This window comes from Shewanella sp. Isolate7, assembly GCF_022398425.1.
GTDB lineage: Bacteria > Pseudomonadota > Gammaproteobacteria > Enterobacterales > Shewanellaceae > Shewanella.
Genome location: NZ_JAKEVJ010000002.1, coordinates 57672 through 110131, shown reverse-complemented (window position 1 = coordinate 110131; position 52460 = coordinate 57672). Strand labels below are relative to the sequence as shown.

39 protein-coding genes, 3 pseudogenes and 1 riboswitch (1 of these 43 only partly in view) are annotated in these 52460 nt (G+C 54.7%); of the genes and pseudogenes, 14 read left to right on the top strand and 28 right to left on the bottom strand.

What is annotated here, in order from left to right:
• Both L1D47_RS01075 and L1D47_RS01070 read right to left on the bottom strand, forming a co-directional pair.
• Nucleotides 1-440, bottom strand: a pseudogene (locus L1D47_RS01075) (transposase); the annotation flags it as partial.
• Nucleotides 441-510: 70 nt separating this feature from the next.
• A pseudogene (locus tag L1D47_RS01070) lies at nt 511-696 on the bottom strand (transposase); the annotation flags it as partial.
• 304 nt (nt 697-1000) lie between these two features.
• Between L1D47_RS01070 and L1D47_RS01065 the strand changes: the two are divergent.
• On the top strand, nt 1001-1522 hold the full coding sequence (locus L1D47_RS01065) for a hypothetical protein (protein WP_239882219.1): 522 nt from the start codon (nt 1001-1003) through the stop codon (nt 1520-1522).
• Between the two features lie 9 nt (nt 1523-1531).
• On the opposite strand, the gene L1D47_RS01060 is transcribed toward L1D47_RS01065, so the two are convergent.
• The gene (locus tag L1D47_RS01060) at nt 1532-2398 is read right to left on the bottom strand and encodes an AraC family transcriptional regulator (RefSeq protein ID WP_239882218.1); all 867 of its coding nucleotides are present in this window, start codon (nt 2396-2398) and stop codon (nt 1532-1534) included.
• A 204-nt stretch (nt 2399-2602) separates the two neighbouring features.
• Here L1D47_RS01060 and L1D47_RS01055 point away from each other — a divergent pair, with 204 nt between their 5' ends.
• Nucleotides 2603-3766, top strand: a complete 1164-nt coding sequence (locus L1D47_RS01055; protein WP_239882217.1) for an iron-containing alcohol dehydrogenase — start codon at nt 2603-2605, stop codon at nt 3764-3766.
• Between the two features lie 79 nt (nt 3767-3845).
• Here L1D47_RS01055 and L1D47_RS01050 read toward each other — a convergent pair whose 3' ends face one another.
• The 6 genes from L1D47_RS01050 to L1D47_RS01025 form a co-directional block, all read right to left on the bottom strand.
• Nucleotides 3846-5258: a class II fumarate hydratase gene (locus tag L1D47_RS01050; protein ID WP_239882216.1), complete on the bottom strand. Its 1413-nt coding sequence runs from the start codon at nt 5256-5258 to the stop codon at nt 3846-3848.
• 217 nt (nt 5259-5475) lie between these two features.
• Entirely contained in the window at nt 5476-5817 is a 342-nt protein-coding gene (locus tag L1D47_RS01045) for a hypothetical protein (RefSeq protein ID WP_239882215.1), read from the bottom strand.
• Between the two features lie 172 nt (nt 5818-5989).
• Entirely contained in the window at nt 5990-6982 is a 993-nt protein-coding gene (locus L1D47_RS01040) for a formate dehydrogenase subunit gamma (RefSeq protein WP_239882214.1), read from the bottom strand.
• 68 nt (nt 6983-7050) lie between these two features.
• Entirely contained in the window at nt 7051-7620 is a 570-nt protein-coding gene (fdh3B, locus tag L1D47_RS01035) for a formate dehydrogenase FDH3 subunit beta (RefSeq protein WP_041509660.1), read from the bottom strand.
• Between the two features lie 20 nt (nt 7621-7640).
• Nucleotides 7641-10496 (bottom strand): molybdopterin-dependent oxidoreductase, encoded by a 2856-nt coding sequence (locus tag L1D47_RS01030; RefSeq protein WP_041509659.1) that lies wholly within the window; start codon nt 10494-10496, stop codon nt 7641-7643.
• A 17-nt stretch (nt 10497-10513) separates the two neighbouring features.
• On the bottom strand, nt 10514-10711 hold the full coding sequence (locus L1D47_RS01025; protein WP_011863872.1) for a twin-arginine translocation signal domain-containing protein: 198 nt from the start codon (nt 10709-10711) through the stop codon (nt 10514-10516).
• A gap of 557 nt (nt 10712-11268) precedes the next feature.
• Here L1D47_RS01025 and L1D47_RS01020 point away from each other — a divergent pair.
• Nucleotides 11269-11772 (top strand): hypothetical protein, encoded by a 504-nt coding sequence (locus tag L1D47_RS01020; protein WP_239882213.1) that lies wholly within the window; start codon nt 11269-11271, stop codon nt 11770-11772.
• A 211-nt stretch (nt 11773-11983) separates the two neighbouring features.
• Here L1D47_RS01020 and L1D47_RS01015 read toward each other — a convergent pair whose 3' ends face one another.
• The 8 genes from L1D47_RS01015 to L1D47_RS00980 all read right to left on the bottom strand — a co-directional run bounded on the left by L1D47_RS01015 (nt 11984) and on the right by L1D47_RS00980 (nt 20521).
• The gene (locus L1D47_RS01015; protein WP_041509658.1) at nt 11984-12991 is read right to left on the bottom strand and encodes a formate dehydrogenase subunit gamma; all 1008 of its coding nucleotides are present in this window, start codon (nt 12989-12991) and stop codon (nt 11984-11986) included.
• Between the two features lie 50 nt (nt 12992-13041).
• The gene (fdh3B, locus tag L1D47_RS01010) at nt 13042-13632 is read right to left on the bottom strand and encodes a formate dehydrogenase FDH3 subunit beta (protein WP_041509657.1); all 591 of its coding nucleotides are present in this window, start codon (nt 13630-13632) and stop codon (nt 13042-13044) included.
• Nucleotides 13633-13659: 27 nt separating this feature from the next.
• Nucleotides 13660-16509, bottom strand: a complete 2850-nt coding sequence (locus L1D47_RS01005) for a formate dehydrogenase subunit alpha (RefSeq protein WP_239882224.1) — start codon at nt 16507-16509, stop codon at nt 13660-13662.
• Between the two features lie 51 nt (nt 16510-16560).
• Nucleotides 16561-16761 carry a twin-arginine translocation pathway signal gene (locus tag L1D47_RS01000; RefSeq protein WP_011863868.1) on the bottom strand — a complete coding sequence of 67 codons (201 nt, stop codon included), beginning with the start codon at nt 16759-16761 and terminating at the stop codon, nt 16561-16563.
• 165 nt (nt 16762-16926) lie between these two features.
• Complete coding sequence (locus L1D47_RS00995) at nt 16927-17592, bottom strand: molecular chaperone TorD family protein (protein ID WP_239882212.1); 666 nt, start codon at nt 17590-17592, stop codon at nt 16927-16929.
• A gap of 10 nt (nt 17593-17602) precedes the next feature.
• A complete protein-coding gene (locus L1D47_RS00990; RefSeq protein WP_239882223.1) occupies nt 17603-19273 on the bottom strand; it encodes a 4Fe-4S binding protein in 1671 nt (556 codons plus the stop codon).
• 187 nt (nt 19274-19460) lie between these two features.
• Complete coding sequence (locus L1D47_RS00985; protein WP_239882211.1) at nt 19461-20051, bottom strand: DUF3306 domain-containing protein; 591 nt, start codon at nt 20049-20051, stop codon at nt 19461-19463.
• Nucleotides 20051-20521, bottom strand: coding sequence for a DUF3305 domain-containing protein (locus tag L1D47_RS00980; protein ID WP_239882210.1), 471 nt, complete (start codon nt 20519-20521; stop codon nt 20051-20053). Before L1D47_RS00980 ends, L1D47_RS00985 begins: the two co-directional genes overlap by 1 nt.
• A 295-nt stretch (nt 20522-20816) precedes the next feature.
• On the opposite strand from L1D47_RS00980, the gene L1D47_RS00975 reads away from it, so the two are divergent.
• From L1D47_RS00975 to L1D47_RS00960, 4 genes are all read left to right on the top strand, one after another.
• Complete coding sequence (locus L1D47_RS00975) at nt 20817-21662, top strand: formate dehydrogenase accessory sulfurtransferase FdhD (protein WP_239882209.1); 846 nt, start codon at nt 20817-20819, stop codon at nt 21660-21662.
• A gap of 24 nt (nt 21663-21686) precedes the next feature.
• Nucleotides 21687-22592, top strand: a complete 906-nt coding sequence (locus L1D47_RS00970) for a helix-turn-helix transcriptional regulator (protein WP_239882208.1) — start codon at nt 21687-21689, stop codon at nt 22590-22592.
• An 87-nt stretch (nt 22593-22679) separates the two neighbouring features.
• Nucleotides 22680-24569 carry a DUF294 nucleotidyltransferase-like domain-containing protein gene (locus L1D47_RS00965; RefSeq protein WP_239882207.1) on the top strand — a complete coding sequence of 630 codons (1890 nt, stop codon included), beginning with the start codon at nt 22680-22682 and terminating at the stop codon, nt 24567-24569.
• 7 nt (nt 24570-24576) lie between these two features.
• Nucleotides 24577-25296, top strand: coding sequence for a 3'-5' exonuclease (locus L1D47_RS00960; protein WP_239882206.1), 720 nt, complete (start codon nt 24577-24579; stop codon nt 25294-25296).
• A gap of 47 nt (nt 25297-25343) precedes the next feature.
• Here L1D47_RS00960 and L1D47_RS00955 read toward each other — a convergent pair whose 3' ends face one another.
• On the bottom strand, nt 25344-26915 hold the full coding sequence (locus L1D47_RS00955; protein ID WP_041509647.1) for a BCCT family transporter: 1572 nt from the start codon (nt 26913-26915) through the stop codon (nt 25344-25346).
• Nucleotides 26916-27293: 378 nt separating this feature from the next.
• Between L1D47_RS00955 and folM the strand changes: the two genes are divergently transcribed.
• Entirely contained in the window at nt 27294-28001 is a 708-nt protein-coding gene (gene folM, locus L1D47_RS00950; protein WP_239882205.1) for a dihydromonapterin reductase, read from the top strand.
• Between the two features lie 228 nt (nt 28002-28229).
• Here the strand turns inward: folM and moeB are convergent, their stop codons facing one another.
• The 4 genes from moeB to L1D47_RS00930 form a co-directional block, all read right to left on the bottom strand.
• Entirely contained in the window at nt 28230-28997 is a 768-nt protein-coding gene (gene moeB, locus L1D47_RS00945) for a molybdopterin-synthase adenylyltransferase MoeB (RefSeq protein ID WP_239882204.1), read from the bottom strand.
• Between the two features lie 11 nt (nt 28998-29008).
• Nucleotides 29009-30256, bottom strand: coding sequence for a molybdopterin molybdotransferase MoeA (gene moeA / locus L1D47_RS00940; RefSeq protein WP_239882203.1), 1248 nt, complete (start codon nt 30254-30256; stop codon nt 29009-29011).
• Nucleotides 30257-30437: 181 nt separating this feature from the next.
• The gene (locus L1D47_RS00935) at nt 30438-31508 is read right to left on the bottom strand and encodes an efflux RND transporter periplasmic adaptor subunit (RefSeq protein WP_239882202.1); all 1071 of its coding nucleotides are present in this window, start codon (nt 31506-31508) and stop codon (nt 30438-30440) included.
• Nucleotides 31505-34615 carry an efflux RND transporter permease subunit gene (locus tag L1D47_RS00930; RefSeq protein ID WP_239882201.1) on the bottom strand — a complete coding sequence of 1037 codons (3111 nt, stop codon included), beginning with the start codon at nt 34613-34615 and terminating at the stop codon, nt 31505-31507. Before L1D47_RS00930 ends, L1D47_RS00935 begins: the two co-directional genes overlap by 4 nt.
• A 455-nt stretch (nt 34616-35070) precedes the next feature.
• On the opposite strand from L1D47_RS00930, the gene ftnA reads away from it, so the two are divergent.
• Complete coding sequence (gene ftnA, locus L1D47_RS00925; RefSeq protein WP_041509641.1) at nt 35071-35595, top strand: non-heme ferritin; 525 nt, start codon at nt 35071-35073, stop codon at nt 35593-35595.
• 161 nt (nt 35596-35756) lie between these two features.
• On the opposite strand, the gene L1D47_RS00920 is transcribed toward ftnA, so the two are convergent.
• Both L1D47_RS00920 and ribB read right to left on the bottom strand, forming a co-directional pair.
• Complete coding sequence (locus L1D47_RS00920) at nt 35757-38960, bottom strand: EAL domain-containing protein (RefSeq protein WP_239882200.1); 3204 nt, start codon at nt 38958-38960, stop codon at nt 35757-35759.
• A 705-nt stretch (nt 38961-39665) separates the two neighbouring features.
• A complete protein-coding gene (gene ribB, locus L1D47_RS00915; protein WP_041509640.1) occupies nt 39666-40319 on the bottom strand; it encodes a 3,4-dihydroxy-2-butanone-4-phosphate synthase in 654 nt (217 codons plus the stop codon).
• A 160-nt stretch (nt 40320-40479) separates the two neighbouring features.
• Nucleotides 40480-40681, bottom strand: a riboswitch (FMN riboswitch).
• A 139-nt stretch (nt 40682-40820) separates the two neighbouring features.
• Between ribB and L1D47_RS00910 the strand changes: the two genes are divergently transcribed.
• The 4 genes and pseudogenes from L1D47_RS00910 (at nt 40821) to L1D47_RS00895 (ending at nt 45069) form a co-directional block, all read left to right on the top strand.
• Entirely contained in the window at nt 40821-42878 is a 2058-nt protein-coding gene (locus tag L1D47_RS00910; protein ID WP_239882199.1) for a S9 family peptidase, read from the top strand.
• Between the two features lie 31 nt (nt 42879-42909).
• Nucleotides 42910-43173 (top strand): annotated as a pseudogene (locus L1D47_RS00905) (GIY-YIG nuclease family protein); the annotation flags it as partial.
• Between the two features lie 162 nt (nt 43174-43335).
• A complete protein-coding gene (locus tag L1D47_RS00900; protein WP_239882198.1) occupies nt 43336-44172 on the top strand; it encodes a phosphatase PAP2 family protein in 837 nt (278 codons plus the stop codon).
• A gap of 75 nt (nt 44173-44247) precedes the next feature.
• Nucleotides 44248-45069: a phosphatase PAP2 family protein gene (locus L1D47_RS00895; RefSeq protein ID WP_239882197.1), complete on the top strand. Its 822-nt coding sequence runs from the start codon at nt 44248-44250 to the stop codon at nt 45067-45069.
• A gap of 92 nt (nt 45070-45161) precedes the next feature.
• Here L1D47_RS00895 and L1D47_RS00890 read toward each other — a convergent pair whose 3' ends face one another.
• Complete coding sequence (locus tag L1D47_RS00890; RefSeq protein ID WP_239882196.1) at nt 45162-45932, bottom strand: hypothetical protein; 771 nt, start codon at nt 45930-45932, stop codon at nt 45162-45164.
• Between the two features lie 215 nt (nt 45933-46147).
• On the opposite strand from L1D47_RS00890, the gene L1D47_RS00885 reads away from it, so the two are divergent.
• On the top strand, nt 46148-46948 hold the full coding sequence (locus tag L1D47_RS00885; RefSeq protein WP_239882195.1) for a class I SAM-dependent methyltransferase: 801 nt from the start codon (nt 46148-46150) through the stop codon (nt 46946-46948).
• A 76-nt stretch (nt 46949-47024) separates the two neighbouring features.
• On the opposite strand, the gene L1D47_RS00880 is transcribed toward L1D47_RS00885, so the two are convergent.
• From L1D47_RS00880 to L1D47_RS00870, 3 genes are all read right to left on the bottom strand, one after another.
• A complete protein-coding gene (locus tag L1D47_RS00880) occupies nt 47025-48809 on the bottom strand; it encodes a M14 family metallopeptidase (RefSeq protein ID WP_239882222.1) in 1785 nt (594 codons plus the stop codon).
• A gap of 181 nt (nt 48810-48990) precedes the next feature.
• Nucleotides 48991-52140 (bottom strand): efflux RND transporter permease subunit, encoded by a 3150-nt coding sequence (locus L1D47_RS00875; protein WP_239882194.1) that lies wholly within the window; start codon nt 52138-52140, stop codon nt 48991-48993.
• Between the two features lie 9 nt (nt 52141-52149).
• A protein-coding gene (locus L1D47_RS00870) for an efflux RND transporter periplasmic adaptor subunit (protein ID WP_041509633.1) crosses the window boundary here: on the bottom strand, nt 52150-52460 show its final stretch. Its footprint extends 850 nt past the window's final position; the window shows 311 of its 1161 coding nt (coding positions 851-1161); its start codon lies beyond the right edge, outside the window; it ends in the stop codon at nt 52150-52152.

Here is a 52460-nt window from a genome sequence, read left to right as displayed (position 1 = left end):
CATGCTGTGCAACTTTATCTGCTTCGAATCAATGGTGATAGGTCTGCTTCGCCAATACTTGTAACTGCTGCGGTGAATACTAAATACTGAACAAATCCGCTTTACGCTATGGCTCTTCCTGAGTTTCTCGACTAACGAGAACTGTTCAGTGAGTCTGACATCAAGAGAGCCGTAGCCTTTTTTAAAATGGTGTTCTCTTCTTCAATGCGGCGGATTTTCTTTTCTAGCTCGCGGWTCCGCTGTTGTTCGGGGGTGAGCGGTGCGCCTTTGGGGGATACGCCTTGCTKCTCCTGTCKAAGCTGGTTTACCCATTTACGCATGGCTGAATTACTGACGCCCATCGCGCTTGCAGCCTCAGTTATGCTGTATCCCTGTTTCGTTACCAGCTGCGCAGCTTCTAATTTGAACTCTGCACTGAATGTCGGTCTTGTGTTCTTCATTTCTACCACCTTTTCTCTGGAAGTGAGTCTATCACTTCGTCTATTCAGGTGGCCAAATTCACTATGCCACTACAGGTGCGCCTTTGGGGGATACGCCTTGCTTCTCCTGTCTAAGCTGGTTTACCCATTTACGCATGGCTGAATTACTGACGCCCATCGCGCTTGCAGCCTCAGTTATGCTGTATCCCTGTTTCGTTACCAGCTGCGCAGCTTCTAATTTGAACTCTGCACTGAATGTCGGTCTTGTGTTCTTCATTTCTACCACCTTTTCTCTGGAAGTGAGTCTATCACTTCGTCTATTCAGGTGGCCAAATTCACTATGCCACTACAGATACAGACGCTGCCCGCAGGGTTCGTCTTGAGCACGTTCAACTCTTTATTACTCGGTTTTTATATAGAATAACTATACTCCAAGCCTCATGCCGCGATTTGAACGTGCTCAATTAGAACAAAATTTGTTCTCAAAAGGTCAACAGGCCCTAGGTTAAATTGGTAATAAAAATAAATATATAGACTCCGGCCCTTATGGCGGAGCGTTAACCTCTACAGGGACGTTAATCATGAAATGGAATCTACTCGTTTCGGTGCTGCTCACCGCATCGCTGGCACTGCTTGGCTATATCAAATACGCCGAACTCGCGGCAAACCACCTCGCCACCACGCAACAACTCTCCGCCCTGAGTAAACAAATCGCCGACAAGGGAAGCATCATTCCGGCTAAGACGGTCGCCTACTTCGACCTTGCCAACTGCCCTGAGGGCTGGCAACTCTATAACCAGGGGATTGGCCGCTTTACCTTAGCCATGAATAATCAAGAGAATGAACTCTCGGTGCGCAAGCTCAATGCCATCGGCGGCGAGGAGAAGCATAAACTCACACTGGCGGAATTACCCAAGCATACCCATGTCTACGACGACTGGTACTACTATGACTCGGGAGACGAGCCCGAGTACGCAACGGGTGAAGGCGATGACGTGGGCATGCGCCAGCATCAGAAGCGCCGCACCGAGCCCGAAGGCCACAGCGTGGCACACAACAACATGCCCCCGTTTATCGTCTTACTGCAATGCATCAAACAATAAAGACGCGGCTTACCTGGCGCACTCCCCCGGGCTGTGGCTGAAGTAGCGTTTGAACTCGCGGCTAAACTGGGCCGGGCTCTCGTAACCCACCTCAATAGCCGCCTGTTTTACCTTCACCCCGGGGCGCTGCAATAGCTCCCTGGCCTTATTCAAACGTAGTTTCTTCAGGTACTGAATCGGCGACGAAGCGGTGACCTCCTTGAAGCTGCGATGAAAGGCCGAGGGACTCATGTTCACCAGGGCCGCCAGCTGATCTACCTCTATGCTGGCGGCATAGTGTTTATGCAGATAGTTAAGGGCCTTGTCGATGCGCGACAGCCGGGTATGACTCAGCGCCAGGGCATAGAGCGGCGCCGCATTGGGCAGGGCCAACAGGCGATACAAGATCTCCAGTACCATGTCCTGACCCAGCGCCTCGGCCTCCAGCGGCGATTGCAGCGCCAACAGCAAACGATGAATGCTGCATTCGAGCGCCTCGCCGGTCGGCGCGACAAAATAGCCGGGCAGTCGTGATTCGTTCAGCGCCTGCGGTACCCTGTTGTGGTTGTCCATGACGGGAATGAGGCGGTTAAGCTGCGCCAGATCGATATCTATCATCATCACCAACACAGGCTCTTCCGTGCTGGCAAAGGTTTCACACTCCACCGGCATGGGCACTGTCATCACCAGGGTGTTCTGGGGATCATAGTCAAGCACCTTATCATCTAGATAGACCCGCTTCTTACCCTGCCCCACTATCATGATCCCCTGGGAGTAACACAGAGGACCACGGGCACCGTAGGCGGAGCAGCGAAACAGCTTGATGCCGGGCAATACACTATCATTCATCCCCTCATCGGGGGCCAAGGCGGACATCAGCTCGGCAATACTCTTCACAATTCACCTCATGGGACAAGACAAGTATTCAACTGAGCGAGATACTAACACCAAGGCAGGAAAATGCATCAAAATATGCCAATTTGAGCAATTTAAAACACAATAAAGCAGAAATAGGCAAGCATAGGGCAGTAATAGGTATTTAAAACTCGCGCCAAGAGACTAGTATGTGCAGCATATTCTTAGGTGACACAAGGTATCCCCATGCTTAACTTCGATTATCGTAATCCCACACAGATCGTCTTCGGTAAAGATCGCCTGGACGAGCTCGACAAGCTAATTCCAGCCGACGCCCGCGTCATGGTGACCTATGGCGGCGGCAGCGTAAAACGCTTCGGCACCCTGGACAAGGTCCTCAATGCTTTGGGTGATCGCACCGTCGTCGAGTTCGGCGGTATCGAGGCCAACCCACAATATGAGACCCTGGCCAAGGCGGCCAAGCTGGCTAAAGATGAGTCTATCGACTTCCTACTGGCGGTCGGTGGCGGCTCTGTGATGGATGGCACCAAGTTCATCGCCCTGGCGACACGCTTCGAGGGTGACAGCGCCAGCCTGCTGTTCCATGGCTTCGCGCCTGTGCCTGTAGAAGCTGATCGCGTCCTGCCGCTGGGCACCATCGCCACGCTGCCGGCCACAGGTTCTGAGATGAATGCCTTCGGCGTAGTGAGCTATAACGGCGGCAAGTTCCCGGTCAACCATCCCAGCATCTATCCAACTTTCTCGCTGCTGGATCCGACCCTGACCTTCACCCTGCCTAAAATTCAGGTAGCCAACGGTGTCGTCGACGCCTTCGTCCACGTGCTAGAACAGTATGCCACCTATCCGGTAGACGGCCGAGTGCAGGACAGAACCGCCGAAGGGATCATGCGTACCCTGATCGAGATTGGCCCTCTCACCCTGGAAGAGCCAGAGAACTACAACGCCAGAGCCAACCTGATGTGGAGTGCCACCTCGGCCCTCAACGGCATGATAGGCGCGGGCGTGCCGTTTGACTGGACGACTCACATGATAGGCCACGAGCTGACGGCGCTGTTTGGTATCGACCATGCACAAACACTGGCCGCGGTATTGCCATCGGTATGGCGCGTACGCAAGAGCCAGAAACACGCCAAGCTGCTACAATACGCCGAGCGCGTATGGGATATCACAGAAGGTGATGAGGCGAGTCGCGTCGATCTGGCGATCGACAAGACGGAGCAGTTCTTCCAGCAGCTGGGCCTCAAGACTCGCCTGCGCGACTATGATATCGCCCAGGATCAGATTGACGACATAGTCGCGGCGCTGGAAGCCCACGGCATGACGGCCCTATCTGAGTCAGGCGATCTCGGCCTGGATATCAGCCGCGAGATCTTGCAGCTGGCCTGGTAAGACCGAGCACATTGAACCGAGAAAGGCATCCCTAGGATGCCTTTTTGTTTGATAAGGCGACTCTGTCGGAATCACCATCCTATCGAGTCACCATCCTCTCGATTCGCCGCTCTCTATGAGGCCTTACCCCAGTCAGGCGCTCGGGATCCAGCAGGTGCCTGAGCTCCTCCTCGCTAAGATCTGTGAGTTCCATGGCAACCTCTAGTATGGGCCGCTGCTCCTGATAGGCCTGCTTGACGATTTTAGCGGCCTGCACATAGCCGACCTTAGGACTCAGAGCGGTGACCAGTATGGGATTGCGGTGCAGAGATGCCGCTATACGTTCACGGTTCACCACAAAGCTGGCTATCGCCTTGTCGGCCAGCAGGCGCGACACATTGCCGAGGATCTCTATGCTCTCCAGCAGATTGACGGCGAGCAGCGGCTGCATCACATTCAGCTCAAAGTTACCAGACTGCCCGGCGACTGTAATAGCCATATCGTTACCCATCACCTGCGCTGCGACCATGCAGGCGGACTCAGGGATCACTGGGTTGACCTTGCCGGGCATGATGGAGGAGCCGGGTTGCAGGGGTTGCAGGCTAATCTCACCGATCCCTGCCAGCGGGCCTGAGTTCATCCAGCACAGGTCGTTGCTGATCTTCATGATAGCCACCGCCAGCGTCTTCAACTGGCCCGATAGTGCCACGGCGGTATCATGGCTCGCCATGCGGCTGAACAGGTTATCGGCAGGGCGAAACTGGGTGCGCGTCAGCGCCGAGAGTCTTTCACAAAATAGCCTTGAGAATTCCTCATGGGTATTGACCCCTGTCCCCACCGCCGTGCCGCCTACCGGCAGTTGGGCCAGCTCACCACTGAGCGCCACTAGTCGTTGGCGGCACAGATCGATCTGACTCCCCCAGCCCCCCAAGACCTGATCGAAGCGAATAGGCATGGCATCCATCAGATGCGTCCTGCCCGTCTTGGTAACATCGCCAAGCTGCTGCGCCTTGGCCGTAATGGTCTGCGACAGGAGTGTTAGCGAAGGCAGCAGCGACTGCTCTACCGCCAACAGGGCACTGATATGAATGGCACTGGGAATGATATCGTTACTGCTCTGCCCCAGGTTTATTGCATCGTTGGGATGCACACTCTGCCCCAGGCGCGACGAGACCAGACTCGCCAGCACCTCGTTGGCGTTCATGTTACTGCTGGTACCCGAGCCGGTCTGAAACATGTCGATGGGGAAATGGCGCATCATCTGGGGATCCGCCAGCAGATCTTGTACCGCCTGAGCGACCGCCTGGGCTATGTTGGGCGCTAACAGCTTAAGGGCCACATTGGCCTCGGCGGCGGCAAGCTTGGCCAGCAACAGGGCGCGAATGAAGCTGCGTGGCACGGGGCGACCACTGACCGGAAAGTTCTTGATCGCCCGCGCCGTCTGCGCCCCATACAGGGCATCGGCGGGTATATTGAGATCGCCCATACTGTCGCTAACCCGTTTGTTCTCCATCTCTGTCTCCTGCTTGACGAGGCTACCTTGAGCTTAGGTCAAATTGGTTTGACTGGCGATCAGCGACAGATGATCCAGACAAATCACAACCAGCAGACAATATTCAGAGTGAGAAACTCACTTAAGCTGAATACCGAGGTCAACCGAGTCACCAACAAGGTAGTATGAAATAGGGAGAGCGGGTTAAATTAACCGAGCATTGTGCATTAAGCTCGGCTTATCCACTGACCTTATTAATGAGAAAACGAAACTGCTGGTCATCAAAGTCGAGTACGACGGCTTTATCCAGGTCGATAAGCACCTGAGACTGAGTATCATAACCCTTGCCGCTCAGGCTAAAATCGACCAAGACCTGAGCCTCATTGTGCGGAGTCACGTTGACACTGAATCGATACTGATCCCCCAGCATCACATACTTAGCCGCGGCCTGATTAACTAACAAGGTTGGTGTGCCAAGCAACTCATCTTTCAAGGTGATCTCCGAACTCACCTGAAAGTCGTCGGCAAGGCTCACGTTACTGGCAACCAAGCCGATTGCCAAAAGTATCCCTCTGTACATTATTTAACTCCCTTTAAATCATTCATTGTTAACAGCATAAGCTAGTCGCTTTAGGGAAAGTTGTCCATCATCCACCACCCGTTTTCAACACAAGGTGTATTGGCGATAAGATAAAAAAACACCCCGCCAGAGACCTGACGAGGTGTTTGTATTGTTTAGTGTCGCTTAAAGATTACTCTTTATATTTCAGAGTACCGTTGGCTTTGATCTCATCATACCAAAGGTTGTGATGCTGGGTTGCCCAGTTCTCATCACAGTAACCCGACACCATACACTCCATACCACCTTCTGACATCACGGTTGCCATGAAGATATGCACGATAGAGAAGGCGCAGATAACGATGGCACTGACAGAGTGAAGTACCAGAGCGATCAGGCTCAGGGTGCGACTAGGCTCGAACAGGTTCGGGAACAGCAATAACATGCCTGAAGCCGAGATGATCAGACCGAACAGGGCGAAGGCCCAGAACCACATCTTCTCACCCGCGTTGGCAAAGCCTGCATCCGGGTGCTTACCCTTGAATGGGCCGAAGTTGATATAACCGCCCACAACCAGGAACCACTTAACGTCATACATCTTAGGCAGCTGATTCTTAGCCCAGAGGGTAGTCATCAACGCCCAACCTAACATGAAGGGGATCGCCATGTAGTCGTGGATCTGCTTAGCACCATAGACCAGGCCGGCCCAGAAGCCTTCACCCAGATACGGCTGGAAGAAGAAACGTCCCGCCAGCAGCGTCAGACCCGTGAGGATCAACAGCAGACAAGGGATCGCCCCCAACCAGTGGATAGAGACATCAAATTTCGACCAGCGATACACCATCTTACCCGAGAAGCCATGATGCAACTTGGAGATACCGTTCACCTTGATGAACAGCACGAAGATGATGATCATGCCAAACAACGCCGCCATCAGGGCGGGTGCCAGCCAGTCGCTGCGAAGCTCCAACACCCGCAGATCATAGCTGTTGATCGGCTGGTTATGGAACTGACCGTGAGAGGTCGTATATCCGGTGGCGCCCGCCTGTAGCTCAGACCAGATCTGCCCCTCGGTGGCGGCATGGGTATGGTCGGTCGCATCGCCATGGGCGAACGACAGGGCACTGAATGTGGTACCTATCACTAGCGCTAAGATCACGCTAAATTGTTTGAACCATTTGTTCATATTACATCCTTATCGTCCACACCGGGCAGGCCCGGTGTGGATTGTTGTGGCCTTATACAAGCTGGGGATTAACCCCAAATCGCATTTTTCGAACCACGGTATGCAACACGCTCGCGGAAGATGTTTGAGATAACCTCAGCATCACCGGCAAGTAGCGACTTAGTCGCACACAACTCGGCACACATAGGCAGCTTGCCTTCGGCAATACGGTTAGAACCGTACTTCTGGCGCTCTGCGTCTGAATGGTTCTCTTCAGGACCACCGGCACAGAAGGTACACTTATCCATCTTGCCGCGGCTGCCGAATGCGCCCTTCTTAGGGAACTGAGGCGCGCCAAACGGACAGGCGTACAGGCAGTAGCCACAACCGATACAGGTATCTTTGTTGTGCAGCGTCAGACCATCTTCCGTCTTGTAGAAGCAGTTTGCCGGACAAACCGCCTGACAAGGGGCGTCGGTACAGTGCATACACGCCACAGAGATAGAGGACTCGCCAGGCTGACCGTCATTGATGGTCACCACGCGGCGACGTTGAATACCCCACTCGAGCGCAGAGTCGTTTTCGTTCTTACATGCCGTGACACAGCCGTTACATTCGATGCAGCGCTTGGTATCACATAAAAATTTCATTGTAGCCATAATGGCAAATCTCCCGATACTTAAGCTTTAGTGATCTGACAAAGCGACGCTTTGGTCTCTTGCATCTGCGTGACAGGGTCATAACCATAGGTCAATGCCGTGTTCGCAGACTCACCAATCACATAAGGCACAGTACCTTCTGGATAGTTATTCTCTAGGCTCTCACCGTGCATCACACCGGCGAAGTGGTATGGCATCCAGGTCACGCCAGGCTTAACGCGAGGAGTCACCATGGCCTTGATCTTGATGCGGCCACCTTCGGCGCCTTCCAGCCATACTGTGTCGCCGTTGCGGATACCGCGATCGGCTGCATCGCCTGGGTTGATCTCAACAAACATCTCTTGTTGCAGCTCGGCCAACCATGGGTTAGAACGAGACTCTTCACCACCACCCTCGTACTCAACCAGACGACCCGAGGTCAGACCCAGTGGGTACTTAGTTGCCGTGTCTTTCTCTTGAATAGACTTATACAGCGTAGGTAGACGATGAACCTGCATGTCGTCGTACGTTGGGTACTTAGACACGAGATCGCGGCGCGGCGTGTACAGCGGCTCACGGTGTACAGGCACTTGATCAGGGAAGGTCCACACGATACAGCGGGCCTTAGCGTTACCAAATGGGATACAACCGTGCTTCATGGCCACACGCTGGATACCACCAGAAAGGTCGGTCTTCCAGTTCTTGCCTTCGGCTTCGGCTTTCTCTTCGGCGGTCAGATCGTCCCACCAGCCAAGTTGCTTAAGCAGCTTGTCGCTGAACTCAGGGTAACCATCCTGAATCTCGGCACCCTTAGAGAAGCTGCCTTCGGCCAGCAGGTTCTTGCCTTGGTACTCGACGCCATAACGGGCACGGAAGTTACCACCGCCCTCCAGCACGTGCTTGTGTGTGTTGTAGAGGATCTGGGTACCAGGGTGTTTCTGCTCTGGTGTACCCCAACATGGCCATGGCAGACCATAGGTGTCGCCCTTGGCCGGGCCGCCTTCTGCCTCGAGCGTCTTGTTGCTGAAGGTGCCCCAGTTTTGGGTGTGCAGCTTCAGACGCTCTGGGCTCTGGCCAGACATACCAATGGTCCACATACCGCGGTTGATCTCGCGGGTGATGTCTTCGATCACTAGCATATCTTTGGCATCTTTCGCGATGCGCTTAGTGTATTCCTTGTCGAAGCCTAGCTTCTGCGACAGGCGATACATGATCTCGATATCTGTCTTAGACTCGAATAGTGGCTCGATCACCTTCTCACGCCACTGCTGGCTACGGCCAGAGTTAGATACTGAGCCTTCAGTCTCGAACTGAGTCGCCGCAGGTAGTAGGTAGACACCATTCTTACGACGGTGCATGACACCCGCCATTGTTGGGAATGGATCCACAACCACAACAGTGTCCATCTTATCCAGGGCGTCACGCACCTCGCGCTGACGGGTTTCTGTGTTGACAGATTGTCCCCAGAAGAAGGCCATGCGAACGCGATCTTTCTGCGCCAGCTTCTCAGGCGTCTCTAATACGCCGTCGTGCCAACGAGAACATGGGATACCAGGGGTGTTCATTGGGATGCGACCCAGGTATTCGTTCTGGTCGAAACGACCCTTAACCCAGTCGAAATCCAGATCCCAAACGTGTGACCAGTGCTTCCAAGAACCTGTCTTCAGGCCGTAGTAGCCAGGCAGGGTATCGAACAGCAGACCCAGGTCGGTCGCGCCCTGTACGTTATCGTGACCACGGAAGATGTTAGTACCGCCGCCAGAAACGCCCATGTTGCCCAGTGCAAGCTGCAGGATACAGTAGGCACGGGTGTTAGCGTTACCTACGTGGTGCTGGGTACCACCCATACACCAAACCACAGTACCAGGACGGTTTTCGGCCATCAGCTTAGCCGCTTGGTAAACCTGCTCTTCGCTCACGCCAGTGATGTTGGCCACTTCTTGTGGTGGGAACTTCTTCACCTCTTCACGGATGGTGTCCATCTCGAACACGCGCTGCTGGATGAAGGTCTTGTCTTCCCAGCCGTTTTCGAAGATGTGCCACAACATACCGTAGATGAAAGGAATATCGGTACCAGGACGCAGTGCACAGTGCAGATCAGAGTGAGCCGCGGTGCGAGAGAAACGTGGGTCGACCACGATGATCTTAGCGTTGTTCTTCTCTTTAGCGATCAGGATATGCTGCATGGCAACAGGGTGTGCCTCGGCAGGGTTTGAACCGATAAAGAAGATTGCGTTGGCGTTCTGGATATCGTTGAAAGAGTTGGTTTGCGCACCATAACCCCAAGTGTTAGCAACACCGGCTACAGTGGTAGAGTGACAGATACGTGCCGAGTGGTCGACGTTGTTGGTACCCCACATGGCCGCAAATTTACGGTACATGTAGCAGCCTTCGTTAGAGAACTTGGCACTACCCATGAAGTAGAGTGAATCTGGACCAGACTCTTGACGAATGCTCTGCATCTTGTCGCCAACTTCGTTGAAGGCCTGCTCCCAAGAGAGCTTCTTCCACTTGCCGTCGACCAGCTTCATCGGGTACTTAAGACGCTTCTCGCCGTGACCGTGTTCACGCAGCGCAGCCCCTTTGGCACAGTGACCACCGGCGTTGAATGGGTGATCGAATGCAGGCTCCTGACCCGTCCAGACACCATTTTGTACTTCGGCGTACAGACCACAACCGACCGCACAGGCACTACATACGGTGCGCTTGATCTCGATAGGTGCATCGTGTGGAATATCTTTCGCTTCGGCGCGGCGCATCATGCCGGTACCGAGAAGAGAGGCTGCCGCGATACCACCGGTAGTGATACCCGCATGCTTCATAAATTGACGACGGCTGATGCCTAAGCTTGGCTTGGCCGCAGCGACTGCCTCATTTGTTTTGCGCGTTAACTTCATCGCTCAAATTCTCCTAATTAGCTACGCAAGCTATTGTAATAACTGCGGATATGTGCGGTTTCATGGTAGCCATCGGCATGTTTTTCTTGAGATTTACTTTCTGTTGCATTGGCAACACTCACACCGCTTGCGGCGATGGCCACACCGGCCGTACCACCTATGGTGAGTGCTTTCAGCAGAGATCTACGATTCAGATCGGGCTGTTGCTTCTTCATTCTTGCTCCTAGAGGAATAGGAAGTTTCGATTAGTAGGGATGATCTATTCAAACTCGCCACCGCAACACGAGTTAACCCAATGTTATTTACAGGTGGCTAATTGGTAAAAATGCTATATTTTTTAAAAACATCCGATTAATTGCCGTTGCAATATAAGGAAGAAATGAAGCTGAGATATTGATCTGAACAGGGGTAGGTACGCGGAAAAATTGAATAAATGACCAAAGTGTTAAGCCTGTCATATTTTACTCAGTGCACTTTGCTGGCAATCCCTAAAAATAGTCAAAACCGGGATCCAGTAGATGTAATGAAGTTGTTGTTGAAAATAAAGTTCATGATTAAAAATCGAACAAAGATGATCAATCTCGATGATGACTTCATTGCCTATCCAAGATTAACAGCCACATTCTCTATAGTGACATTCACTCAATGAGGCACTCACATTCCCACCATTTAAATTCCTCTATCCAACTAAATGTTGTAATGATAGTGTGAGCAAGCATGAGTTCCTGAAAAATGAATTTTCTTGTATTAGATATACGCAGGAGTTGTATAAATGAAACCACTCATCTTTATCACATTCATGAGTTTACTCACTCTATCAATTGCGGCAGAAGCAAAGGTATGTAAAAAAGGACAACCTTGTGGAAATTCGTGCATATCTTGGGCTAAAACTTGCAGAATAAACTCCATCACGCCCCCCGTTAAGGTGACCACAGGTAATCAACGGGCAAATTTGAGTGATAGAAAAAACAGAATAAAACCAGAAACCCAGTTTGGATGTGATCTTATGTGGGGAGCTATCGTTGATTCTATCCTATTCGAAGAAAGCGAACGACAAGTGATCGAGAAAGCTCTACTTAAAATAAAAAACTCCAGTGGTGGCAATCAACCTATTCAGGCTACAGAAATCCATAGCCTAATTGGAAACTTAATCAAGAAAGTAAAAAATGATCAAAGCCTAATAAATGCTGTAAAAAACAATTACCTTAACACCTACAATCAATTCCTACCTGCCTGCATTACTGAAACAGAAAAATCACTACACGCTAAACAGTAAACTAACCCTTTCTATGTCGCCATAAACCGTTTTTCAAGATTACAACTAGTACAAAACATAAATCAGTTCCAGCTCACCAAAATAAATCTGAAATACCTTTTTGGTCATATATAATGTTAAAAAATCAATAAAAAACACCCCGCCTGGTAGCCAGGTGGGGTGTTTCGTTTATGCGCTTTCGTTCAAGCTAAAGCGGCTATTCTTTGAGAGCCTAGTCTCTGTATGTAAGAGTACCGTTCTCTTTGATCTCGTCATACCAAAGGTTGTGGTGCTGTACCGCCCAGTTCTCGTCACAGTAGCCCGACTTCATACACTCCATACCACCTTCACTCAATACGGTCGCCATCCAGATGTGGACGATCGTAAAGGCAATGATGATGATGGCGCTGAGGCCGTGAACCAGCAGTGCCGCCATGGAGGCTTCACGTGGCAGTTCGAGCCCAGGCATTACCAGCATGATGCCGGAAACCCCGATGAAGAGACCGAACAGGGTCAGTGTCCAGAACCACATCTTCTCACCGGCGTTGGCGAAGCCGCTGTCTGGGTGCTTCCCCTTGAAGGGACCAAAGTTGATGTAACCACCAACCACCAGGAACCACTTAAGGTCATACAGCTTAAATGTCTGCAACGGCATCCATTTAACCACACAGATGGCCCAAGCCACGATGAACAAGGGACCCGCATAATCGTGGATCGTCTTGCTGCCGTAGATCAGCGAACCCCAAATACCTGTGCCCACATAGGGTTGCAGCACATGCTTACCCAGCATGATGTTAAGACCGGTAAAGATCAACGCCAGGCAGGAAAGTGCCATCACCCAGTGAATCCAAAGATCGGCCTTGGTCCAGCGCAATACCATCTTGCCAGAGAAACCATGACTTAGCTTTGAAGGACCATTCACCAGATAGAAGATCAAGAAAGCACCGAACACACCGCAAACGGCCAGTGCCATCACAGGGGTGAGATAGTCATTCTTAACGTTAGTGCCTTCGATGGCAGACACGTTAATCATTACCCCAGTCTCCACACCCTTGGCTGTGGTGTATCCCTTGTCGCCTGACTTCACGGCTTTCCATAACTCAGCGTCGCTGGTATTGGCCATCTGTTGACTGGTCTGTTCGTCAACGGCGTAGGCTGACGTCGTCAGACCTAAGCCCATTGCCAAGACCAATGGCAATAACAACACAGTGAATAGGCTGCGCAGTGATTTTAATAACATAGTCACTCCTTTACAGACCGCAAGCCCGAGGGCTTACGGTACTATTCACTTTAAACGCCAGTCTTAGGGGTGTAACCCCAGATCGCATTAGGGTTACCACGGGCCGCGATACGCTCACGGTAGATGTTGGAAACCACTTCCGCATCACCGGCGAGCAGGGCCTTGGTCGAACAAAGCTCGGCACACATAGGTAACTTACCCTCGGCCAGACGGTTAGCGCCGTACTTCTTACGCTCCGCGTCGGAGAAGGTCTCTTCTGGGCCACCGGCACAGAAAGTACACTTATCCATCTTGCCGCGGCTGCCAAAGGTGCTCTTCTTAGGGAACTGAGGCGCACCGAATGGGCAGGCGTATAGGCAGTAACCACAACCGATACAGGTATCTTTGTTGTGTAGCGTTAGGCCATCTTCCGTCTTGTAGAAGCAGTTTGCTGGGCAAACGGCCTGACAAGGGGCGTCGGTACAGTGCATACAAGCCACAGAGATCGAGGCTTCACCGGGTTGACCATCGTTGATGGTCACGACGCGACGGCGTTGGATACCCCACTCGAGAGCGGAATCGTTTTCGTTCTTACATGCTGTGACGCAACCGTTACACTCGATGCAGCGTTTGGTGTCACATAGAAATTTCATGACTGCCATAATGGCTTATCTCCTCATCAAGTTGCGTTAGGCTTTGGTGATCTGACACAAGCTAGACTTAGTCTCTTGCATCTGAGTCACGACGTCATAGCCATAGGTCAATACTGTGTTGGCCGATTCACCAATGATGTAAGGCACTGTACCTTCTGGGTAGCTCTTCTCTAGGCTCTCGCCTTCGAACATACCCGCGAAGTGATACGGCATGAAACACTCGCCTTCAATCACACGCGGTGTCACCATTGCCTGCACCTTGATCTTGGCGCCTTCTGGGCTGTGAACCCAAACGACATCGCCATCACGTAGACCACGATCCGCCGCATCGGCAGGGTTGATCTCGATGAACATCTCTTGCTGTAGTTCAGCCAACCAAGGGTTAGAACGTGTCTCTTCACCACCGCCCTCGTACTCAACCAGACGACCAGAGGTCAAGGCAAGTGGGAACTCTTTAGCAAAGTCCTGATCCTGAATAGACTTGTACAGGGTAGGAAGACGCGCAACCATACGGTCATCGTAAGTTGGGTACTTAGACACCAGATCACGACGAGGCGTGTACAGCGGCTCACGGTGAACCGGAATATCATCCGGGAAGTTCCACACGATACAACGGGCCTTAGCGTTACCAAATGGAATACAGCCGTGCTTGATGGCGACACGCTGGATACCACCAGAGATATCTGTCTTCCAGTTCTTACCTTCGGCAGCCGCTTTTTCTTCGGCAGTCAGGTCGTCCCACCAGCCAAGCTGCTTAAGCATCTTGTCGGTGAACTCTGGGTAACCATCCTTGATCTCGCTGCCCTTAGAGTAAGAGCCTTCGGCCAGGATGTTGTTGCCATTGTGCTCAACACCGTAACGGGCACGGAAGTTACCACCACCGAAGCGGACTTCACGGTCGGTACGGTAGAGGATCTGGGTACCTGGGTGCTTCATCTCAGGCGTGCCCCAACATGGCCAAGGCAGACCATAGGTTTCGCCCTTAGCTGGGCCACCCGGTGCTTCCAGACTCTTGATGTCGAAGGTGCCCCAGTTTTCCTGGTGCATCTTCAGACGCTCTGGGCTCTGGCCGGTGTAACCAATGGTCCACATACCCTTGTTGTATTCGCGGACGATATCTTCGATCAACGGCTCATCGCCATTCACCTTGATATGCTTGCACAGTTCTTTCTCTATGCCCCACTTCTTCGCCAGCTTGTACATGATGACGTGGTCAGGCTTAGACTCGAACAGCGGCTCGATCACCTGTGAACGCCACTGCAGTGAGCGGTTAGAGGCAGATACCGAACCATAGGTCTCAAACTGAGTCGCCGCCGGCAGCAGGTAGACACCGTCTTTACGGGTATGCATGACGCCCGCCATGGTTGGGAACGGATCCACAACCACCACAGTGTCCATCTTGTTCAGTGCTTCACGCACCTCACGGCCACGGGTCTCTGTGTTGACCGACTGACCCCAGAAGAATGACATACGGATGTTGTCTTTCTGGGCGATCTTAGACTTGTCTTCCAGCACGCCGTCGTGCCAACGAGAACAAGGAATACCGGTAGAGGTCATAGGATCCTGACCCAGGCGTTGTTCCTGGTCGAAGCGCGCCTTGACCCAGTCATAGTCCAGATCCCACACGTTACACCAGTGCTTCCAAGAACCTGTCTTGAGGCCGTAGTAGCCAGGCAGGGTATCGAACAGCAGACCGAAGTCGGTAGCGCCCTGTACGTTATCGTGACCACGGAAGATGTTAGTACCGCCGCCCGATACGCCCATGTTGCCCAGCGCCAGCTGCAGGATACAGTAAGCACGGGTGTTGGCATTACCTATGTGGTGCTGAGTACCACCCATACACCAGACTATGGTGCCAGGCTTAGTCTCGGCCAGCGTCTTGGCCACACGGTACATCTGCTCTTTAGGCACACCAACCACGTTTTCAACTTCTTCAGGCGTCCATTTAGCGGCAGCTTCGCGAATGCGCTCCATGCCGTAGACACGCTGGTCGATGAAGGTCTGGTCTTCCCACTTGTTTTCGAAAATATGCCACAGCAGACCATAGATATAAGGAATATCGGTACCTGGGCGAATATGCACGTACTCGTCGGCCTTAGCCGCAGTACGGGTGAAACGAGGATCGACAACGATAATTTTCGCGCCGCGCTCTTTACCTTCCAGAATGTGTTGCATGGCAACCGGGTGGGCTTCAGAAGGGTTAGAACCGATAAACATCATCGCCTTGGCGTTGCGAATATCGTTGAACGAGTTGGTTTGCGCACCATAGCCCCAGGTGTTAGCAACACCGGCTACAGTGGTAGAGTGACAAATACGTGCCGAGTGGTCGACGTTGTTGGTGCCCCACATGGCAGCGAATTTACGGTAGAGATACGCCTGCTCGTTAGAGAACTTAGCACTACCCATGAAGAAGATTGAATCCGGGCCTGACTCCTTACGGATATCCAGTGCCTTCTGACCGACTTCCTCGATAGCCTGATCCCAAGAGATACGCTTCCACTTACCGCCTTCGAGCTTCATGGGGTACTTGAGGCGCTTCTCACCATGGCCGTGCTCACGCAGAGACGCACCCTTGGCACAGTGACCGCCGGCATTGAATGGATGGTCGAAAGCAGGTTCCTGACCTGTCCACACGCCATTTTGCACTTCGGCATAGATACCACAGCCCACTGAACAGTGAGAACAGATGGTACGCTTCACTTCGGTTGGCGCATCATGTGGCACTTCTTTCGCTTCGGCTTTGCGCATCATTCCAGCGCCAAGCATAGAGGCCGCGGCAATACCACCAGTAGCAAGACCTGCAGACTGAAGGAACTGACGACGACTTAGACCTAGGGCAGGCTTTTTAGCGACTTCTGCCTGGTCTGTTTTGCGGGTTAATCGCATCACACACTCTCCTAATGTTATTGAATTACTGCGTAATTACTCGTCCAAGGCTTACTTGGTACGTAAAGACGCGTAATAACTACGAATATGATCTGTCTCGTGGTAACCATCGCCATGCGCTGCATCTTTTTGAGGTGCAGGCGTTGCTGCCGCAGCCTGGCCGCTCACGGTTGCCACGGCACCCGCTGCACTGCCCAGGGCTAATGCTTTTAGCAATTGACGACGACCCATATCGGAAGCTTGCTTCTTCATAGTGTCTCCTTGATGTTGACTCAATTTGGGCCCTAGTCCCATCATCTCGGTCAACCTAGCTTTCAGCCGGTTAACGCTAAGACCAGGACCCGACGCTTGGTGAGGGTTACCCCTCGGTTTCAGTATGTCGGCGCGTTGGCGCCGACATCAAAGCTAAACCACAGCCTAGGACGCGAGTTCGCTGGCTGTTGGTTCAATCTTCTCCGCTTCACTGCCGGGGCAGTTCACCGGAATATCTAACTTAAGTTGTTCAAACTCATTGGCTTCGATAACGAAAAACGCCTTGGCCAGCTGCGCCACAGTGGCGTAGAAGGCCGCGCTTGGCGCCCGTCCAAGATGGTCGCAGAAGCGATCTATCCAGCTGCCGATATGGCGCTGATAGAAGGCTAGCTGGCGGAAGCCCGGCGCCTCCAGGATCAAGGTGCCCATCACCTCACACAGGGCGGCCACGTGATCTTCCGGCTCCTTCACCTCTTCGCTACGTTCGAAACCCAGCTGCGCGAGATCCTGTCTGAGCAGGGCCAGCGGCTTGTCCATCAGCGAGCCAGTCATAAACCAGCTGCCATAGGGCAAGATCTCACCGCTACCGACGCCGAGGAAGATGTTGAAATACTCATCTTCCAGCAGCTCGGGGGTAAACTGACCCGCCGCCAATTTCAGCGCTAACCAGGCCTTGGTCATGTCGCTGTCATCGTCGGCATCTATCTCCAGGGTGGAAAGGAACTGCAACAGTTCAGCACTTGGCTGCTTGCGTAAAAGTGCCGCCAAAAGCTGGTAGATATCGGCTCTTAACTGATCGTTTTCTGATACTTCTCTTACTAATTCGGTCATGGCTAAACTCTTATCGCAGTTGCTTTTCAGGATCTTGAAGTATGTCTTCAAACATGTCTTTTACCCGGCAGTCGCTACACATTTTCAGACGCTCGGTATTCGCGCTAAAGGCACTGTGTCCGCCGACTACATCCAGCATCCGTTGCACCATGGATTGGGTGGCGAATGGGGTACCACAACGAATACATTCGAACGGGGCCTCCTCATTCAGGGTTTGACGGCTCTGACGGGCCGCCGCATCGAAATTAATCTGTGGTGTCAGGCTGATCACCTTCTCCGGACAGGCCGACTCACACAGGCCGCACTGCACACAGGCCTGCTCGACAAAATAGAGCGCCGGCTTGTCGCCGCCGTCGGTCAGCGCCTGGGTAGGACAGGTCGACACACAGGAGAGACACAAGGTGCAGTTATCTGTGTTAACACTCACCTTGCCGTAAGGAATATTGCTCTTGCTCAGACAGGCATCGGTAGAGGCCGCCTGGCTGTTGAGGTGATCGATCGCCGCGTAGAGGGTCTCACGCTTAGTGGTGGCAGCGAATTCACCCGGCACTATCACGGGCCAGCTGGCGCTCGGCTCGATCAGCGCGGCTAGCTCGGCAATCTGCTTGGCCTCAATCACGCTCACTCGCTGGGGCTGCCCCATCTCGTCGAGGATCTCGTTGGCCAGCTTAAGCTCACCGTTGAGCATCTGAGTCAGGGTCGGCGCGGTGGCCTCAGTGTTGAGCACTAAGATCTGACGTGCGCCCCAGGCCAAAGCCGCCATCCAGTGATCCATGCTGGCGACGGTGATCTCCTCAACTTCTACCGGCAAGATGGCACCAGGCAGCTCGTCGCTAATCAGTGAGGCACCCAGGCTGGCATCGTGGAACAAAATCACGGGGGCGGTCTGCGCCGCACTGCGAAAACGTGTCACCAGCTTGTTCAGGTAGGAGTGCAGCGCCTGTGGCGTCGGCAAATCGTAACTGATGGCTCCCGTTGGGCAGGCATTGGTACAGCTACCCGCACCATGGCAGAGGTAAGGGTCGATCTCTATCTTGTGATCTACGCTGGCAATGGCATCGGCAGGACAGAAGTTGAGGCAACGGTTGCAGCCATCTATGCCGTTTCTGTGGTGAGCACAGATATCGCTGTTCACCTTGACATAGCGAGGCTTGTCGAACTCGCCGATCAACTCGGGCAGCTGGGCGATGGCATCCATCAACTTGGCCTCATCCTGCCCCACGTAGAAATAACCCGGTGGCAGCATCTCGAGGTTGATGCAGGGAGACTGGCTCAGGTCGAGGATAAGATCGAAATGGGCCTTACGAATGGCCACCAGGCTGAGATCGGCAGTGCCATCATCATGCTCCACCTTCACCTGGAACTGGCCAAGGAAGCCTTTGATCTCGATGAGCTTGTTGTAATAGCTCTCGACATCTTCGGCGGCGTTCATCACCTTCTCCAGGTGTTCTTCATCCTGGCTGGTGATCGATTCGTTGGCCAGAATGGCGCGCTGACCCATGTTGGTCAGCTTGTCGGCCGCCAGACGTGCCAGATCTTCGGGGCCAATGACCAACACATTGCCCTCTGTGGTGTAACTCACTGTGGGTGGGATCAGGTTCTGCAGAATTTGTGTCTGTCCCAACACTTGCTGGCGCACCTGTTTCAGGTGGGCCAAATTGTCGCTCGTCTCTAAATGCATGCTCACATTGCGTTCCTAAGCAGTATTTGGCTGCTGTATCAGCCGGGTGGCTGTTGTGCTCTAACGGCATGCGCTTGTTGCGCCAGCTTCACCCTGAATTCAACGATTATCTAACTCGTTGTTAATTGCGGTTAATACAGCAATTCACGTACCAAATTTATGGATTTAAAAGCACTCTAAACTTACCTTAAACAACAGGTGGCTTGGTTAATGCCTGTAATTCTGGTTCATTTTGGGGCACCTCCTCGGATGCCCTGTCCAAATTGTCCTCGGCCTGTGGCGCACCGTTTTCCTGCTGCGCCAACTGTGTTTCAGCCGCGTCGGCACCAGCCTCCGCCGCCTCTTCATCCTTAGTCAGATGCCTGAAGACCTTCTTGGCTAATTCGGCCGATACCTCGGCAGTCAACTTGGGCTGATCCGTATAGTCCAGGGCATATTCCAGCAGGCCATCGATCTCGTTATAGTGAGGCTGTTTCCACAGGGCTCGCAGGGCCGCCGTCTTGGCTTCTGGGTCGACGTTGTCGGCCATGAAACTGGCGAAGCTGCCGCCCACCTCTATCTTCTCGGGATCCGGCAGATCGTCGGCGGTCAGTATCTTCTTCTCTTCGCCAGGGGCTTGGTCGCTCGGCTCGTTAACCTCTGCACCTTCGGCCTCAACCGAAGACTCGATAGTTGGCTCTAGCTCCTGTTCGGCCAGGCGCGCCGCCTCTTCCTCAGCCTGCACCTGCTGGCGACGCTGGGTCCAGCGTGCGAAGAGTCCGCTTGGTTTATCACTCATCAGGACACCAGCCCCCTATCCGGATTGGTACTTGGCCCCTCATTTTTACGGCGATTAACATGCTTGCGCCTATGGGCGCAGATCTCCACCTCGCCGTGACGGGTGATGAAGGCCTCGATCCAACAGGCGATCGCCTTAGGCATGGCGAAGTTCAGCACAGGCGTGTCCCCTTCAAGGCAACCGGCTGCGACATTTTGGTCGGCCGAGATATAGGCGGGTACCCAGGTACCATCTTCCAGCTCGTCGCACACCACGTAGAGCATGGCATTATCCATATCCAGGTTGATGCGATAGCTACCGCGCTCATCTTTGTAGAGCTCCAGCATGACGATGTGGGCCCCGGCAGGCGCGGGCTGAGTGGCAGGGACTATCTGATCTAACTCCCAACTTTCAGCTGTCCAGCGCCCCATCTGTTTCTCCACCTTTTTCAGTGAGACATACATGGGCCATTGACTTTCGGTATGTTGCATTGCGTCTCCGTTTTGCCTAGCAGGCCGGCGTATTGCAGATTCGCCGGGCATTGGGTTAGCGATAGACCTACCAAAGCAATTTACATGCCATCGCCAGAAGGGGAATAGTTTGAACTGGATCATCAAATCCCTAACAAGCGTAGGACAATTTGTCCTAAAAGCCATTTTGGCCGGGACAGAAAAGGGCGACATCTCACAAAGTCGGCTCCTGGATCACGCATTTACACTCGAAATCATTGCATGGGAACGATACTTGCTATGCTCAGTGCGCCCCCAATGCAACAAGACGAGAGCAATGACAAGTTATAAACACCCCACACTGGTCAAGACCCAGGCCGATGCCCCCCTCACCATGGCCGTGAAGGCCATCAACGAGCAGGGCGAAGTGGTCGACAAATATATCGCCTGTGAACGTCCCCTCACCCTCTACCTGAACTGGCGTCCCATAGTGACCCTGATGACACTCGGTGCCCGTCCCGAGGCGTTGGCACTGGGCTACCTGAAAAATCAGGGCTTCATCAGCGATGTCGAACAGCTCGAGTCTGTGATCGTCGATTGGGGGGTTAACTCGGCGGCGGTGATCACCAAGGAGTCGACCGCACACCTGGAAGAAAAGCTGGCAGAGAAGACGGTGACCACAGGTTGCGGCCAGGGCACTGTCTATGGCGGCTTCATGGATGGCGTCGAAGATATTCGCCTGCCGACCCCAAGGCTGAAGCAGAGCATGCTCTACAGCCTGCTCAATAACATCAGCGCCTACAACGAGACCTATAAGAATGCCGGCGCCGTGCATGGTTGTGGCCTGTGTGAGGGCGATCAGATCATCGGCTTCGTCGAAGATGTCGGCCGCCATAACGCTGTAGATACACTGGCCGGCGAGATGTGGCTCAAGCAGCAGGGGGGCGGCAACAAGCTGTTCTACACAACTGGGCGTCTCACCTCTGAGATGGTGATCAAGGTGGCCAAGATGGGGATCCCTGTCCTGCTGTCACGCAGCGGTGCCACCCAGATGGGACTGGAGCTGGCCCAGAAGCTGGGGATCACCATGATCGCCCGCGCCAAGGGGCGCCACTTCCTCATCTATCATGGTGCGGAAAATATCGAATTTGATGCCACACCGCCGAAACGCAACCTAGGTTAACGGCAAAGGTTTAAAGGACTATCCATGACTGAACCCAGCGAACTCGTCTACATGAGCGCCAAGCAGGTCGCCGAGTATCTCGACCTGAACGAGAAGAAGGTCTACTCCATGGCCAACGACCGCATATTGCCCGCCACCAAGGTGACGGGTAAGTGGCTGTTTCCCAAGATATTGATAGATCGTTGGGTCATGGACTCCTGCCACAGTGGCATGTTGTCGGATCGCATGCATATCACGGGCAGTGACGATCCCCTGCTCTCCATGTTGGTGGCCCGTCTCATGTCCAAGATAGGCAAGAGTGACCTGATCAGCTACAGCTCCACAGGCTCTCGCATGGGGCTAGACCTCTTGTCTCGCGGCTATGCCGACGTCTGCACCCTGCATTGGGGCAATGTGGAAGAGCGTAACATTCGCCACCCGGCTCTGTTAAAGGGCTACCCTAACCACCAGCAGTGGGTGATGGTACACGGCTATACCCGTCAGCAGGGGCTGATGATGCGCAGCGAAATGCACCACAGATGCCAGGAGGAGGAGAAGGTGATAGGTCTGCCCTGGCGCTGGGTGGGACGCCAGGCGGGTGCCGGTAGCCAACAGCATCTGGAACACTGGCTGATCAAACAAGGCGCCAGCATAGAGCAGCTCAATCCCCAGATCACCGCCTACAGCGAGCGTGAGCTGGCAGGCTTCATCGCCCGCAACGAGGCCGACATCGGCTTCGGCTGCCAGTCTGTGGCGCTGGAGAGCGGCCTGAGCTTCGTGCCTCTGGTAACCGAATCTTTCGACTTCGTGATGCCCCAGGGGATCTACTTCAGACGTCAGCTTCAGGCACTGTTCGAGATGCTGGGCAGCGCCCAGACCCGACAGCTCGCCGCGCAACTCGGCGGCTATGATCTCAGCCAGTGTGGTCAGATGCTGTGGACGGCCCATTAGCCCGAAATCTTTTGGCTTCATCGCCTTACAAAGCCTGTGCTATGGGGTAGTATGTAGGGTATTAGCAAAACATCTACAGGCAAGCCGATGGAAGCAGAATTAAACGAGATCCAAAACTTCTTAGTCCAGTATCCCCCGTTTAACGCCCTGCCCGACGAGGTGGTTGACATGGTAAGCCACCATGTGGAGATCGCCTACTACCGCCAAGACACCCCCATCATCCACTTCGGCGATCATATCCATGACCTCTACATGGTGCGCAGCGGCGTGGTAGAGGTCTACCGCCGCAAGGGCGAACTCTATAACCGCCTCGATAGCGGCGATCTCTTCGGCCAGATGGGCCTGCTGACCAACAACAAGGTGCGTTTCCCCGTCAAGGCGATAGAAGATACCCTGGTCTATTGCATCCCTGAGGCGATCTTCCAGGAACTCTATGAGCAGCACGATACCTTTGCCGACTTCGTCGAGGTAGAAGACAGCGCGCGCCTGCGCCAGACGGTATCTAACTCCAGCGACCAAAATGACCTGACCACCTCCAAGGTAAAGACCCTGCTGACCCGGGATGCCCCGGTGATCCATAAAGATGAGAGCATACAGCAGGCGGCCATCCGAATGGCCCAGGAGAATGTCTCCTCGCTACTGGTGATCGATCCGGACGTCTTGGACGATGAGGAATCCGATGTATCGCCCCTGCTGGGAATCATCACCGACAGGGATCTCTGCACCCGGGTCGTCGCCGAAGGCATCGACCCGGCCACCGAACTGGCCAGCGTGGTGAGTGCAGAGGTGATCACCCTAGATCACAACGCCTATGTCTACGAGGCCATGCTCACCATGCTGCGCTACAACGTGCACCATCTGCCGGTATGCAAGGGACGCAAGCCCATAGGCATCATAGAAGCCACGGATATCGTCAGATACGAGTCGCAGAACTCGCTCCTCTTGGTCAGCAGCATCTTCCAGCAGCAGAGCCTGGAAGATCTGGCGACGCTTTCTGCCCAGGTCAAAGACAGCTTCGTGCGTCTGGTCAACGAGGATGCCAACTCCCATATGGTGGGCAGCGCCATGTCGGTGATCGGCCGTAGCTTCAAGCAGCGCATACTCGAAATGGCCGAAGAGAAACTCGGGCCGCCGCCCATCCCCTACTGCTTTCTCGCCCTCGGCTCTATGGGCCGCGACGAGCAGCTGATCGTCACCGACCAGGACAATGCCATCATACTCGACGACAGCTTCGACAAGGGCAAACACGACGACTACTTCAGCCAGCTGGCCCAGTTTGTCTGCGATGCCCTGGATCGCTGCGGCTACAGTTACTGCACCGGCGATATCATGGCCACCAATCCTATGTGGCGCATGACCCGCAAAGAGTGGGAAGCCTGTTTCGCCGACTGGATTGACGACCCCAATCCCAAGGCCCTGCTTAACGCCTCCATCTTCTTCGATCTCGATGGCGTCTATGGCCGCCTCAAGTGGGCCGAGCAGCTCAACGGTTTCATCGTGCGCCGGGCGCGTAAGAACAACTGCTTCCTGGCCTGCCTGGCCCGCAACGCCCTCAACCGCACCCCACCACTGGGCTTCTTCAAAGACTTCGTGATGGAGAAAGATGGCCGCCATAACAACTCCATCAACCTCAAGCGACGCGGCACGGCGCCGCTGGCGGATCTGATCCGGGTACACGCCCTGGCGGTGGGCTCACGCTCTCGCAACTCCTTCGAGCGCTTGGACGACATCATAGACGCCAATATTCTTCCCAAGGGCCGTGCCCAGGATCTGCGCGATGCCATGGAGTTCATCTCCATGGTGCGTATCCGTCATCAGGCTTTTGATGTCGAGCAAGGCATAGATCCCGACAACAACATTGAACCGGAAAATCTGTCCGACTTCGAGCGGCGTAACCTCAAGGATGCGTTTCAGATCTTGAGTAATGCCCAGAACTTCCTCAAGTTCCGCTACAACGCCAGCAATCAGTTCAAGTGAGGCCAAGATGCTGAAGAAGCTACTCTCACCGCCTAGCATCGACTGGCCCGGTAAGTTTGAGCAGAGACTCAAGACCACTGAGCATGAAGGCTTGCGCCAGTACTACATGGGTGGCCTGCCCGATCCCGACACCCCGCTGGCGGAGATAGAGTTTCTGGCCATGGATTTCGAGACCACGGGCCTGAATGTCGACAAGGATGACATCGTCAGCATAGGCACAGTGCCCTTCAATCTGCGGCGCATCTTTCTCAATCGCGCCCAACACTGGACGGTAAGGCCCAGGGAACAGCTGGCCGAGGAGTCGGTGATCATCCACGGCATCACCCACAACGACATACTGGACGCACCGGATTTTTCCGCCATCTTCGAACAGGTACTGCAGCAGATGACGGGTAAGATCATGGTGGTGCACTATCAAGAGATAGAGCGACGCTTCCTGGAACGGGCACTGATCAACCGTATTCGGCAGGGGATAGAATTTCCCGTGATAGACACCATGGCACTGGAAACCGACATACAGAATCGCCAGCATGGAGGCCTGCTCAATCGTCTCAAAGGCGAGAAGCCGGGCTCGGTAAGGCTAGGACAAAGCCGCTCGAGATACGGCCTGCCCAGCTATCCGCCCCACAACGCCCTGACCGATGCCATCGCCACCGCAGAGCTACTGCAGGCACAGGTCGCTCATCACTTCGACCCCAGCCGTCCTATCAAGGATTTTTGGCAATAAAAAAGGCGGCCAGGCCGCCTCTTTTTTTTGCTTTAACCGACTCAGCTTTAGAAGCGCTCGGTACGCATCCCCTTGAGCAGGCTGACACACATCAGCAACAGAATCACGGTAAAGGGTAGCGCGGTAGAGATAGCTCCGGCCTGCAAGGCCTGAATCGCCCCAGTGCCGCCAATCCACAGCAGTGCCATGGCAATCGCACCTTCCAACAGCGCCCAGAACACACGTTGCGGTACGGGCGCGTCTATCTTGCCGCCGGCGGTAATGCTGTCGATCACCAGAGAGCCGGAATCCGACGAGGTGATGAAGAACACCAATACCAGCACTACGGCGATGATGGATAGCAGAGTGCCGAAGGGTAATACATCGAACATCTGGAACATGGCCAGTGGCACGTCGGTCAGGCCTTTCTCACCCAGCTCGCCCACCTTGTTGACCACTTGATCGATCGCCATGCCGCCAAATACCGACATCCAGATCAGGGTCACAGCCGTGGGTACCAGCAGCACAGCGGTAATGAACTCACGCACTGTACGCCCCTTAGAGACCCTAGCGATAAACATGCCCACGAAAGGCGACCAGGAGATCCACCAGGCCCAATAGAATACCGTCCAGCCCTGGAACCAGGCCTCATCGGTACGGCCGTGAGGATTACTCAGGGGAATGATGTTCTCCACATAGGCCATCAGGGTGGTGGGAATGGTGCCCAGACTCACGGCGTAGCCGATCATGGCCACCAAGATAAGCAGCAGGAAGGCGACGATCATATTGATATTACTGATCACCTTAACGCCACCGTCGATGCCGCGCACCACAGAGACTACGGCGAGCAGAGTCACGCCGACAATCACTATCATCTGCAGCCCAAGACCGGCATCCAAACCAAACACGTGGTGGATACCACTGGCGGCCTGCTGGGCCCCGAGTCCTAGCGAAGTTGCCAGGCCAAACAGGGTAGCCAACACGGCGAGGATATCGACGATGTGACCCGCCCAGCCCCAGGCTCTGTCACCCAGCAGGGGATAGAAGATGGAGCGAATAGAGAGAGGCATACCCTTGTTGTAGGCGAAAAAAGCCAGCGACAGGGCGACCACACCATAGATGGCCCAGGGGTGCAGACCCCAGTGGAACATGGTGGCACCTAAGGCCAATTTGGCCGCCTCGGGTGTGTTCGGCTCAACGCCGAGCGGCGTCTCATACCAGCCGGTGAAATAGGCCACCGGCTCGGCCACACTCCAAAACATCAGGCCTATCCCCATGCCTGCCGCAAATAGCATGGACAACCAAGAGAGGAAGGAGTAGTCCGCCGTGGCCTCGTTGCCACCCAGGCGTATCTTGCCATACGGCGACAGGATCAGGCCCAGGCAGAAGATCACAAAAATATTGCCCGACCAGATAAACAACCAGTCGAACGCGCCAATAATCTTCCACTTGATACCGTCGAGCACAGACTTAGCCGTCTCGGGATCGGTCAGTAGGGTCGCCAGCAAGAAGGCAGCGATCAACCCGGCACTCACCCCAAATACGGGGTTGTGTACATCAAACCCCCACTTCTGCACATTGTCCTGACCAACCGTATAGTCGGTGCTTTCAATGCTGTATTTATCAATACCTTTCGTCATCGATTCTCTCCGTTAAAACCTCAAAGAATCGCCACCAGGCCATCATTTAGATTCGATTAAAATGATTTGAACTCATAGCAATATAATAAAAATATTCGCCCCCATTGTAACAGCCATAGCGGTGCCATTCCAAATTTAAGCCAAAATTTGGCCATATATATCTCTTTTTCCGGATAAAAACTGTAATCAGCGGCATATCGACAACCAACAATATAATTCGAACACAAACAATAAAGGATTTGTTAGAGGAGAATAAACTTATAACCATCCAGATGAAAAAGACCCAAGACAAGGGCGGTTGGCCCGAAAGCACTTGAACCCGGCAAGTCGCCGCGGCTACTATCGATGCCAACATCGGCAATTCCAAAGAGCATCAGGATGCAAAAAACCATACTCATCACAGGCGTAGGCAAACGCATCGGCCTCTATCTGGCCAAGGCCTTTCTTGCCCGCGGACACAGGGTGCTCGGCACCTTTCGAACTCACTACCCCAGCATAGACACCCTCGCCGAACTGGGCGCCGATCTCTATCAATGTGACTTAACCGATCAGGCACAGCTCGACGAACTGATCCTGACACTAAAGCAGCACTACCAAGGCCTGGATGCACTGATCCACAACGCCTCGCTCTGGCTGAGTGATGACGATCCTGTGGGTGTCGACCAAATCATCAGCCAGATGATGCAGGTACATGTCTATGCTCCCTATCAACTCAATCTCGCCCTGGCGCCGTTACTGCAAAACCGAGAGGCCATGACAGACATCATCCATCTCACCGACTATGTGGCGCAGAAGGGCAGCAAGAAGCATATCGCCTACGCCGCCAGCAAGGCCGCGCTGGAAAATATGACCCTCTCCTTCGCCGCCAAGCTGGCGCCACAGGTCAAGGTCAATGCCATCGCCCCGGCGCTGATCTGTTTCAATGAAGATGACGATGAAGACTATCGCGACAAGGCCAGGGCCAAGTCGGTGTTGGCAAGAGAGGGTGGCGAAGCCGAGGTGCTACAGGCGATCGACTATCTGATGCAGAGCCAATATGTGACGGGGCGCTCCCTGGCGCTGGATGGCGGCAGGCACCTGAAGTAATACAATTGATCATTCTAGCTTGTTAAAACGCTCGATAACTGTATTAGTATTTTTAATTGTAGAATAACTACTTATCTAAAAATCCTGCTTTGTTCTCAAGCGTTTTTCCTGCGCTATTTCTGATCACATGTTTACTGTGATTGGTATAATACTCAGATAACGGCAAAATCGACCGGACATAAAAAAGCGAGGTCAGGCCTCGCTTTTAACCTCAGTATAAGTAAACACTCACACACCGCATACCTGGCAGCCAGGCTGCTTAGGGAGTTTCATCTCGCGAAACTCCATGGTCATGGCATCTATCATCAGGATGCGGCCGCTGAGTGTCTTACCCATCTTGGCCAGCACCTTGATCGCCTCCACCGCCTGCAGACACCCTATCATACCCACCACGGGCGCCAGAATGCCCGACTCGACACAGGTCAACTGTTGATCGCCAAATAGCTTGCTATAGCAATGATAACATGGGCTCTGCTCGCCATAGTCGAATACTGTGACCGTCCCCTCCATACGTATGGCGGCGGCCGATACCAGTGGCACCTTGTGCCGGAAACAGGCCTGATTAAGCTGTTCACGCACCACTATGTTGTCGGTGCAGTCCATCACCAGCTGATGCTCGGCCACCAGCGCTAGGATCTGCTCGTCATCGAGCACGGCGTTGATGGTCTCCACCTTTAGGTGCGGATTAAGCTGCAGCAGCGATGCCTTAGCCGACTCCACCTTGGGCTGGCCGATGTTGGCATCATGATGCAATACCTGGCGCTGCAGGTTGGACAGCTCCACGGTATCGAAATCCACCAGCGTCAGCTGACCCACACCCGCTACGGCAAGATACTGGGTGGCGGCGCAGCCTAAACCACCGGCACCTATCACCAACACCTTGGCCTGCTTGAGTCGCTCCTGGCCGTCGAAATCCATCGCCTTGATGGAGATATGGCGGCTATAGCGCAGAATCTCAGCGTCAGAGAGGATCTCCTCTTGCATATTCGGCTCCATCTGCCCAGCCCCTAGAGTGCCAACACTGAGTTGAAGGGCTCCACGGTCACCAGGCTACCGTCCGGCGTATCGCCCTGCTCCTGAGACAGGATGATGAAGCAGTTGGCCAGGCTCATGGAGGTCAGCATGCCAGAGCCCTGACCACCGGTGACGCTCACCTCGGCCTCACCCTGGGCGTTTTGACTCAATATGCCACGTTGATACTCGACGCGGCCGGGGAACTTACGCAGGTTGCCCTTGAGCTTAGCTTGCAACAAGAACGGCTTGACCTGTGGCAGCCCCTGCATCTTATTTAGCAGCGGCCACACCAGCTTGTAGAAGGTCACCATGGAGGAGACAGGATTACCCGGCAGACCACAGAAGACCGCCTCACCGATGCGGCCGAAGGCGAACGGCTTACCCGGCTTGATGGCCAGCTTCCAGAAGGTGATCTCACCCTCCTCGTCGAGGATCTGCTTGGTAAAGTCGGCATCACCCACGGAGACACCGCCCGAGGTGAGCACCATGTCGGCACTGGCCGCGGCATTACGGAACGCGGCGCGGATCGCCTCAGGATCATCCTCAATCACCCCAAGGTCTATCCATTCCACGTTGGCGCGGCTCAATAGCCCCTGAATGCTATAGCGATTAGAGTCATAGATCTGACCCGGTGCCAGCTCACTGCCCACGGGGCGGAGTTCATCACCCGTAGAGAAGAAGGCGACCTTCACCATACGGGTCACCCGCACCTGGCTGGCGCCTATGGTGGCCAGCACTCCCATCTCTGCAGCACCAATCTGAGTCCCTGCCGACAACACCTTACCACCAGTTTTCACCTCTTCGCCGCGACGACGCACGTTGGCGCCAAGGGCCTTGGGCGCCTCGATCACTATGCTATCGCCGTCGGCCTCGACCTTCTCCTGCATCTGCACAGTGTCATAACCCGGCGGCACAGGCGCGCCCGTCATGATACGCACACAGGTATTGGCGCTAGCCTCGCCCTCGAAGGGATGACCGGCAAAGGATTGACCAATAAGGGTAAAACGATTTCCCTGGGCCAGATCCTCGAAACGGAAGGCATAGCCGTCCATCGCCGAGTTATCGAATGGCGGCAGGTCTATGCTAGACGCCAGATCTTCCGCCAGCACACGCCCCAGCGCATGGGGGAGCTGCACCATTTCCGATTCTTCCAGTGGACGAACTTGTTCCAAAAGCTTGATGATGGCTTCATCGGGATGCATTAGGCTGGGTTTTGCACAGGGATCGGCTTGCATAGACATAGAGTACCTTAGCGTTAACTGTAGGATATGAGTAAAAGCGAATATTGCCGCTCATTATGCCATGCTGAGATCAGAAGACTATGATCTCAACGGCAGTTTTTGGCCGCAATCTGCCGAGATTCAACCAAAAAGCCGACACAGGTGGGACCTATGTCGGCTCGACTATCTCCAAAGATATAGATTAACCGGCACTCAGCGCCGGGGCGTCACCCTGCACTTTTACCTGTTGGCCATCTTGCAGGGTCTCGGCGCCGCGGATCACCACCTGATCCCTGTCGCTTAGCTCGCCTTTGACGGCTATCCACTCCCCTTCACCATCCCCTAGCTCCACGGCCACCCTCACCGCCTTATTGTCAGTATCTATCTTAAACACGAAGGCACCGGCGGAGCGCAGCACCACGGCATCGCGGGGCACTAAGGTAGTCAGTTGCTTAGGGGCGATCGGCAGAGCAAGAGACACCAGCTCGCCGACGTTGAGCATATCCTGGCGCTCCAGCGGCAGGTCGATACGCGCCTCGAAGGTCTGCGAACGCACGTCGGAAACCGGGATCAGGCTGCGGATCTTAGCGGAGAACTCTCCCAGGCCATGGTAGACCCTGAGCTCATCCCCCACCTTTACCCGGCGGCTATGCTTTAACGGCGCATGCAGGCGGATCTCCAGGTTGTCGGGGTCGGTAATGGCGACGATAGACTCGGCGCGGCTGATATCCTCGCCCGCCTGACGCTGACGCGCCGTGATGATCCCGGCAAAAGGCGCCTTGACCTGGGTACGGGCGATATCATCGAGGATCATCTTGAGCTTAATCTGCGCCAGCTTGAGGTTGGCCGCCGCCAGATCACGGTCCGAGCGCGCCTTGTCTAACTCGGTTTCCGAGGCATTCTTGTTGACGATCAGCTGCTGCAGCCGCTTCAGCTCACGGTTCAGCCGCGATAGTCCCACGGTTTCATACTCTATCTGGGCCTCCTGCTGAGCCTTCTGTAATTCGAGACGCGTCTTCTCGATGCGGGCCACGACCTCGCCCGCCTTCACCTGAGTACCCGCCTCGATCACCCACTCGAGCTTACCCTCGATACCCGAGGTCAGCTCGGCATAGTTACGGGAATGGACGGAACCTATCACCATGATCTTGGGCGACAGGGCGCGGTTCTCAACCTGAACCACCTGCACCAGACGCTCGGGCACCTCGCCCTGAGCCCAGCTCATGGGGCCGAAAAGAGAGAGCGCCAGCACGCCGGCAATTAAGGATCTCATGACTTCACTCCTGTGGTGGATGCGAGGGCTGGCTCATCGGCCACCCGATCAGTAACTGGACTCAACCTATGGGTCAGACGCAACAGGCTGGGCATTAAAATAAGGGTAAACAAGGCACTAAAGGTCATGCCGCCGACGATAACCGCCGCCAGGCCACGATAGATCTCACTACCGACCCCCGGCACCAACATCAGCGGCAGCATGCCGAAAATCGAGGTCAAGGTACTCATGTACACGGGACGGGCACGGGTCGCCACGGCCTGGGCGATGGCCAGATCGATATCCGGGTTGTCCCGATAGCTCTGGCGAGTCTGATCCACCAGCAAGATGGCGTTGTTGACCACCAGCCCCAGCAAGATGATGAAACCTATCATGGTCAGTAGATCCAGACTCTGGAAGCTAAACAGGTTAAGCAGGCGCAGGCTCACCACACCACCACAGATAGCCAATGGCATGGAGAGCAAGACCAGCAGGCTATCCTTGGCCGACTTAAACATGGCCGCCATCAGCAGAAAGAGGATCACCACGGCCAGGGCAAAGTTGGCTCCCATGTCTTTGATGGTGCTGTCGAGCTTGTCGGCGCTACCACGATACATGAGGGAGCTGTTTTCCGGCAGGCTGGCTCTCAGGGTCGGCACAGCCGATTCGTTGAGCTTCTCCAGCGCTTCATCCAAAGACATATCCGCTGGCGGGAAGATCAACAGGCTGACGCTACGCTTGCCGTTAACCCGCTGCAGCTGAGTCGGTCCAACTGTGCGCTTGATGGTCGCCAGCTCGCCTATGGTCTGTATGCCCGCCGCCTGGGTATAGACGGGGGTCGCCGACAGCTGTTCGGGCACCTGCCACTTGGGCCCCTTGAGCAGCACATCCATGCGCTCGTTGCCGTCGAAATACTCGCCCACAAACAAGCCAGAGGTATAGGCACGAATGGCATTGGCTATCTGTATCCTGTCGACACCGGCCTGGGCCAGGCGACGCTCGTTAGGGATCAGCTGCAGCTCGGGTTGTGCCATAGAGAGCCCAGGGATCGGCCTGACAACCGCGCCAGGCAGCGCCTCCTGAATGAGCCCCATCCCCTTGCCTGCCGTCTCCATCAGGGCCTCCATGTCGGCCCCCTGAAGGTCGATATTAATCGCCCGGCCGCCATTAAAGCCAAATTGCAGCAGGGAGCCACGGTTGGTGAAGGCCTGGGTATCGGGCAGGCCCACCAAGATCTCCTTGTTGAGCAGATCTATCATGGTATCGGCCTGAGACGGGTCTTCGGGATAAATGAAGAGCACGTTGAAGGCGCTGTACATGGAGAAGTTATACCCCTTGATATAAGGCTGCTTCTCCTTGTCATAGTAAGGCTTGAGGCGCTCGATGATCACATCGCCCACCTCCTTCTCCAGCGTCTTCACATTGGCGCCCGGCGGCAACGCAAAGAAGGCAAATATGCCGTCGGAGCGCGCCTGAGGCAGAAAGTCGGGCCTAGGCATCAGGGCAAACGTCAACAAGGCGGCGCCTATGATCAGGGTGACACACCAGAATCTGGCGCGTTTCAAGTCGCCGGTGAGGCACTGGACAGTCGACGATATCCACTGCCACAGGCGACCTTTTTGCTGCCCATCTTCCTTTGAGGAGAGTTTGAGCCACAACAGGCTAAATACTGGGATCAGGGTGATGGCACTGATAAAAGAGGAGACCACGGCCACCGACAGGGTAAGCGCCAGGTCTGAAAACAGCTGCCCCTCCACCCCAGGCATAAACAGGATCGGCAAGAAGATGGCCACTGTCGTCGCAGTCGAGGCCAGCAGGGCGCCCTTCACCTGATCTGTGCCCCTAGCGATGGCCTCGCGAACAGGAGCCCCCTGCTGCAAGATACGCACTATGTTTTCCTGCACTATGATGGCCGCATCCAACACCAGCCCCACGGCAAAGGCAAGGCCCGCCAGGGAGATCACGTTCAGGGTACGCCCCATCATCTCGAGGAAGAAGAAGGCGATCAACAGCGCGACGGGAATGGTCGAGGCGATCATCAGGGTCGCCCGGAAGCTGCGCAGGAAGGCATAGAGGATCACTAGGGCGAGCACCACACCTATGGCCAGGTTACCCTTCACCAGCCAGATGGCCCGCTTGATATGCACAGAGGCATCGAAGGAGAGATCCAGCACCAGCCCCGCCTCCTTGAGCGGGCCCTGGTTGAGCTCGGCAATCGCCTCGTTGACGCCATCCAGCACCTTCACCGTATTGGCATCGAAGGTGCCTTCTATCGTCATATAGTAGGCAGGATAACCATTACGCTTGGTAAAACCCTGCACTTCTGCGGTAGAAACCGCCACATCCGCCAGCTCGTTGAGGTAGATGGGGCGCCCCTCGTTATAGGTGACGATGAGATTGCCCAGGTTTTCCGGCGTGTACTGACCAATGAAGCGCACCGTATATTGGCGACGCCCCACATTGGCGGTACCGCCCGAGATATCCGCCGCCCGCGAGAGGGTGCTGCGCAGTTGATCTAGAGTAATCCCCAACGCCGCGGCGCGGTAGGGGTCGAACTCGATATGCAGCTCTTTCGGCAGGCGGCTTTGCAGTCGCACCGAACCGACACCGGAGATCAGTCTCAGCCTGGGCTCCACCACGTCGTCGATCAGCTTCTGGTACTGGGCAAAGTCGGTGGCCGGATTGTCCGGCGCCATACGGATCAGTAGGGAGGCCAGATTCGGCGCACCGTTGCCCCCGCCGACATTGATGAAGGGCTCGTTGGCGTCCAGCGGCCGCGGCGGCGTCTGGTTGAGGGCGTTAATCACATTGATCATCCCCGCCTGCATGTCGCTGCCCACCTCGAAGGTAAGCGTGATGCCGCCAAAGCCCTGAGAGATATTGGAAGTCATCTCCACCACTCCCGGCACCTGGCGTAACACATTCTCCTGAGGCTCTATGATGTTGGATTCCATCTCCTGTGGCGCCGCCGAGCGCCAGTTGTTGAAGACAGAGATCTGCGGCCGCTGAATGTCGGGAAGCAGCTGAATCGGCAACTTGCCTATGGCTAACACGCCGAATATCGCGATCAGCAGCAGCGCCACTAAGGTGCTGGCAGGATTACTCGTGCTTAATTTGGTGAGGTTCATCGGTTGTCCCACCCCTGGCGCTAAGACTCGGCCGGGGTCATGAGATTAAATTCTTGACCCTAAAGCCTAGAGACAAAGTGTTAATAAATCCGCATGATTTAGTTAGCAAATGTAACAATTGAATGAAGAGCCACTTAATCAACCCATTAACGATAATTATTTGCATTTAAAAACATTGAGTTAAGTAAAGATGGTTGCAATTCGCCGGGGGGTTAAACACAATAAAAAGCGCCTGTACCTTTCCTGTTTGTTTTTACCGCAGTTTGAAGGTGATCGATACAAGGCAGAGCCTGAATCCTGTCGTTATTCGACACAAACTGGCGATAACGCAGCAGCAATGGCCTACAAACGCTGCCCAAAGAGTTCATCTAAACCCGTTTAGATCGAACAAAAAATAAACCTGAAAGAAAAACAGGCCCTAAGCAATTAGAAATGGCCCAATTAAGGAAGTAACTATGCTGGCACAAACGATGATAGATCAGTTGAACGCGCAAATTAATGTGGAGTTCTTCTCCTCTAACCTCTACCTACAGATGAGCGCCTGGTGTGAAGACAAGGGCTTTGAGGGTGCCGCGAAATTTATGCGTGCTCACGCCGACGAGGAGATGCAGCACATGCATCGTCTATTTACCTATGTCAGCGAAACCGGTGGCATGCCGCTGCTGGGAGCGATCGAGGCGCCTCAGTCACAGTTCGAATCGCTGCTTGCCCTGTTTGAATACACCTATGAGCATGAGCAGATGATCACAAGCAAGATCAACGCCCTGGCTCACACCGCCTTTACCAATCAGGACTACTCGACCTTCAACTTCCTGCAATGGTATGTGTCTGAGCAACACGAAGAGGAAAAGCTGTTCAAGTCTATCGTCGATAAGATCCGTCTGGTAGGCGAAGATGGCAAGGCGCTATTCTTCGTCGATAAAGATCTGGCACAGATGGCTCAGCAGGAGTCTGCCAGCGTGATGACAGTCGGCGAATAAGCCCGATGCGGGGCATAGCGCCCCGCCTTCTACTCCCCCACAGTACTCACCCCACAAAGCTGAACCAATAGACCTCACCCCAAAGCCGCTCGCCTAATTTGGTTAAGATGACGCTTACCAGTAGTCACTGGTAAATAGCTGCCGATCACAAACCTAAATGATTACTGCACAGAGGTCGGTCTCACCCTGACGATACGCTGCAGCAAGGGCTCGAGCTCGCTCACAGGCATAGGCTTGGCAACGAGATAGCCCTGCACGAAATCACAGCCTAATCCCTGTAGGAAGCTACGTTGAGGCTCGCTCTCCACCCCTTCGGCCACCAGGCGCATATCCAGACTCTGTCCCATGGTGATGATCGCCTTGATCAGGTTGGCATCGGCCCTGTCTTCCAGCATGTTGTCGACGAAGCTCTTGTCTATCTTGATCACTGAGATGGGGAACTGCTTCAAATAGCTCAATGAAGAGTAGCCGGTGCCGAAATCATCCAGATAGATCTCGACCCCCAGATGACGAATCGCCGTCAGCGCCGCGAGGGATAGCTCGGTATCGGCCATCAGCATCGACTCGGTGATCTCTATATGGATATATTGAGGCGCCACATCATACTTCTGCAGCAGGCCGTTGAGCATACAAGCGAAATGGCTTGGGTCGCCATGGGCCAGCTGGCGACCAGAGACATTAATCGCCATGTTGATCATAATTCCCTGGTAATGCCATTGACGCAGGTCCCGCAGCGCCTGCTGGATCACCCACTCTCCGATAGGCTCGATCAGCCCAGTCTCCTCGGCGATGGGAATAAATTCATCGGGGGGGACCAAGCCCCGCTGCGGATGCCGCCAACGCAGCAGGGCCTCTAGGGCGATACCTTCACCGCTGCTGGTATCGACAATCGGCTGATAATGCAGGCAAAACTCATGTTGCAACACGGCGCTGCGCAGCGACTGCTCCAGGGTAATACGTGCCAACATGTTGTTGTTCATGTCGGGAGAGAAGTAGCCGAAGCAGTTGCGGCCATCTTGTTTCGCCTGATACATGGCGGTCTCGGCATTACGGGTCAGCACCTCGACACTGGTGCCGTTGCTGGGGTAACAGCTGATGCCGACACTGGCGGAGACCAACAGCTCGTTGCGATTGATGCCGAATGGCGACGACAGATGCTGCAATATCTGCTGCGCCCGCTGCTCTATCTCACCCTGATGCTTAGTGTGCCCCATGACCACCACAAACTCGTCGCCACTGAGACGGGCGACGAAATCATGCTGTTCCAGCAGGGCCTCCAGCCTGGCGGCCGCCACCTGTAGCAGCTCATCCCCCACCGCATGGCCATAGATGTCGTTGATATATTTAAACCTGTCGAGATCGATGAAGAGCACTGCCACAGAGCAGCAACGTTGCTCCGCCAGCTGCAGCATCTGCGACAGGCGCGAGGTATAGAGCTGACGATTAGGCAGGTTGGTCAGGGCATCATAGTTGGACTTGTACCAGATATCCTGTTCATACTTCTTACGATTGCTGATATCCAGGAAGAGGCCAATATGCTGTACCACCCGCCCCTTGTCATCCTTCACCACGGTAATGGCTAAGTATTCGGGATAGATCTGGCCATTCTTACGCTTGTTCCAGATCTCCCCCTGCCACTTGCCGTACTGCTTGAGCGACTGCCACATCTGCTCGTAGAAGTGATGAGGCTGCTGATGAGAATTAAGGATCGCCGGGCTGCGCCCCTTGACCTCCGCCAGGGTATAGCCTGTGATCTGGGTAAAGGCGGGGTTCACCGCCTCGATCAGGTTGTCCTTATCGGTGACCACTATGCCTTCGGCGCAATATTCATATACGGCCGAGGCCAGAGATAGCTCTCGATTGGCCTTCTGACGCTCGCTCAACATGGCATTGAGCGCCATCGCCATCTTGGCCACCTCGTCTCGCCCATCGACAGGCACAGACAACTCAAGCTGTGTATTCTGGGCCATGCGTTGCATCAAGGCGGCTATGGTGCCGATACGGGTCACCAAGTTGTTGACGATGAGGCGTCCCAAGACGATCAAGAACAGAAAGTTACACATGGCAGCCATGATACCGAGCACCAAATAACCCAACGCCTCACGCCCCTGGCGTTCCACCAACAAGGCAATATTGCCACTCAAGATCAGGCTGGCCTGATTCATCTGGCTCAAGGACTCACTGGCCAAGGCCCACCAGGTTTCGCTGGTCACCGCAGGGGGTTGATGCTGTAACAGCGACAGCGCCTCCAGCATAGGCTGCTCTTCCCTGACTAGCGGCAAGGGCACGGTATTACCCGACAACTTATGCTGGCGTTGAGCGTATATCGCCTCACGATATTGTGACACGGCGTTAGCAATTTGCTCTAACGCCTTACGCTGTAACGATGTCACATAGGGTAACCCCTGTGCCTGACGCAGCGATTCCTGTATCGCCTGACGATCCTCTTCGAACAGCGTAATATTGGACGCCTCGCCTCCGAGCAGGTAATCCAGGAAGTGATCGATCAGGCCACCATACCCCAGCCTTTCCCGGATTCGATTGGCGAGCAGGATCAGGTTCACTTGCCCCCTCACCCGCTCCTTCATCAGGGCCAACTCCTGGGTCGCTTCATTGTCCAGGGTCTCCTGAATAAGCACGAGATCCGCCATGGAGGTCGTGGATAGCAGCTCATGAAAGGCATCGTTAAGCTCATTTTCCATCGAATAACCAGCAAGATAGGACTGATAATCCAGGCTATCGGCCGACAGCAGCCGATTCAGCAAGTCTCTATCCTTGCCCGCCAGCTCCTGTAATTTAAGCATATGGATAAGATCGTTATAGGCCTTGGCGAGCAGGGTATTTTGCACCTGAGACTGGATCTGGGAGATGAGCACCAGGAGGTGCTGGGTGAACTCGCTATAAAAGCTGAAACTGCCGCTCTCCTTGAGCCTATCGACATCCTGACGCACCTCCTCCAGCCTCGCGGCGAGACTATGAATGGTATCGACACTCTGTTGCAGGTTGACGCTGGGTCTGTCTATGTCGCTCAGGGAGAGATGCAAGTTGGCAATATTGGGAGCATCGAGCAGCTCCTGAAACGCCTTTTCTGTCTGACGCCGCTGGGTCTGCAGCCGCCGCTCAAATCGCTCCCCCTTGCTGGCAATAAAACCGGCCGACAGGCCGCGTTCGTTCTGCAGGGCATAGATGAGCTTCTGGGTCTGCTCTATGATCATCACCCCAAGGGCATTACGCTGAGCCGTCTGCTGCCGCTCGATCAGATCGAACATGCGTAAGCTGCCGAAGATCAGCAGCAACAACATGGGGATAGTCGCCAGCAAGATTAATTTCTGGCTCAGACTATACCGGTTCAGCATAGATGACATCTAAAGCGCTCCTTGCTCGACAATCACAAAAGCAGACACGAGGGAATTAGGGTCTGAGAGTAGTAACATAGCCTAAGGCCCGGCGTCACACCTATTTAACCAAAGTCTAATCTAGGTCACGAAATTGACGGATCTATGGCGCAATATTCAATAAGCCTTTATTTTTTATTAACATTTAAATAGATATGAAGATTTGGCGAGAACGACTTTGGGCTCAAGCTACCTAGGGCCTGTTGATCTTTCAAGTTTAATTTTTGTTCAATCTAAACGCGTTTTGCGCGAGGCGAGAGCCATGAAGCATAGTTACTCTATGTGAATGGCGAACAACAAAGAAATCGTCTGGAACGATTTCTAACAGCGTAGCTGACCGCCTGCGGTGAAAGGCAGGAAGCCTTTCATAAAATGCAGCGCGCGTTTAGATGAACCCGTTGGGCAGCGTTTGTAGGCCATTTCTACAGCGTTATCGCCAGTTTGTGTAGAGGACTACACGACACAGGCTCTGCCTTGTATAAATCACCTTCAAACTGCTGCAAAAACAAACGGAAAAGATCAACAGGCCCTAGGCTGGCACAGGTTTTGACACACAAGAAGACGGTTAACGGGGAGCTTTTTGCGTCCCATTAATAAACAAAGAGCCAATATATGGCTCTTTGTTCATCATAGATACTCAATAGGGTCCACAAATGTGAACCGACGAGCGTCTAATTAGCTCGCCTGTTCGAGTAGCGACTTGCGATAGCAGACGATGTCTTCGATGGTCAGCACAGGCATCTTATGCTGCTCGCCGAAGGCGATGATCTCAGGCAGACGGGCCATGGTGCCATCGACATTAGTCACTTCACACAGCACACCGGCCGGCTTGAGCCCGGCCAGTTTCATCAGATCGATTGTCCCCTCGGTGTGGCCGCGACGAGTCAATACGCCACCAGGCTGTGCCCGTAGCGGATAGACATGGCCAGGACGCGCCAGATCGCTCGGCTTAGCATCATCGGCAATGGCGGCCTTGATGGTCGTCACGCGATCGGCCGCCGACACCCCTGTGGTTACCCCTACCTTGGCCTCGATGCTCACGGTAAAGGCGGTACCATACTGGCTGGAGTTGTCTGCCACCATGGGCGGGAGATCCAGCTGTTTCACGCGCTCGTCGGTGAGACAGAGGCAGACGATACCGCTGCATTCACGGATCAATAGTGCCATCTGTGCCTGAGTCAGGTGTTCTGCGCTATAGATAAGGTCCCCTTCGTTTTCACGATCTTCATCGTCGACCACCAGCACGCCTTGACCGGCTCTTAGCGCAGCTAAGGCAGCTTCGACACGAGTGATGGCATCACCAAAGGGAGAAAGTAGAGACTGATTCATGGTTAAATCCTTAGTAAGACTAATAAAATGGTTTTTCCAGAATCAGGGCATACAGAAAATGGCGCGCCTTGAGATAAAATCATCTCGGCTCGCCGAATAAGAGGTGTGCAGGCACGAGAAAAGCAGAGGCTTGGCCTCATCTTCTCGCGGTCACGCTATCTTATATTCTCTTTCATCCGGACTTAGTGCACTAGGTGCTCATTACCGTCGGCTCTGGAATAGATGGCTTGGCGCGCACTTCACCAGATCTGCTGACCCTAGTTGCAAACTAATACCTAGATGCAAATAGGCGCTCGCGGGCTGACAACCCTAATGGATTGATCACCGCCGGTGGGGAGTCTCACCCCGCCCTGAGAATGTACTCTCCGTCGATGGAAAGCGTGGCTATGGTGCGCCTAAATCCATCAAAGTACAAGCGTCAGGGGTGACAAATATAAGCCAGATCACCTAAGCTCTTGCTCCAGCACCCGCTCACTTTCGACTCAGAATAAGGTCAGTCCTATGTCAGGGATAATTCCTCCTATCGCCCGCAAACAGCCTCATGTACTCAAGCACCATGGCGATGAGCGTATCGATGACTACTATTGGCTTAGGGACGATGACCGTCAGTCCCCCGAGGTGCTGGCGCACCTAGCGGCGGAAAACCGCTACCATAAGGCCAGCTTCGCCCCCTTCGAGTCGTTGCAACAGACACTGTTTCAGGAGCTGGTTGGCCGTGTGGACAAGGATGAATCCAGCGTCCCCTATCGCTGGCATGGACATTGGTACTATAAGCGCTACCGTGGAGACGACGAGTACCCCCTGTTTGGCCGTAAGCACGCGTTAGAGGGCGAAGAGCAGCTGCTGTTAGATGCCAACGAGCGCGCCGAGGGTAAGGAGTTTTATAGCCTGGGCGGCTTGAGCGTCAGCCCAGACGAAACCTTGCTGGCGATCAGTGAAGACACCCTGAGTCGCCGCATCTATACCATCCGCATCAAACGACTCGACCAAGAGAGCTGGCTCGAGGACAGTCTAACCGACACAGACGGCGAAATCGTCTGGGCCAACGACAACAAACACCTCTTCTATATCGCCAAGGATCCGCAAACCCTGCTGGGCAACCGTGTCTATTGCCACCGTTTGGGCGATCCCCAGGCTAATGACCGTCTGGTTTATCAGGAAACAGACGACAGCTTCTATCTGTCGATCGGCAAGAGCCTGGATGAGTCGCGCATCCTGCTCACTCACGAGAGCACGCTCACCAGCGAGGTCTCTGTGTTGGATGCCCATCAGGCCGAGGGGCACTTTAAGCCGCTGCTGCCGCGGGAGACGGGCCACGAATATTCGGTGGCCAAGCGGGGCGATGAGTATTACATACTGACCAATTGGCAGGCGGTAAATTTTCGGCTGATGAAGGCTCCCGAGTCGAGCTTCGCCGACAAGCACAGCTGGCAGGAGATACTCCCGGCAGACGAGTCGCGGCGTCTGGAAGATCTCCTGGTACTGAAAGACTATCTGGTGGTGCAGTATCGCCGACAGGGACTAAGCCAGATCCTTATACAGCCCAATGACGCCCCGGCCTATGAACTCAGCTTCGACGATGCCGCCTACGTGGTGGGGCTGGATGTAAATCCGACCCAGGACAGCCATTATCTGCGTATCTACTATGCCAGCCCATCGACGCCGGAATCTATCTACCAGGTGGATCTCACCCAGACGACGCCGAGGCAACTGCTGAAACAGGAACGGGTACTCGGCAACTTCGATAGCCAGCACTACCAGACCGAGCGACTGTTTATCGATGCCCGAGATGGCGCCAAGGTGCCCGTGACCCTGGTCTATCGTAAAGACAGATTCCGCCAGGACGGCAGCAACCCCTTGTATCAGTATGGCTATGGCGCCTACGGCTACACCATAGAGCCCGACTTCGACAGTGCCATCCTTAGCCTGCTGGATCGCGGCATCGTCTATGCCGTCGCCCATATTCGCGGCGGCGAGATGCTGGGCCGCCCCTGGTACGACGCCGGTCGCCTGAAGCAGAAACAGAACAGTTTCAATGACTTTGTCGATGTCACCCAGGCCCTGGTGAAGCTGGGTTACTGCGCCCGGGATAAGGTGGTCGCCAGTGGCGGCAGTGCCGGAGGCCTGCTGATGGGTGCGGTGATCAATCAGGCACCGCAGCATTATCTCGCCGTGGCGGCGCACGTTCCCTTCGTCGATGTGGTCACCACCATGCTAGATGAGTCCCTGCCCCTCACCACCAACGAATATGATGAGTGGGGTAACCCGAATCAGGTCGAGGCCTACCGCTACATGTTGAGCTACTCCCCCTACGACAACATCTGCCGCCAGGCCTACCCACACCTGCTGGTCACCACTGGTCTACATGACTCTCAGGTACAGTATTTCGAGCCCGCCAAGTGGGTGGCTAAACTCAGAGAGTTCAAACAAGATGACCATCTATTACTGTTTCATATCGACATGGAGGCAGGTCACGGCGGTAAGAGCGGCCGTTATCGCCACTATGAAGATACCGCCGAAGAGTATGCCTTCTTCCTCGGCCTGTTAGGGCTGGCCTAAGATGACACAAGAAGCGATGAGCACAGGGCCTTGGAGCCTCTACATGATCCGCTGCGCCAACGGCCACCTCTACACGGGGATCACCACTGATATCGATCGCCGTTTCAAGGAGCATAGTGACAATGGCCCCAAGACCGCCAAGTATCTCAGGGGCAAGGGGCCACTAACCCTGGTCTATCGTGAGCGGGTCGGCAGTCGCTCGGCAGCCCTGAAGCGGGAGATCGCCGTGAAAAGGCTCACAAAAGCGCAAAAAGTTGCACTAATACACTTTGATTCAAATGATGAAAACCCTTAGAGAATGCAGGGGAAAGCAGCTGTAAATCATAGGCTAAAGCCAGAACAAACCAGAGCGCCTCGGCCCAACAAGATGTAAACCCAGGTTTTACATCGGGTTAAACACCTTTACTTACCCATAACAAACCACTATCTTAGGCGGGCGCGTTTATGTGGAAAGACTATGAATTTACAACAACAAGCAAAGGCGATGGGAATGCCTGCGCAAGACAAGTACCAGGGACGCGGCTTTATTGGGTTACTCTTGTTTCTACTTTGTCTACACCTCTTAGTGTTAGACGCCTCGAACAATCTATCCCTATTTAGATTCTTTAACGGCATTGCGGCCTACGCACCAGCCGATCTCCTTCTGCTGATCACAGATCTCGGCAATGGCGTCACCCTAGGGGTGATCACCCTCTGCTGCCTGGTGAAACGTCCGGAGCTCCTGCTCAGGGTCGTCATCGCCAGCGTGCTGTCGCTGATCATAGTGCCCCTGCTGAAGCAGACCTTCGATGCTCCTCGTCCGGCCGTGTTGCTGGAGACGCTCAATATTGTCGGCGAGATCCGCCTGAAACACAGTTTCCCTTCAGGCCATACCGCCACCGCCTTCCTGTTTGCCGGCACCCTCTTCTTCGCCTTTAGGCAGACGCAGATCAAATGCCTGACAATCGGCTTCGCCAGCCTGGTGGGACTGTCGCGTATCGTTGTCGGTGCGCACTGGCCACAGGATGTGATCATGGGCGCCTTCGTCGGCCTCTTCTGCGCCTACGCAGCGGCCCATTGCCCTCTGGTCAAGCTAAGCCAGTTACACAAGGCGCTGATCATGACCTTCCTCTGGTTGGTACTCGTGATATGCGAACTGGATAAGAGTTTCGATAAAGATCTTATCTGGCCGATACTCATGCTCAGGTGGGGCCTGATCGCCACTGCCGCTATGTTGATCTGGCGCGAATATGGTGCCATGTATCGCACCAAGGCGTTGGCAGGCATTGCAAGGTTAACCACCCAAAAGGCGTAAGACTTTCACCAAGATTCACGCTTTCTTCACACTTAGGAGCCTACACTGGAGACTCCTAAGATGAAGAGGTTTGCCATGTTCAGACAGACCCAGGCTCAGAACACCAGGGACCCCCCCCTGACGATGACCACAGATCGCAGCAGCTATGGTGTCCTGCTACTGCTGGTCAGCATGCTCATGCTCCTCTGCCTGAATCAGGTTCTCAACCTTAACCTCTTTCATGCCATCAACGGCCTCTCGCCCGGGGTGCCGCAGTGGCTACAGCTCGCAATTACAGATCTCGGCCACGGCAGCACACTGGGCACTATAGTACTCATCTGCCTGCTGCGTCGCCCCGAGCTGATGCCGCAAGTGCTAACCGCCAGCCTGCTGTCGATGATCTTAGTCCCCCTGCTGAAACAATATTTCGATGCCCCCAGACCGGCGGCGACCCTAGATTTTCTCTATATCGTCGGCGAGACACGCCTGCACCATAGCTTTCCCTCGGGCCACAGCACCAGCGCCTTCCTGTTTGCCGGCACCTTACTCATGGTCATGCAAGACAAGAAGAGCAAGTGGGCGTTGCTGATGGGGGCTAGCATGGTGGCACTGTCGCGCATCTTGGTTGGTGCCCACTGGCCGGTAGACGTGCTGGCTGGCGCCTTATTGGGACTAAGCTGCGCCTACATCGCCTCCTATATACCCTTGGTGCGGATGTCGCCTAAGCGTTGGGGAGTAATGGCAGGCGTACTGCTGATCACCCTGCTGGCATGCCAATACAAGGAAACCTCTCAGCAGATGGCCTGGCAGATCATCGGCCTGCGCTGGGGACTCCTGCTGCTGGCCAGCATCTTGGTGATCCGCCAATATCTGCAAGCTCGCCAGCCTTTGGCGCCACGTAAGCTAGCCAGAGCCTGACCCCAGGTTTCAGGTTTAAAGGGTGGGCATCGGCTAATCCACAGGTTCACCAGGGAGCCAGAGATTAGCCTCTGCGCCGGGAAATCCTGGCCCTAGTCTATGCTGACCTGACCCTGAATCTTGTCGAAGCTGAGGCTGCCTGAACCGGCGTCTATGATGTGAAGCCCCTGGGTGTCCACCACACTAATGCCGCCCGAGCCATCGTCTATGGTAACCTTACCTTTGATCCCTCTAACCTCTATGGCACCCGAGCCGTCGTCGATCTCCACGTCCCCCTGTACCGATGCGATAGTCAGGCTGCCTGAGCCATCCTTAACCTGAATATCACCGGCCATATTGGTGAGCGTGATGCTGCCCGAGCCGTCGTCTATGGTGAGCTTGTTCCCGCCATCGACCTCTATGGCGCCAGAGCCATCTTCAATCTGCATGTCAGCCTGCACGCCGCAGATCACTATGCTGCCCGAACCATCGTGAATATCCAGCATCATGTTGGCTGGCACCTTCACCATAAGATCTATGTAGGGCGACTGACCATTTGAGAAGCTCATGCGATGAAAGCTGTCGAAGTTGGCCACCAGCTTGGCCTTGCTGCCGCTGCGGGTAAGTGTCAACTCGGGCTCGGCGCCATCATAACCATAGATGTCGGCGTCTAGGGTGATCTGCTCAACCGAGGCATCGCCCACTATCTTCAGGCTACCTGCGCCCGTATCGGCGACCAGGGTATCTAGCGATTGGGCCTCCAGGGTCAATTGTGTCTGCTTGTGATAATCGAAGTTGTCCCTACCCGCACTGTTCACATTCACAATGCATCCTGTGAGTCCGAGTACCAGGACGGTCACCATAGTTATTGCGCGAGCCAACATAAAAACCTTCCTTATTCTTTATTAGAGTCATTCGTCACGCCTAGAAGTGGCGTCTTAGATAGCCCAACTAAGCAGATAGCATGCCAATAAGTTATCTTATTGTTTTTAATGTGTTATTGTTATATTTGCACGATTTAAGGATGGTGACATCACCACCTGGTTCGTGGGATTAGTTACTATTTAGTGAAATACTTCATCAACTTATGAGGCGCCCAGTGGATTACTTAACCCTAAATCAAACGGCCTGGAATCACAGAACCTTAGAGCACCTAGCATCCAGCTTCTACGATGTAGAAGGCTTTCTCGCCGGCAACAGCTCCTTGCAGGAGATAGAACTGGCAGCGCTTGAGGTGGAAGGGAAAAGCCTGCTGCATCTGCAGTGTCATTTCGGCCTGGACACCCTCTCCCTGGCACGCCTGGGTGCCGAGGTGACCGGCGTCGATCTGTCCGATACCGCCATTCATCACGCCCAGCAGCTGGCTAAGGCCTGCGGACTGGAGGCCAATTTCATCTGTAGCGATGTTTATCAGGCTGGTGCTCAACTGCAACGGCAATTCGATATGGTCTACACCTCCTATGGCGCCCTCTGCTGGCTGCCGGATCTACGGCGTTGGGCCGAGCTTGTCCATCAGTCGCTGCTACCAGGAGGCCAGTTTTATATGGTGGAGTTTCATCCCGTGCAGGCGATGATGGAGGGTTACAGCTACTTCGCCCAGCAGGCACCAGATGTTGAGGAGGAAGGCACCTACACGGAAAATGCCAGCGACACGAAACACACCATGGTGACCTGGCCTCACTCGTTGGCAGACGTGATAGGGGCGCTCATCCAAGCCGGGCTCAGGATAGATGCGATTGAAGAGTTTCCTTTCAGTCCCTACGACGCCTTCGACAATCTGGTGACGGGCGAGAGCCTGGGACTGACCAGCGACAGGCCCAGGTATTATCAACTGCATCAGGGCAAGCCGATCCCTATGGTCTACAGCCTGTCGGCCAGCAAGCCAAAGGCACCGGAGTAACGCCTCGTTAGTCAGACCCGAATAGACAGGCCCGAATAAACAGGCATAAAAAAGCAGGCTAGGCCTGCTTTTTGGTTTAATCCCTTAGCACGGGATAGACACCGTACTGCTTGTCGTAATAGGGACTGCGCTCATAGAACCAGCGCAGTCTCGCCTCAGCATCCTTGGCAAACTCAGGATCCCTAAGCGCCGCCTCAAACTCGGCCGCCAGGGCGGGATCTTCTTCGAGCATCTTGGTCGCCAGCGGCTCTACCGCATAGTGCTCGATATATTCGGTGCGGGTAAAGATGGGATTGAAGAAGCCCCACTGCAGCAGCGAATCGGGCGACTGCGGCTCCAGCAGGAGAATCGCCAGATCGCCGAGCGGCTGATGAGTGCTGATCTTCACAGTGCCCACCGGCAGCGCCACCTTAACCTTATGGCTGGACACAGGGGCAGAGACCCGCTGACGCCCCTCGTAATCCTTGGCATCAAAGGCCGGCTCACCGAATCGATACTGGGTCAGGGTGAGTGTCTTGGCCTGCTCCAGGCGCATCATGCGGATACCGTGAATACTCAGGCGCTCGATCACTGCCTGCCACTGGGGTGGAATATAGTAAGCCTTGGGGCGATTCACCTTGATGTCGGCACGGGTCTTACCCTTCACGGGCAGATTCTCATACAGCTTGGGCTCGCCGGTCCAGCGCACCACTGTCTCGCCGCTGATGGGGCTCTGCTCCAGGCGATAGTCTATCCCTTTAAAGTCCCAGCCCTTTGGCTGAGTCTCCGACTGCCAGGTGAGTGTGATGCGGTCGCTATAACGATAGCTGTCCTGCTTGATGGCGCTCCGCAGCGCCGTGCCCTGCTCGCCCAGCACCTCTAGGGTCGAGGCCAGCATCACATAGGTGCCCAGAACCCGCTGCTTAAAAGGTTTGAGACTGTGATTCTCGATCAATATGGTCGGCAGATGGCGGGCGTCACCATAGCCGTTCGAGTAGCGTGGACTGGCGTTCCACAAGGATAAGCCCTGGCTCAAATCACGATTATCGAGGGCGAAGACCAGGGGGCCGGGGACATGCCCCTGGGCGCTTAGCGCCTGTTCCACTCGAGGACGATACTTATCATTGAGCCAGCGATAACTGGCGGGGCTCAGGCCCTGGGCCAGGTTATAGCCGAAGGTGACGTCATACTGATAATCGATGCCGTCGGTGACATGCACATCGATATAGAGATCCGGCTGCCAACGATTAATCGCCGCCAACATATGTTGCATCTCTAGGGAATCAGCCTTGGCGTAGTCACGATTGAGGTTGAGGTTGTTAGCCGTGGTGCGCCAGCCCATATCCACCGGGCCACGCTGGTTGACTCTGTTATACTGACCGCTGCGCTCGTGGGCATCGACACTGAAGATAGGCACAAAGAGTAGGTTTGCACCGCTTAAAAGCGCCTGCTTATCACCCATGACCATATCACGCAGCAGCATCATGCCCGCGTCCTTGCCATCTATCTCACCCGAGTGGATCCCCGCCTGCACCAGCAGGGTCGGCTTGCCGTTGGCTTGTAACTCTTCGGGCGTCGCACCGCCCTCCTCGCTCGCCACTATCATCCAGATATCCCGCCCCTGGGGGCTCTTACCTAAGGAGACCTTGTGCAGCTTGTCGCTGATGGCCAGCAGCTTATCGAGCCAGACGAAGGTATCTTCATAGCTGGGGCTGGTTTTCAGGCCTCCCTGCTCGAAGGGCGTCGCCCAAGGGTCATCAGGCGTGCGCAGCAAGGCCTCGCTGGCCCCCTGCCAGGTCATGCTCGGCGGCAAGATGGCATCGTTAACATAGGTCTTATTTAGCGTGATTTGGGCCGGCTGAGGGCCGCCGGTTTCGGCCATGGCGGAGCTGCCAAGGGCGGCGAGACAGAGGAGCGTAGCGCGAGAATATAGGGACATCTTAGGTTACCTAACGGCTTATTATTAGCCGATTATCTTTCAATAAATAACCAGTAAGGTCAACAGCCCCTAAGGCAATAAAAAGCCCGGCTTAAACCGGGCTTTTTGAGCAAATGGCGATTGCCTACTCTTGAGGCGTCGACTCGACGGGCTGAGACGCCGCACCTTTCTTCTCGCGCTTGCTAAAGATGCGCTCCACAATCACGAAGAAGATAGGGATAAAGAAGATCCCCAGGAAGGTCGAACTCATCATGCCGCCCAATACGCCGGTACCGATTGCGTTCTGGCTGCCCGAACCTACGCCCGAGCTGATGGCCAGCGGCACAACCCCCAGGCCGAAGGCCAGCGAGGTCATCAGAATAGGACGCAGACGCACACGCACCGCGTGCAGTGTCGCCTCAACCAGACCGGCGCCCTTCTCGTAAAACTCTTTCGCGAATTCGACGATCAGGATGGCGTTCTTAGTCGCCAGGCCGACTGTGGTCAACAGACCCACCTGGAAGAACACGTCGTTCGGTAGGCCGCGACCATTCATCGCCAGCAAGGCACCTATGATTCCCAGTGGCACCACCAGAATCACAGCGAACGGCACAGACCAGCTCTCATACAGGGCCGCCAGTACCAGGAATACCACCATGATAGACAGGGCGTATAGCGCCGGTGCCTGGTTGCCCGAGAGGCGTTCCTCATAGGAGAGGCCGTTCCACTCCACACCAAATCCTGGTGGCAGCTTAGCCACCATGGCCTCGATGTCGGCCATGGCCGCACCCGTACTATAGCCCTGGGCCGTACCACCCTGGATGTTCATCGCCGGCAGACCGCTGAAACGCTCTAGACGTGGCGAACCATATTCCCAGGTACCCGTGGCGAAGGCCGAGAATGGCACCATCTCACCCTGGCTGTTACGCACATACCAGGTATCGAGATCTTCTGGCTGCATACGGTACTGGGCATCACCCTGTACATAGACCTTCTTCACACGACCACGGTCGATAAAGTCGTTAACATAGCTACCACCCCAGGCGGTACCCAGCACGCTGTTTACCGCGTCGATGTCGATACTCAGGGCGCGAAGCTTAGCGTGGTCGATATGGATGCGATACATAGGCGCATCTTCCTGACCGTTTGGACGCACGCCCACCAGGTTAGGGTTCTGCGACGCCATGCCCAGCAGCATGTTACGGGCCTCGAGCAGCTTCTCATGGCCTTGACCATTTCTGTCTTGTAGATAGAAATCGAAACCGTTTGCCGTACCCAACTCGATCACCGCTGGCGGTACGAAGACAAACACGAAGGCCTCCTTCATCTGCATGAACATGCCCATGGCACGTCCGGCGACCGACTTAACGTCTTGACCCGGGCCGGTACGCTCAGACCAGTCTTTCATGCCCACGAAGGCCTGACCCATGTTTTGACCTCTACCGGCGAAGCTGAAGCCAGACACGCTAAATACCGACTTAACGCTGTCACCCGTCTCGTTGAGATAGAAGTCGGAGATCTTGCTCATCACCTTCTTGGTACTCTCTTGAGTCGAGTTGGTCGGCAGAATAGCCTGGGTAAACAAGATACCCTGATCTTCATCCGGTAAGAAGGCGGTCGGCATACGCATGAAGATCCAGCCTACGGCTACCGTCAGGGCCACATAGATCAACATGACGCGTCCGGCGCGCTTGATCATCGCCGCCACGCTGGCCTCATAACGCGAGGTCATCTTGTCGAAGCTACGGTTAAACCAACCGAAGAAGCCGGTTTCCACCGCATGATGCCCCTTGGCAATCGGTTTCAGCATGGTGGCACACAGAGCCGGTGTCAGGATGATCGCCACCAGCACAGAGAGCGCCATGGCCGATACGATAGTTACAGAGAACTGACGATAGATCACACCGGTCGAACCCGACATAAACGCCATAGGCACGAATACCGCCGACAGCGTCAGACCGATACCCACCAGGGCGCCGGTGATCTGATCCATCGACTTCTTAGTCGCCTCTATCGGACTCAGACCCTCTTCCGACATCACACGTTCGACGTTCTCCACCACCACGATGGCGTCGTCCACCAGCAGACCGATGGCCAGTACCATGGCGAACATGGTCAGGGTGTTGATCGAGAAACCGGTCGCCGACAGGATGGCGAAGGTACCCAGCAAGACCACAGGTACCGCAATGGTCGGGATCAGGGTCGCACGGAAGTTCTGCAAGAAGAGATACATGATGACAAACACCAGTACCACGGCTTCCAGCAGGGTATGCACTACGCCCTCGATCGACTTCTCGACAAAGGGAGTGGTGTCATAGGGATAAACCACTTCTAGGCCTTGCGGGAAGAAGGGCTGCATCTCGTCGACCTTCTCACGCACACGCTCGGCGGTTGCTAGGGCATTAGCGCCAGTAGCCAGCTTGATCGCCAGACCGGCAGCCGGACGGCCGTTATAGAAGGACTCTACCGAATAGCTTTCCGAACCCAGTTCGACCCGGGCCACATCTTCCAGAAAGACCTTGGCGCCAGACGGATCGGACTTAATGATGATCTTCTTAAACTCATCGGCAGTCTGCAAGCGACTCTGGGCCGTTACCGTGGCGTTGAGTTCCTGACCCGCGACAGAGGGCGCACCGCCCAACTGGCCCGCAGACACCTGAGCATTCTGCTCACGAATCGAAGCCATGATGTCCAGGCTGGTGAGGTTGTACTGCGTCAGCTTGAGGGGATCTAGCCATATACGCATGGCATATTGAGCACCGAACAGCTGGATCTCACCCACACCGGGCACACGACTCATGGGGTCTAAGATGTTAGAGCCCACATAGTCGGAGATATCATTCTTACCGAGCGAACCATCCTGAGACACGAAGCCCAATACCATCAAGAAACCTGAGCTGGATTTATTGACCTTAACCCCTTGCGCCTGCACCTCTTGCGGTAGCAGAGGCATCGCCAGCTGCAGCTTGTTCTGCACCTGAACCTGGGCGATGTCGGGATCGGCCTCGGCATTAAACGTCAGGGTGATCTGCGCGTTACCAAAGCTGTCACTGGTGGAGGAGATGTAACGCAGATGGTCGATACCCGTCATGCGCTGCTCGATCACCTGGGTAACCGTATCTTCCATGGTCTTGGCAGACGCGCCAGGATAGATGGCGCTAATCACCACGGTCGGCGGCGCAATACTCGGGTACTGCGACACGGGAAGCTTCATGATAGAGAGCACCCCGGCCAACATAACAATAATTGCAATCACCCAGGCAAAGATAGGGCGATCGATGAAAAAACGAGCCATAACTTTACCTTACTTCTGTGGTTGCTTGTCTGATTGCATCTCGCTGAGCGGCTTACCCACTACAGGGGCGCCTGGACGTATCTTCTGTAAACCCTCGACGATCAGCTGATCGCCGGCCTTCAGGCCACTGGTGATGCGCCACTGGTGATCGATCACCTCGGCGGTGGTCACCACTCGCGACTCGACCTTGCCCTCGCCGCCAATCACCATGGCTACGGCCTGGCCCTTGGTATTACGGGTGACCGCCTTCTGTGGCACCAGTATCGCCTTAGGATCTGTACCTGCGTTCAACACGGCGCGCACATACATACCAGGCAGCA

Coding starts and splice junctions, on each gene's coding strand:
- L1D47_RS01065 (WP_239882219.1), top strand. CDS start 1,001: ATGAAATGGAATCTACTCGTTTCGGTGCTGCTCACCGCATCGCTGGCA.
- L1D47_RS01055 (WP_239882217.1), top strand. CDS start 2,603: ATGCTTAACTTCGATTATCGTAATCCCACACAGATCGTCTTCGGTAAA.
- L1D47_RS01050 (WP_239882216.1), bottom strand. CDS start 5,258: ATGGAGAACAAACGGGTTAGCGACAGTATGGGCGATCTCAATATACCC.
- L1D47_RS01045 (WP_239882215.1), bottom strand. CDS start 5,817: ATGTACAGAGGGATACTTTTGGCAATCGGCTTGGTTGCCAGTAACGTG.
- L1D47_RS01040 (WP_239882214.1), bottom strand. CDS start 6,982: ATGAACAAATGGTTCAAACAATTTAGCGTGATCTTAGCGCTAGTGATA.
- fdh3B (WP_041509660.1), bottom strand. CDS start 7,620: ATGGCTACAATGAAATTTTTATGTGATACCAAGCGCTGCATCGAATGT.
- L1D47_RS01030 (WP_041509659.1), bottom strand. CDS start 10,496: ATGAAGTTAACGCGCAAAACAAATGAGGCAGTCGCTGCGGCCAAGCCA.
- L1D47_RS01025 (WP_011863872.1), bottom strand. CDS start 10,711: ATGAAGAAGCAACAGCCCGATCTGAATCGTAGATCTCTGCTGAAAGCA.
- L1D47_RS01020 (WP_239882213.1), top strand. CDS start 11,269: ATGAAACCACTCATCTTTATCACATTCATGAGTTTACTCACTCTATCA.
- L1D47_RS01015 (WP_041509658.1), bottom strand. CDS start 12,991: ATGTTATTAAAATCACTGCGCAGCCTATTCACTGTGTTGTTATTGCCA.
- fdh3B (WP_041509657.1), bottom strand. CDS start 13,632: ATGGCAGTCATGAAATTTCTATGTGACACCAAACGCTGCATCGAGTGT.
- L1D47_RS01005 (WP_239882224.1), bottom strand. CDS start 16,509: ATGCGATTAACCCGCAAAACAGACCAGGCAGAAGTCGCTAAAAAGCCT.
- L1D47_RS01000 (WP_011863868.1), bottom strand. CDS start 16,761: ATGAAGAAGCAAGCTTCCGATATGGGTCGTCGTCAATTGCTAAAAGCA.
- L1D47_RS00995 (WP_239882212.1), bottom strand. CDS start 17,592: ATGACCGAATTAGTAAGAGAAGTATCAGAAAACGATCAGTTAAGAGCC.
- L1D47_RS00990 (WP_239882223.1), bottom strand. CDS start 19,273: ATGCATTTAGAGACGAGCGACAATTTGGCCCACCTGAAACAGGTGCGC.
- L1D47_RS00985 (WP_239882211.1), bottom strand. CDS start 20,051: ATGAGTGATAAACCAAGCGGACTCTTCGCACGCTGGACCCAGCGTCGC.
- L1D47_RS00980 (WP_239882210.1), bottom strand. CDS start 20,521: ATGCAACATACCGAAAGTCAATGGCCCATGTATGTCTCACTGAAAAAG.
- L1D47_RS00975 (WP_239882209.1), top strand. CDS start 20,817: ATGACAAGTTATAAACACCCCACACTGGTCAAGACCCAGGCCGATGCC.
- L1D47_RS00970 (WP_239882208.1), top strand. CDS start 21,687: ATGACTGAACCCAGCGAACTCGTCTACATGAGCGCCAAGCAGGTCGCC.
- L1D47_RS00965 (WP_239882207.1), top strand. CDS start 22,680: ATGGAAGCAGAATTAAACGAGATCCAAAACTTCTTAGTCCAGTATCCC.
- L1D47_RS00960 (WP_239882206.1), top strand. CDS start 24,577: ATGCTGAAGAAGCTACTCTCACCGCCTAGCATCGACTGGCCCGGTAAG.
- L1D47_RS00955 (WP_041509647.1), bottom strand. CDS start 26,915: ATGACGAAAGGTATTGATAAATACAGCATTGAAAGCACCGACTATACG.
- folM (WP_239882205.1), top strand. CDS start 27,294: ATGCAAAAAACCATACTCATCACAGGCGTAGGCAAACGCATCGGCCTC.
- moeB (WP_239882204.1), bottom strand. CDS start 28,997: ATGGAGCCGAATATGCAAGAGGAGATCCTCTCTGACGCTGAGATTCTG.
- moeA (WP_239882203.1), bottom strand. CDS start 30,256: ATGTCTATGCAAGCCGATCCCTGTGCAAAACCCAGCCTAATGCATCCC.
- L1D47_RS00935 (WP_239882202.1), bottom strand. CDS start 31,508: ATGAGATCCTTAATTGCCGGCGTGCTGGCGCTCTCTCTTTTCGGCCCC.
- L1D47_RS00930 (WP_239882201.1), bottom strand. CDS start 34,615: ATGAACCTCACCAAATTAAGCACGAGTAATCCTGCCAGCACCTTAGTG.
- ftnA (WP_041509641.1), top strand. CDS start 35,071: ATGCTGGCACAAACGATGATAGATCAGTTGAACGCGCAAATTAATGTG.
- L1D47_RS00920 (WP_239882200.1), bottom strand. CDS start 38,960: ATGTCATCTATGCTGAACCGGTATAGTCTGAGCCAGAAATTAATCTTG.
- ribB (WP_041509640.1), bottom strand. CDS start 40,319: ATGAATCAGTCTCTACTTTCTCCCTTTGGTGATGCCATCACTCGTGTC.
- L1D47_RS00910 (WP_239882199.1), top strand. CDS start 40,821: ATGTCAGGGATAATTCCTCCTATCGCCCGCAAACAGCCTCATGTACTC.
- L1D47_RS00900 (WP_239882198.1), top strand. CDS start 43,336: ATGAATTTACAACAACAAGCAAAGGCGATGGGAATGCCTGCGCAAGAC.
- L1D47_RS00895 (WP_239882197.1), top strand. CDS start 44,248: ATGTTCAGACAGACCCAGGCTCAGAACACCAGGGACCCCCCCCTGACG.
- L1D47_RS00890 (WP_239882196.1), bottom strand. CDS start 45,932: ATGTTGGCTCGCGCAATAACTATGGTGACCGTCCTGGTACTCGGACTC.
- L1D47_RS00880 (WP_239882222.1), bottom strand. CDS start 48,809: ATGGCCGAAACCGGCGGCCCTCAGCCGGCCCAAATCACGCTAAATAAG.
- L1D47_RS00875 (WP_239882194.1), bottom strand. CDS start 52,140: ATGGCTCGTTTTTTCATCGATCGCCCTATCTTTGCCTGGGTGATTGCA.